This is a genomic window from Neobacillus massiliamazoniensis (genome assembly GCF_001048695.1).
Classification (GTDB): Bacteria; Bacillota; Bacilli; order Bacillales; family Cytobacillaceae; genus Neobacillus; species Neobacillus massiliamazoniensis.
The window spans coordinates 634,388-692,058 of sequence record NZ_CVRB01000002.1; the positions used below are offsets into that span (position 1 = coordinate 634,388).

Annotated in this window: 49 protein-coding genes and 1 other annotated feature (1 of these 50 cut by a window edge); of the genes, 7 read left to right on the forward strand and 42 right to left on the reverse strand. The window is 39.4% G+C overall.

The features are described from left to right. The 9 genes from BN1082_RS10920 to BN1082_RS10960 all read right to left on the reverse strand — a co-directional run bounded on the left by BN1082_RS10920 (nucleotide 1) and on the right by BN1082_RS10960 (nucleotide 10,073). Nucleotides 1-831 (reverse strand): carbohydrate ABC transporter permease, encoded by an 831-nt coding sequence (locus BN1082_RS10920; RefSeq protein WP_090634167.1) that lies wholly within the window; start codon nucleotides 829-831, stop codon nucleotides 1-3. Between the two features lie 36 nt (nucleotides 832-867). Next, nucleotides 868-1,779 carry a carbohydrate ABC transporter permease gene (locus BN1082_RS10925; protein ID WP_090634973.1) on the reverse strand — a complete coding sequence of 304 codons (912 nt, stop codon included), beginning with the start codon at nucleotides 1,777-1,779 and terminating at the stop codon, nucleotides 868-870. Between the two features lie 60 nt (nucleotides 1,780-1,839). Continuing rightward, nucleotides 1,840-3,111 carry a sugar ABC transporter substrate-binding protein gene (locus BN1082_RS10930; RefSeq protein ID WP_090634168.1) on the reverse strand — a complete coding sequence of 424 codons (1,272 nt, stop codon included), beginning with the start codon at nucleotides 3,109-3,111 and terminating at the stop codon, nucleotides 1,840-1,842. A 124-nt stretch (nucleotides 3,112-3,235) separates the two neighbouring features. Next, nucleotides 3,236-4,390 carry a response regulator transcription factor gene (locus tag BN1082_RS10935; protein ID WP_090634170.1) on the reverse strand — a complete coding sequence of 385 codons (1,155 nt, stop codon included), beginning with the start codon at nucleotides 4,388-4,390 and terminating at the stop codon, nucleotides 3,236-3,238. After that, nucleotides 4,368-6,074, reverse strand: coding sequence for a sensor histidine kinase (locus BN1082_RS10940; RefSeq protein WP_245640389.1), 1,707 nt, complete (start codon nucleotides 6,072-6,074; stop codon nucleotides 4,368-4,370). The genes BN1082_RS10935 and BN1082_RS10940 overlap by 23 nt, the downstream gene beginning before the upstream one ends. A gap of 217 nt (nucleotides 6,075-6,291) precedes the next feature. Then, complete coding sequence (locus BN1082_RS10945; RefSeq protein ID WP_090634173.1) at nucleotides 6,292-6,816, reverse strand: RNA polymerase sigma factor; 525 nt, start codon at nucleotides 6,814-6,816, stop codon at nucleotides 6,292-6,294. 36 nt (nucleotides 6,817-6,852) lie between these two features. Continuing rightward, nucleotides 6,853-8,817, reverse strand: a complete 1,965-nt coding sequence (locus BN1082_RS10950) for a DUF6449 domain-containing protein (protein ID WP_090634174.1) — start codon at nucleotides 8,815-8,817, stop codon at nucleotides 6,853-6,855. After that, nucleotides 8,792-9,691 carry an ABC transporter ATP-binding protein gene (locus BN1082_RS10955; RefSeq protein WP_090634176.1) on the reverse strand — a complete coding sequence of 300 codons (900 nt, stop codon included), beginning with the start codon at nucleotides 9,689-9,691 and terminating at the stop codon, nucleotides 8,792-8,794. The genes BN1082_RS10950 and BN1082_RS10955 overlap by 26 nt, the downstream gene beginning before the upstream one ends. Next, nucleotides 9,684-10,073, reverse strand: coding sequence for a GntR family transcriptional regulator (locus tag BN1082_RS10960; protein WP_090634178.1), 390 nt, complete (start codon nucleotides 10,071-10,073; stop codon nucleotides 9,684-9,686). The genes BN1082_RS10955 and BN1082_RS10960 overlap by 8 nt, the downstream gene beginning before the upstream one ends. Nucleotides 10,074-10,334: 261 nt before the next feature. Here BN1082_RS10960 and ytaF point away from each other — a divergent pair, with 261 nt between their 5' ends. After that, entirely contained in the window at nucleotides 10,335-10,940 is a 606-nt protein-coding gene (gene ytaF, locus BN1082_RS10965) for a sporulation membrane protein YtaF (protein ID WP_090634180.1), read from the forward strand. 174 nt (nucleotides 10,941-11,114) lie between these two features. Here ytaF and BN1082_RS10970 read toward each other — a convergent pair whose 3' ends face one another. After that, complete coding sequence (locus tag BN1082_RS10970; RefSeq protein ID WP_090634182.1) at nucleotides 11,115-13,310, reverse strand: alpha-galactosidase; 2,196 nt, start codon at nucleotides 13,308-13,310, stop codon at nucleotides 11,115-11,117. A 145-nt stretch (nucleotides 13,311-13,455) separates the two neighbouring features. Between BN1082_RS10970 and BN1082_RS10975 the strand changes: the two genes are divergently transcribed. Then, nucleotides 13,456-14,061, forward strand: a complete 606-nt coding sequence (locus tag BN1082_RS10975; RefSeq protein ID WP_090634183.1) for a DedA family protein — start codon at nucleotides 13,456-13,458, stop codon at nucleotides 14,059-14,061. Nucleotides 14,062-14,273: 212 nt separating this feature from the next. On the opposite strand, the gene BN1082_RS10980 is transcribed toward BN1082_RS10975, so the two are convergent. The 3 genes from BN1082_RS10980 to BN1082_RS10990 all read right to left on the reverse strand — a co-directional run bounded on the left by BN1082_RS10980 (nucleotide 14,274) and on the right by BN1082_RS10990 (nucleotide 16,631). Next, a complete protein-coding gene (locus BN1082_RS10980; protein WP_090634185.1) occupies nucleotides 14,274-14,864 on the reverse strand; it encodes a biotin transporter BioY in 591 nt (196 codons plus the stop codon). Nucleotides 14,865-15,040: 176 nt separating this feature from the next. Continuing rightward, a complete protein-coding gene (locus tag BN1082_RS10985) occupies nucleotides 15,041-15,568 on the reverse strand; it encodes a GDYXXLXY domain-containing protein (protein ID WP_090634187.1) in 528 nt (175 codons plus the stop codon). After that, nucleotides 15,561-16,631, reverse strand: a complete 1,071-nt coding sequence (locus BN1082_RS10990) for a DUF2157 domain-containing protein (RefSeq protein ID WP_090634189.1) — start codon at nucleotides 16,629-16,631, stop codon at nucleotides 15,561-15,563. Before BN1082_RS10990 ends, BN1082_RS10985 begins: the two co-directional genes overlap by 8 nt. 223 nt (nucleotides 16,632-16,854) lie before the next feature. Between BN1082_RS10990 and BN1082_RS10995 the strand changes: the two genes are divergently transcribed. After that, a complete protein-coding gene (locus BN1082_RS10995) occupies nucleotides 16,855-17,391 on the forward strand; it encodes a ribonuclease H-like YkuK family protein (RefSeq protein WP_090634190.1) in 537 nt (178 codons plus the stop codon). 68 nt (nucleotides 17,392-17,459) lie between these two features. Here BN1082_RS10995 and BN1082_RS11000 read toward each other — a convergent pair whose 3' ends face one another. Both BN1082_RS11000 and BN1082_RS11005 read right to left on the reverse strand, forming a co-directional pair. After that, on the reverse strand, nucleotides 17,460-18,485 hold the full coding sequence (locus tag BN1082_RS11000) for a DUF418 domain-containing protein (RefSeq protein ID WP_090634192.1): 1,026 nt from the start codon (nucleotides 18,483-18,485) through the stop codon (nucleotides 17,460-17,462). Then, complete coding sequence (locus tag BN1082_RS11005) at nucleotides 18,472-19,062, reverse strand: histidine phosphatase family protein (RefSeq protein ID WP_090634194.1); 591 nt, start codon at nucleotides 19,060-19,062, stop codon at nucleotides 18,472-18,474. The genes BN1082_RS11000 and BN1082_RS11005 overlap by 14 nt, the downstream gene beginning before the upstream one ends. Nucleotides 19,063-19,276: 214 nt before the next feature. On the opposite strand from BN1082_RS11005, the gene BN1082_RS11010 reads away from it, so the two are divergent. Then, the gene (locus BN1082_RS11010; protein WP_090634196.1) at nucleotides 19,277-20,416 is read left to right on the forward strand and encodes a polysaccharide deacetylase family protein; all 1,140 of its coding nucleotides are present in this window, start codon (nucleotides 19,277-19,279) and stop codon (nucleotides 20,414-20,416) included. Nucleotides 20,417-20,532: 116 nt separating this feature from the next. Here BN1082_RS11010 and BN1082_RS11015 read toward each other — a convergent pair whose 3' ends face one another. From BN1082_RS11015 to BN1082_RS11065, 11 genes are all read right to left on the reverse strand, one after another. Beyond that, nucleotides 20,533-21,417, reverse strand: a complete 885-nt coding sequence (locus BN1082_RS11015; RefSeq protein ID WP_090634197.1) for a DMT family transporter — start codon at nucleotides 21,415-21,417, stop codon at nucleotides 20,533-20,535. Between the two features lie 15 nt (nucleotides 21,418-21,432). After that, the gene (locus tag BN1082_RS11020) at nucleotides 21,433-22,521 is read right to left on the reverse strand and encodes a threonine aldolase family protein (protein WP_090634199.1); all 1,089 of its coding nucleotides are present in this window, start codon (nucleotides 22,519-22,521) and stop codon (nucleotides 21,433-21,435) included. Nucleotides 22,522-22,701: 180 nt separating this feature from the next. Beyond that, nucleotides 22,702-23,631, reverse strand: coding sequence for a glutaminase A (gene glsA, locus BN1082_RS11025; RefSeq protein WP_090634201.1), 930 nt, complete (start codon nucleotides 23,629-23,631; stop codon nucleotides 22,702-22,704). A 387-nt stretch (nucleotides 23,632-24,018) separates the two neighbouring features. Then, nucleotides 24,019-25,200: an MFS transporter gene (locus BN1082_RS11030; protein ID WP_090634202.1), complete on the reverse strand. Its 1,182-nt coding sequence runs from the start codon at nucleotides 25,198-25,200 to the stop codon at nucleotides 24,019-24,021. A 487-nt stretch (nucleotides 25,201-25,687) separates the two neighbouring features. After that, nucleotides 25,688-26,566 (reverse strand): formyltetrahydrofolate deformylase, encoded by an 879-nt coding sequence (gene purU / locus BN1082_RS11035; protein ID WP_090634204.1) that lies wholly within the window; start codon nucleotides 26,564-26,566, stop codon nucleotides 25,688-25,690. A gap of 51 nt (nucleotides 26,567-26,617) precedes the next feature. Continuing rightward, nucleotides 26,618-28,180, reverse strand: coding sequence for an NAD(P)H-hydrate dehydratase (locus tag BN1082_RS11040; protein ID WP_090634206.1), 1,563 nt, complete (start codon nucleotides 28,178-28,180; stop codon nucleotides 26,618-26,620). Nucleotides 28,181-28,385: 205 nt separating this feature from the next. Next, entirely contained in the window at nucleotides 28,386-29,216 is an 831-nt protein-coding gene (locus BN1082_RS11045) for an energy-coupling factor transporter transmembrane component T family protein (RefSeq protein WP_090634208.1), read from the reverse strand. Then, entirely contained in the window at nucleotides 29,207-30,919 is a 1,713-nt protein-coding gene (locus BN1082_RS11050; protein ID WP_141650853.1) for an ABC transporter ATP-binding protein, read from the reverse strand. The genes BN1082_RS11045 and BN1082_RS11050 overlap by 10 nt, the downstream gene beginning before the upstream one ends. Nucleotides 30,920-30,978: 59 nt before the next feature. Continuing rightward, complete coding sequence (locus BN1082_RS11055; RefSeq protein WP_090634210.1) at nucleotides 30,979-31,542, reverse strand: ECF-type riboflavin transporter substrate-binding protein; 564 nt, start codon at nucleotides 31,540-31,542, stop codon at nucleotides 30,979-30,981. 75 nt (nucleotides 31,543-31,617) lie between these two features. Beyond that, nucleotides 31,618-32,472, reverse strand: coding sequence for an SAM hydrolase/SAM-dependent halogenase family protein (locus BN1082_RS11060; RefSeq protein WP_090634212.1), 855 nt, complete (start codon nucleotides 32,470-32,472; stop codon nucleotides 31,618-31,620). 86 nt (nucleotides 32,473-32,558) lie between these two features. Continuing rightward, nucleotides 32,559-32,828, reverse strand: a binding site (T-box leader). An 89-nt stretch (nucleotides 32,829-32,917) separates the two neighbouring features. Beyond that, nucleotides 32,918-34,219: an MFS transporter gene (locus BN1082_RS11065; protein WP_090634214.1), complete on the reverse strand. Its 1,302-nt coding sequence runs from the start codon at nucleotides 34,217-34,219 to the stop codon at nucleotides 32,918-32,920. A 121-nt stretch (nucleotides 34,220-34,340) separates the two neighbouring features. Between BN1082_RS11065 and BN1082_RS11070 the strand changes: the two genes are divergently transcribed. After that, on the forward strand, nucleotides 34,341-35,555 hold the full coding sequence (locus BN1082_RS11070; RefSeq protein ID WP_090634216.1) for a helix-turn-helix transcriptional regulator: 1,215 nt from the start codon (nucleotides 34,341-34,343) through the stop codon (nucleotides 35,553-35,555). 58 nt (nucleotides 35,556-35,613) lie between these two features. Here the strand turns inward: BN1082_RS11070 and BN1082_RS11075 are convergent, their stop codons facing one another. The 4 genes from BN1082_RS11075 to BN1082_RS11090 all read right to left on the reverse strand — a co-directional run bounded on the left by BN1082_RS11075 (nucleotide 35,614) and on the right by BN1082_RS11090 (nucleotide 41,736). Further along, on the reverse strand, nucleotides 35,614-36,876 hold the full coding sequence (locus tag BN1082_RS11075) for an ATP-binding protein (protein ID WP_090634218.1): 1,263 nt from the start codon (nucleotides 36,874-36,876) through the stop codon (nucleotides 35,614-35,616). A 485-nt stretch (nucleotides 36,877-37,361) separates the two neighbouring features. Next, nucleotides 37,362-39,197, reverse strand: a complete 1,836-nt coding sequence (ftsH, locus tag BN1082_RS11080; RefSeq protein ID WP_090634220.1) for an ATP-dependent zinc metalloprotease FtsH — start codon at nucleotides 39,195-39,197, stop codon at nucleotides 37,362-37,364. 114 nt (nucleotides 39,198-39,311) lie between these two features. Then, the gene (locus BN1082_RS11085) at nucleotides 39,312-39,893 is read right to left on the reverse strand and encodes a branched-chain amino acid aminotransferase (RefSeq protein ID WP_090634222.1); all 582 of its coding nucleotides are present in this window, start codon (nucleotides 39,891-39,893) and stop codon (nucleotides 39,312-39,314) included. Between the two features lie 241 nt (nucleotides 39,894-40,134). Next, on the reverse strand, nucleotides 40,135-41,736 hold the full coding sequence (locus tag BN1082_RS11090; RefSeq protein WP_090634224.1) for an FMN-binding glutamate synthase family protein: 1,602 nt from the start codon (nucleotides 41,734-41,736) through the stop codon (nucleotides 40,135-40,137). A gap of 324 nt (nucleotides 41,737-42,060) precedes the next feature. Between BN1082_RS11090 and BN1082_RS11095 the strand changes: the two genes are divergently transcribed. After that, the gene (locus tag BN1082_RS11095) at nucleotides 42,061-43,233 is read left to right on the forward strand and encodes an acyl-CoA dehydrogenase family protein (protein WP_090634226.1); all 1,173 of its coding nucleotides are present in this window, start codon (nucleotides 42,061-42,063) and stop codon (nucleotides 43,231-43,233) included. Nucleotides 43,234-43,659: 426 nt separating this feature from the next. Here BN1082_RS11095 and BN1082_RS11100 read toward each other — a convergent pair whose 3' ends face one another. After that, nucleotides 43,660-44,928: a chloride channel protein gene (locus tag BN1082_RS11100; RefSeq protein ID WP_245640390.1), complete on the reverse strand. Its 1,269-nt coding sequence runs from the start codon at nucleotides 44,926-44,928 to the stop codon at nucleotides 43,660-43,662. A 568-nt stretch (nucleotides 44,929-45,496) separates the two neighbouring features. Between BN1082_RS11100 and BN1082_RS11105 the strand changes: the two genes are divergently transcribed. Continuing rightward, complete coding sequence (locus BN1082_RS11105; protein WP_090634230.1) at nucleotides 45,497-46,876, forward strand: Mur ligase family protein; 1,380 nt, start codon at nucleotides 45,497-45,499, stop codon at nucleotides 46,874-46,876. Nucleotides 46,877-47,244: 368 nt separating this feature from the next. On the opposite strand, the gene BN1082_RS11110 is transcribed toward BN1082_RS11105, so the two are convergent. The 11 genes from BN1082_RS11110 to BN1082_RS11155 all read right to left on the reverse strand — a co-directional run. Next, nucleotides 47,245-47,634, reverse strand: coding sequence for a hypothetical protein (locus tag BN1082_RS11110; RefSeq protein WP_090634232.1), 390 nt, complete (start codon nucleotides 47,632-47,634; stop codon nucleotides 47,245-47,247). Nucleotides 47,635-48,100: 466 nt separating this feature from the next. Next, nucleotides 48,101-49,468, reverse strand: coding sequence for a dipeptidase (locus BN1082_RS11115; RefSeq protein WP_090634234.1), 1,368 nt, complete (start codon nucleotides 49,466-49,468; stop codon nucleotides 48,101-48,103). Nucleotides 49,469-49,914: 446 nt separating this feature from the next. Next, nucleotides 49,915-50,148: a hypothetical protein gene (locus BN1082_RS11120; protein WP_090634235.1), complete on the reverse strand. Its 234-nt coding sequence runs from the start codon at nucleotides 50,146-50,148 to the stop codon at nucleotides 49,915-49,917. A 202-nt stretch (nucleotides 50,149-50,350) separates the two neighbouring features. Next, nucleotides 50,351-51,721 carry a 23S rRNA (uracil(1939)-C(5))-methyltransferase RlmD gene (rlmD, locus tag BN1082_RS11125; protein WP_090634237.1) on the reverse strand — a complete coding sequence of 457 codons (1,371 nt, stop codon included), beginning with the start codon at nucleotides 51,719-51,721 and terminating at the stop codon, nucleotides 50,351-50,353. 289 nt (nucleotides 51,722-52,010) lie between these two features. After that, the gene (locus BN1082_RS11130) at nucleotides 52,011-53,474 is read right to left on the reverse strand and encodes a nicotinate phosphoribosyltransferase (protein ID WP_090634239.1); all 1,464 of its coding nucleotides are present in this window, start codon (nucleotides 53,472-53,474) and stop codon (nucleotides 52,011-52,013) included. A gap of 66 nt (nucleotides 53,475-53,540) precedes the next feature. After that, nucleotides 53,541-54,095 (reverse strand): cysteine hydrolase family protein, encoded by a 555-nt coding sequence (locus tag BN1082_RS11135; protein ID WP_090634241.1) that lies wholly within the window; start codon nucleotides 54,093-54,095, stop codon nucleotides 53,541-53,543. Nucleotides 54,096-54,348: 253 nt separating this feature from the next. Further along, the gene (locus tag BN1082_RS11140; RefSeq protein WP_090634243.1) at nucleotides 54,349-55,290 is read right to left on the reverse strand and encodes a diacylglycerol kinase; all 942 of its coding nucleotides are present in this window, start codon (nucleotides 55,288-55,290) and stop codon (nucleotides 54,349-54,351) included. 152 nt (nucleotides 55,291-55,442) lie between these two features. Further along, complete coding sequence (locus BN1082_RS11145) at nucleotides 55,443-56,354, reverse strand: hypothetical protein (protein ID WP_090634245.1); 912 nt, start codon at nucleotides 56,352-56,354, stop codon at nucleotides 55,443-55,445. Beyond that, nucleotides 56,351-56,443, reverse strand: coding sequence for an LPXTG cell wall anchor domain-containing protein (locus BN1082_RS26995; RefSeq protein WP_141650854.1), 93 nt, complete (start codon nucleotides 56,441-56,443; stop codon nucleotides 56,351-56,353). The genes BN1082_RS11145 and BN1082_RS26995 overlap by 4 nt, the downstream gene beginning before the upstream one ends. Further along, nucleotides 56,440-57,516 (reverse strand): DUF6677 family protein, encoded by a 1,077-nt coding sequence (locus BN1082_RS11150; RefSeq protein WP_090634247.1) that lies wholly within the window; start codon nucleotides 57,514-57,516, stop codon nucleotides 56,440-56,442. Before BN1082_RS11150 ends, BN1082_RS26995 begins: the two co-directional genes overlap by 4 nt. Beyond that, on the reverse strand, nucleotides 57,513-57,671 hold the 3' portion of the coding sequence (locus BN1082_RS11155) for an anti-sigma factor (protein ID WP_090634249.1). The gene runs 306 nt beyond the window's last position; 159 of the gene's 465 nt are visible here — the last part of the coding sequence; the start codon falls outside the window, past its right edge — the gene reads right to left on this strand; it ends in the stop codon at nucleotides 57,513-57,515. The genes BN1082_RS11150 and BN1082_RS11155 overlap by 4 nt, the downstream gene beginning before the upstream one ends.

Sequence of the window (57,671 nt, forward strand, 5' to 3'; positions counted from 1 at the left end):
TTACCCTTTTACCCCAGTCTTTGAGACATCTTCCATGATATAGCGCTGGGCAGCAAAGAAGAGGATAAGCGGCGGTATACTGATAAGAACCGTAATGGCCATAATCCCTTCCATATCAACACCGAACATCCCTTTAAACTGGGCAAGCCCAAGAGTTAGAGTATATTTACTTTGATCATTTAAGAATACTAATGGTCCTAGGTAATCATTCCAACAGTTTAAGAAACTGAACACCCCAACGAGAATTAGCGCCGGTTTCATCAATGGAATGTAAATTTTATAAAAAATTTGGAAGGAGTTCGCCCCATCCATTCTTGCTGCCTCATCCAGTTCTTTCGGGATTCCCATAATGAACTGGCGGAGCAGGAAGATAAAAAATGGCGACCCAAACCAAGATGGAACAATCAGCGGTTTTAGCGTATTAAGCCAACCTAGCCAGTTAAATTCCATATATAAAGGAATCATCGTTACTTCCCACGGAATCATCATCGTTGCAAGAAGCACCATAAACAAAAAGTCTCTTCCCTTAAATTGAAATCTTGCAAAGCCATAGGCCACTAACGCCGAGGAAACAATCTGACCAAGAGTTGCCATGATCGTTACCGTAACAGAATTGATCAGATATTGGGTAAATGGCTGGGACGTCCATGCATTTTTAAAATTTTCAAAATGAAACTTAGATGGAATCCATTTTGGTGGGAACTGATAAAGCTCATTCGGTCCTTTCAATGATGTCGTAAACATCCAGAACAACGGAGCTAAAAATAATAGTGAAAATAAGATTAAGAGAACATATATAAAGGTTTTTTCTACCCTACTTTTCGTTTTCATTGTAAACCCCCTCGGTTCCAAGGATTGACTGCAATCCTATTTTTTCTTCTTCACTTCTCCTTCGTAATACACCCAGGCCGACGAAGATTTAAACACGAGCATGGTTAAACCTAATACAATTAAGAACATAAACCACGCATTTGCCGAGGAATAACCCATTTTAAAATATTTAAAAGCATTTTCATATTCATACATTGCATAAAAATAGGTTGATTTTAGCGGTCCTCCACCTGTTAGAACAAGAGCTAAAGTCAATTGCTGGAAGGCTGAAATAATCGTTGTAATCAAATTAAACATGATTGTTGGCGTTAGCAGCGGCAAGGTGATTTTGAAAAACTGGGTCAGTTTATTGGCTCCGTCGATGGAGGCTGCTTCATACATCTCTTTTGAAATACCTTTTAACCCTGCTAAGAAAATTAACATCATCTGTCCTTGTCCCCAAAGACTGGCAATGACCATCGCCACGAGCGCCCATTTCGTGTTATTCAACCAATCCGGTCCCGTAATGCCGAATAAGGAAAGAAAGTAATTAAGAATTCCGTACTCGCCATTGAAAACCCATGCCCAAATCATGGCAAGAGCGACACCAGAAATAACGGAAGGAAGATAGAAAAAGGTTCGGAAAAAAGAATGGCCCTTTATGTTCTGGTTCAATAAGATAGCTAAAACCAGGGCGATAATAATATTTAAGGGGACGAAAAATAAGGCAAATTTAGCCGTCACCCATAATGATTTCCAAAACAGCGGATCATTGGTAAACATCGTCTTATAATTACCGATTCCAATAAATGTTGCCTTTCCGACAATTGGCCAATCAAAAAAGCTGATAAAGAGGGAGTACAGTAAAGGCCCCAGCGTGAAGACCAAAAACCCAAATACCCACGGTGCGATAAAAAGAAGGGGGACAATCTTGTCCCACTTCAGCTTCTTTTTTCGATTTAATTCCAAATGCGGTGTAGAAGAGGCCGGTATTGATTTCAAAGTGAACACCTCATTTTTATAGTCTATCTATTTCATGTATTTCTCTGAATCCGAAACCGCTTGATTCAATAGCTCCTTTGGATTCTGCCCAAGCATGATGGCATTGATTGCAGAAGACAAGTTGCGATTGATATCATTCCAATTTTTATTTAATAGGAATGCAGGTGTGTTGGTAGACCGTTCAAGCATTTTATAAAACGGACTTAGCAATGGATCCTGTTGCATATTCATTTGTTTTACAACACTGATTCGAACTGGTAAATCAGAAGTCCGCATTTTGATGGCTTCTGCTGAAGAATAGAATTTTACAAATTTATAAGCAAGGTCTTTATGCTTTGAATCCTTTGCGATTGAAACCGCGGATGCAGCAATGACACCTTTTGTCGGCTTGCCGCCAAAGGATGGAACCTCAACCGTTCCGAAATTGATCTTGGCATCTTTAAATCCTTGTAAAGGCCAAACACCAGTTTCCCACATTGCAATTTTTCCAGATTTGAAAATGTCATCTCCGCTTTGCTGGTTTTTCCCGCCAACAAGAACGGCGCTTTTATCTTTCAAAAGATCACTTAATACATTTAGGGCATCGATTGTTTCCGGGCTATTCATAACCCCTTTTATTTTTTTACCATCGTTGCTAATATAGCTACCGCCATTGCTCCACACTAAACCTTGGAGATCATACGTATCTGGCTCAGGAACAAGTCCTACGCCATATTGTTTTTGACTTGGGTCGGATAATTTTTTGGCGATTTGTTTAAAGTCATCCCATGTCCAGCCATCCTTTGGATAAGGGATGTGTGCTTTATCAAATAAATCCTTGTTATAATAAACAACCCTTGTCGTAAAACCAGCGGGCATTCCATATATTTTTCCATTCATGCTCGAATAATTAAATAAGCCTTGGTAAAAATCGTTTAAGTCCATTTCCGAGTCACCCTCAATGTACTTATCCAAAGGCTCTAGTGATTCTGTGTATGCAGGGAAATTCCACATATACATAACATCGGGTGGATTTTTTGCCCCAAAGGAAGCGGCAAGCTTCTGGTCAAACCCATCACCGTATGCTTCAACTTGGACTTTAACACCTGGGTTTTTTTCTTGAAACTTTTTGGCAATTTGTTGTTCAATTTTTAATGCTTCCCCGGTATCCCAAGTAGCGAATCTTAGTGTTACATCACCTTTACCATCGCTGTTATTACTCTTGCCGTCAGATGCAGTATTACCTGAACTGCTGTTTGAACAAGCTGCTAAAGAGAAGGCCAATAATAAAACTATTGTTAGGATGCTAAATTTCTTCATTCAGGACTTTCCCCCTTATTAAATATAAAAATTAAACCGCTTTCATTTTATCGTTTATGAAAGCGGTATCATACTTAAATTCATCTTATCTTAAGAGTAAGTTCGTTTTGATTTTCTTTAACTTTTAGGAATGAGGGGCAAAATTGTCTTGTTTTATTCTTCTTTTTGTTTGACGATAGTCGGAAGGGGTCTGACCGGTGCATTTTTTAAACCATTTACTAAAATATTTTCCATCCTGTATACCAACTTTCTCCGCAATTTCCTGCAATGTCAGGGAGCTGGCTTCTAGAAGTTCACTAGCCGCACCAAGTCTCAATTTTTCCGTAAAAGCATAAAAGCTTTCCCCTACAGATTTTTTAAAGAGCGTACTAAAATGACTTCTGCTTAGTCCCACTTCATGAGCCACATCAACTGAAGAAAATGATTTAGATAGGTCATTCGAAATCAGGCGAACCGCGTTTTGAATCGGAGCAGGCCAATTAACCAAGTCTCCCTTAAATTTTTGTTCAATCTTAAATTTGCTGTACAAAAATTGAACACCTTTCATCCATTCACCCGTCCCTTTATACGGGCCACTCACATTCCACTGGAGAGTTGACAATTTATTTTTCACCCCAAAGAGTATTTGCTCAAAAGGGCCTATATGGTCTTCTGGAATAAACATAAAGCATTGGTCATGACCGCAGATCATCCTCGCGGTGAAATTCGGAAACAATGTGTCGAGTTGAAAATCTCCTTGATTTAAGTGGTTAAGATGATAGATGTAAAATGGCTTCTCAATCCAATCCCATTCCTTTTGACATTTTTCCTTTAATAGGTCGGCAAACGAATTTTCAAATCCGCACAGCCATTCATAAAATTCCTTTGTCAGACTAGCAAAATCGAGGGGTTTTTCTTCTAATGGAATAAGCTCTTCATTGAACCGCTTTAGGTACTCTTCAAATTCCTCATCATCAAACGCCGTTTTAAGAATATAGCCGGATGCACCAAGCCTGATCCCTTCCTGAGCATATTCAAAGTCCCGATGGCAGCTTAACAAAAGAATTTTTGTATCAGGTGCTACTTGTTTAATTTTTCGGGACAGTTCAATTCCGTTCAATTCCGGCATAACGATGTCTGTGATCACAACTTCCGGGGCTTTTTCAAGGAACAGTTCCCAGCCCTTTTGGCCGTTGGCAGCATCGCCGACCACTTCCATGTTAAATTTCTGCCAATTGATTGTCGCGATTAATCCTTTTCGGACAATATATTCATCATCAATTACGATCACTTTTATCATTGGATGACCTCCTTTTCGGCCAGCGCATTTTAATGGTCGTTCCTTGCTGCAGTTTTGATACAATTGTCAGTCCGAATTCATTGCCAAAATGGAGCTTGAGCCGCTGATCAACATTGAACACACCGATTCCCCGAGTCTTTTCATTTGGCAAGTGAAGCACTAGTAAATTCTGTGCCGTATTTTCGCTCATTCCCTTCCCATTATCACATAAGGTTAACTCTAGGAAGTCTTCTCGATCCTCAACAGTTAAGCTTATTTTTCCCTTTCCGTCCTCAAAGGCATGAAAAAAGATATTTTCAAATAAAGGTTGCAGCGACAGTCTTGGAATTAAATAATCCGTGCATTCCGGTCCAATCGTTTCCTGATATTCAAACATATGACCATAGCGAATTTCCTGCACCTTCAAATAATGGCTAATCGTTGTAAGCTCCTTTTTCAAAGGTATCAATTCATCGGAAAAATTAAGATTTTCATGAAGAACCTCAGTAAGATGGTAAATCATTTGCTGTACCTCTTTTGCATTCGCAAGCCGTGCCTTCCATTGGATGGAGTTTAGCGTATTAAATAATAAATGTGGATTAATCTGGTAATGAAACGCTTTCAATTCTGCTTTCCTTTTTAATCTTTCCGTTTCATTTATTTCATCAATCAATTCCTTAATTTCCTCGACCATTTGATTGAAGCTCATCGTCAGAATTCCAATTTCGTCTTGTTCTTTTACCGCTATTCGCGTCTCCCATTTTCCTGCACTTACTTTTTCCATCGATTCCTTTAGCTTTCTGATCCGCTTTGCTATCGGTGCGGAGAATGCCATTGCAAGGATTACAGCTAAGAGAATCGAAAAGAAAATGGCCACAAGCGTATTATTAAATATGATATTTGATGATTGATAATATAATTTTTCAGGGACACGGACGACCAGTTCCCAACCGTATGCTTTAATCTTACTTACCCTAACGATATCACTTGGAAGCATCTTTCCTTTGTTCTTCGTTTGATACAAAGTCTTTTGATTTTCATCCTTAATAGTTACAAAAGCATGGACGTCATTTTCTAAAAACTTAATATAGGAAAATAGCTCATCTGCCTTCGTTTCTATTAATAGCTTGCTTCCCTTTAAGATCCCATACTCGCTTTGGATAGGCAGGACAAGTCCAATCATTTGTTCAGGAGGTTTGTCCTCATAATAATCTGCTTTATAGAAGCCAATCCAGCGATCTCCTTGTTTTAATTTGCTTGCTTCCTTCCAAAAAGGCATATTAAACAATTTTTGCGTATTTAAGAGATTGCTTCCATAGTAATAGCCTGACTTTGTGATTAAATAGATTCCTTTTGTATTGAAAGTTTTATGGGCTTCAAGAAATCTTTCAAAATTCTTTTTCTCGATAAATCCCTCATACGTTTTGGGTATTTCTTCGTTAATCACAATTAAGGTAGGGTCGGATAAATATTGATGAATATCGTTTGCGACGACAAACATTTGGTCAATCGTGTTCTGAAGCTGCATCTCAAGCTGGGAAATAGCAAAATTTTCATAGTCATTATATTGCTTATTCACAATGGTAGAAGATTTATAATATGATATATATCCGAACCAAATAAGCGGAATAAGTGCCACCATAATAAAAAACAACACCATCTTAGTACGAATACTCCCAAACAATAGATGGTTAATCTTTGACATTATCTTTCTATAACCCTCGAACATCACATCCCCCTTCCTACCCAAAATCAAGACCAATTCTCTCACACTTATAAAAAAAACACCATCTCTAAAATGTGTCAAAAAAAGGTGTCAGGTACCATTAAATGGTGCCTGACACCCATATACATAATCACTGTCCACCCCACGCGTACAAATGTTCACAAGTGGTGCCTGACACCTAATCTATAACACCAATCTATGCTGATTGCTTTTCGATAAAGGCTTTTTTTAGTTGTTTGCGCGCCCGGTATAGGCGGGTTTTGACGGTTGCCGATTTTAGGTTGAGCAGGTTTGCGATTTCGTTTTCTTTTAGCCCGCACTGGGTTTTAAGGATGAGGACTTCCTGAAATTCTTTTGATAGGTTTTTTTCTATTAAGCGGTTCAGTTCCTCATGTAAAAGATGGAGTCCAACCTCCTCTTCAATATGTTCCTTGATTCCTGCTGACCCAAGTATCGGTTCCATGATCGATGGGTCAACGAGCATCCAGCACTTTCTTTTTTCTAATCTTAGAAAATCAATCGCGGTTCGGGCAGTAATGACCGACAGCCAAGCGCCTAATTTTTTTGGATCTTCTACTGTATTGATATTTTTATATGCTTTAATAAACGTTTCCTGGACGATATCCTCGGCCAAAAATCGGTCCTTCGTATATTTGTAGGCAATAAATTGCAGCCGTTTTAAGTGTATAGAATATAATTGTTCGAAATGGATCGACCTCATATGGAGTTCCCACTTCCTTTTCTAAAATTCAATTCGTTATTTTAAACGTTCTTTCACAAAATCAGGTACATGCGCTTCATCAAAATACATGAAATCTTTATAATTTCCAGCATTATAATAAAAGACCGCCGCGTATTCATGATTCATATCAACACTCGCTTTTGAAAGCAGCTCTCCTATTTGTCGATTATCCGTTACATTTAGTGACTCCTTGCTGTCTTCAACTTCCCTTCTCATTTTCTCGGGATCATAGGAACCAAATCCATCCACTTTTTTAACTAATACATGAGAAATATCATCAGCTGTTACGGTTGCCTGATTGAGCAAATTCTTTTCCTTTAACCATTCGGTCAAATTCTGATAGGTTGGTAATAACCCAAAACTAATAAACTGGTTATTTCCCAAATCGAATTCAATTGATGATCCGTGGCCACGGAAATACTTGCTATCATCATAAGATTCCGTTAACATATCTGCCTTTAATGCTGCCATTGCTTCTTTCACATCTGTTGGATTTGATAACATGACAAACTTGTTATAAGGGCCATATCCCCTAATCGTAATAGATTTTATCTTATTATCTTTTACCTTATTAATAGCCGTCGCGGTCATTTTATATTCCTTAGATTCATAGATTGGCTTAAATACATCAGAATAAAGCCTTTCATTTACTTTGTATTCACGGATCACATGCCGCCCATTTTTTAATTCATAGATAAAATAGTAACTCACGAATGTCTCATTTTTCTTTAGGTGATTAATGTTTTGATTGGTGAGGATTTGCTGATGCAACTTCCGAACAGCCTCAATATTTGCTTTTTCCTTTATTGGTTCTTGTGGGAAATACTGTGCCATTGAACTCCGATCTAAATTAAAACTAGGATTTTCCATTAGCAGGACATTTTTGATATCGTTTACTTCTGGAACCCTGTTTTCATAGATTCTGAGAGTATCAACTCCAATCACCAGTAGAGTTGCGACAGCCGAGTACACCAACAGGCCTTTGACATGACTGAAAACTCGCCACGACTTTTGCAAAACCATTTCGGCAGTAAAATAACCAAGCACAGCCCCGACGAAATAGCCAAATAATGTCCAGCCGGTACTGCTGGATGAAACAGAATGAAAGTACCCTCCACCAAGCAGCATGGTGCAAAAGGCAGCACCATATTTAAATACACAACGTAATTTTGGAAAGGCAATCGCTTCAGAAGCTGCTTCCAAATTTCTTTTTTTATAAAAATAAAGCGATAACAGATAAAGGATTATGGTTAAAATGTGATACAGTCCGGCATCCATCCATTTAAACGACTTGCTGTTCAGAGCTGCAACATAGGTAATGGGGGAAATTAGATCCAGCTGTTTACTTAGGAAATAATCACTCGGAAATCCATAGAGTAATATTTTTAAGTTTAAAAATAGCAAAATGGCCATACCAATCGGGAAAAAGAGAAATATATAAGACAAAACTGCCTGAACAGCCGATATTCCTGTCATCATCGCAACAAAAACACTGGCTGTATAAAAAAGCAAGGTAAACAGGATGGTCGTTCCAGCCCAGTAGAGTACATCTGTTACTGTAAACATGCTGCTTACATCTAGAGTAGAATGAATCAACAGGATGATTACAGAAATAAGGACAACCGGAACTATTAAAAATGCCATACCTGTCAAGGCATAATAATGAAAGATTTTCTCCCTTTTGATGGGAAGACTGTGCATTAGGTCTGATGTTTGTTTCACATGAAGAAAGCGAAATAAAAACACTGCCAAGATTACAGGGACTAAGACAATCAAACCAATTTGAAAGGTATTATTATACTGAAATAGGGATTGAAATGTCTGGTGTTTCAAGATATTTTCTTTATCTGGGTACATTAGCAATATTTGAATTGGCAGTATAAAGAGCAGTCCCAAAAAATAAACAATTGAGACCCAGCCGGTGCTTCGACCAATTTGCAGAATCATTTCCTTGTTAAACAATGACATTTTCGAAGGCATAGCCGATATCCCCCATTTCGTATATAAAAATTTCTTCGAGAGTGAGTGGCAGCAAATCGAAAATGATTGGATTTGTCTTACGAATTTGTTTGGCAATGGTATCCTCATCACCTTTTACAATGAAAAGGATGATACTCCCGCGCTTCTCTGTATAAAGAGGGTTGAGATTCTTCAACAGTTCTTTTGGCATTCCTTCTTTATAGGCAACTTGAACTTTATGGATGTTTGCCTTCAGTTCATCCAGTTCTTTTTCAATTAAAAGTGTTCCTTTATGAATAATCCCGACATGGTCGCAAATATCCTCAATCTCACGAAGATTATGAGAGGATATGAGAATGGTCATTTCTCTTTCTGCAACATCATTGATCAGCAGGTTCTTTACTTTTTTCCGAGCTACTGGGTCAAGGCCGTCCAACGGCTCATCAAGAATCAAAATCTCGGGATTTGTTGAAAGGGACAGAATAAAGGCAATCTGTCGCTGCCATCCTTTCGAAAACGTATGGATTTTTTTGTTTACATCCACTTCCAATAGCTCGATCAGTTTCTGAAACCGCTCCTCACTCCAGCTTGGATAAAAACCTTTATAATAACGGGCCATTTGCTTGGTTGTATAATTGGATAAAAAAGATGGCTGATCAGGAATATAATAGATTTTTTCCTTTAGACTAGGATTTTCGTAGACTGGTAGGCCGTCAACGGTGATGTCTCCCTTTTCCTGCCGATAGATTCCCACAAGGAGCTTAATTAAAGTCGTTTTTCCAGCTCCATTTGACCCAATTAGCCCATAAATGGAGCCTTTTGGGATGGTAAGATGAACGTTTTCCAGCGCCTTAAACCGGCCAAAGGCCTTGCTCACATTTTTCAATTCAATCATTGCTATCGCCCCCCTTTTTGCCAGAATCTAATGCGTGGATAAGATCAATCATTTCGCCCGCCTGTATGCCGAGATACAGAGCCTCCAAGATTAGTTTTTCAAGCTCCTTCATGACGGAAGCAATCTTCTCTATGTCCTTCGTTTGATTGTTTAGACTGACGAAGCTCCCTTTTCCTTTAATGGAATAAATAAAACCTTGTATCTCCAGTTCCCTATATGCCTTTTGAATGGTATTTGGATTGATTGTGAGCTGTGTAGCTAACGTCCGGACCGATGGCAGCTGTTCATCAGGCTTAAGCACCTCATGCATGATCAGCTCCTTCATTTTATCGACCAATTGCTCATAAATAGGCTTTCGGCTTCTCATGTCTAGCTCAAACATAATGGGATGAGCCCCCAATCTGTATTAAGTGTACTATCATTCGTAATACAGTTATATTATATTCCAGCCCCTCCCAAAATGGAAGTCCCTCTTTTGTAAAAAATTTACGGTTAACCGTCCACTGGAGACGTACAAATGTCCACGAGCGGTGCCTGACACCAAGTTTTTTGACACCAAGTTTTTTTCGAGCCAAGCTGACAGGCAATTTCAGGAGTATTTTGCATACATATGGGTTATGTCACTTCCTAGGAGGATCTATGCATGCATTGGCTGACAATATTACTAATTGGTGTTGCCGCTAACCTCGACAACTTAGGAATTAGTGTCTCATATGGGTTGAAATCAACACGTATTCCCTTCGTTTCAAATTTGGTTATTGCAGCTATTTCGATGATTTGTGCTTACATACCGATTATAGCCGGGGAATTTATGTCCCAATTTATTTCGGAAACCGTTGCGAATTATATAGGCGGGTTGCTGATAATTTTCCTCGGTGGAAAATGTATCGTTGAATCCTTCTACCCTAAAACTACCGAAGTGGCAGTTCGAGTCGATTCAACTTTTACAAAGGTTATATCCCATCCTGAACTGGCTGATACAAATGATGATCAAATCATTTCCTTTAAGGAATCGATTTTATTAGGGTTAGCACTCGCGATGAATTGTTTAGCAATGGGGTTAGGGGCTGGATTCACAGGAGCTTCCCCTTTACTTACAACTTTATCAATCGGTGTTTTCTCGCTACTATCCATTTCCGTTGGAATCAAGATTGGCAGCAAGATTTCCGACAACCGAATAGGAAAATATTCAAATTCCATTGCAGGAATCATACTTATTTTGATAGGTATTTATGAGATTTTCGTGTAAGTTTAACGGGATAATGCATAAAACAACGGAGTGCGGTCAAAAGTCGATCCAAAATTAAAGACACCTTGGAAAATTCTAAGGTGTCTACTTAGTATGGTGTTTTCCCTTGTGATTGATGCCTGACTTTGATGGGTATTTGTAAACGTGGGGTCGAATTTGAATCATTGTCATTGGTTATGGTGCCTGACACCCTTTAATATGAAAAATCAAAGTGGTGAAATCGTTTTTTATAAGCGGGAGTGCTAAACCAATTTGGATGAGTTCATCACCGAAAAAGGGCTGTTCACCATTGTTAATGTTATAAAGCTTTTTTGGATTTAGCCCACGCAGTTTGAGGCGCAAAAAGGGCGGATTTGGAGTAGCCAGTATTTTATAATAAAAAACGACAGCTTGCTCCTGGTCAGGTGCAACATACATCCAGGCAGTATCCATGCCGGAAAAGGGACTCAATAACCTGAAGAAATCACCAAAACAAACCATTTCCTTTAATTGATGATATTGATGAATCTTCTCTTTCACCACTTTCTTGTCATCATGGCTAAGCTTGTCGATATTCAATTCAAAACCCAAATTCGCTGCCATTGCCACATGGCATCTCATTAACATCGGCGTTGTTCTCCCAACCTGGTGATTCGGGACATCTGATACATGTGCACTCATGGCGATCGCTGGATAGACAAGACTTGTCCCATACTGAATTTTTAATCTTTCAACAGCATCCGTATCATCACTCGTCCACGTTTGTGGCATATAGTAAAGCATGCCGGGGTCAAAGCGCCCGCCGCCACCTGAACAGCTCTCAAATAAAATAGAGGGAAAACGTTCTGTCAACGTGTCGAGAATTCGATATAAGCCCAGCATATAACGATGCGCCGTTTCCTTTTGCCTATCCGGAGGAAGAATTGCAGACCCGACCTCAGTCATATTTCGGTTCATATCCCATTTCACATATGAAATCGCGGCACTACTAAAAACCTTCGTAAAGGTATCGATTAAAAAATCACATACGTCATCACGACTTAAATCGAGCACTAATTGATTTCTCGACTTTGTCCGATGTCGGCCGGGGACATGAAGACACCAATCAGGGTGCTTCCGATACAAATCACTATCGGGAGAAACCATTTCCGGCTCGACCCATAAGCCAAAGTGCATACCCTTTTTCCGAACATATTCAGAAAGGCCCTTTAGTCCATGAGGTAATTTCTTCTGATAAACGCCCCAATCCCCCAGGGAAGATTTATCATTGTCACGACGTCCAAACCATCCGTCATCTAGAACAAATAGCTCGATTCCAAGATCCTTCCCTGCATCCGCAATGTCCTTCAATTTTTTTTCAGAAAAATGAAAGTAGGTTGCCTCCCAGTTATTAATGAGAATGGGTCGGACTTTATCTCGATAAACCCCGCGGCAAACCCTACTCCTCAATAATTTATGAAACGTTCTCGACATTCCTCCAAGACCTTCTGCTGAATAAACCATTAGTGCCTCGGGCGTTTGAAAAAATTCACCTGGCTTTAATCTCCAGGAAAAATCAAAAGGATTCATGCCAATAGAAAGCCTGGTGATTTCAAAGGGATCCACTTCAATTGAAGCTTGGAAATTTCCGCTATAAACGAGACTAATACCGTAAACATCCCCATGCTCCTCGCTTGCATTCTTTGAAAGTAATGCCACAAAAGGATTATGTCGATGGCTGCTCGCGCCCCTTGCTGAACTAATCATTTGGACCCCATGGTGTAGCGGCTGCCTTTCAATATGACGCTCCCGGCCCCATGTTCCATGAAGGTGAAGCCACTCCCAATCCGACTCATGAAAGTCAACCGACATGCTCATGCATTTTAGTATTTCAACATCCTCGTTGCCCCGGTTTTCAAAGGAAACCGACCTCGTGATCAAGTCAAATTCCCGATAGATGGTGTAACTTATATTCATTCCAACACCGAGCATGGAATCGACCATTGTAATGACTAATGTGTCTGCCTCAGAATCCTTTTCTACATAGGAGGCAGGCAATCCCTTAAGGTGACGCTTTCCTTGAAAAATCTCATGAGAATCATAAACAAATTCTGTAATGGTTGATCCATCTGGGGCTCTGAGTTGATAGGCTGGATTCCTGAAATCTCCGTTTCCAAATGCAGGATATTCTTGGGGCAGCGTATCAAGAGAAAAATTTTTATCACCTGATTCTGTCGTCGGCGAAAATGCCCTGCCCTTAAAGGTCAAGATGGATGAAGGCTGTTGCACTTGAATATGCCTGCCCCAATATAAATGAGCAGGATATTTGCCATGCACAATTTGAATGAGATAACTCATTCTGCTATTGGATAAATGGAAAATCCTATCCTTTTCATTCCAAACAATGGGCACGAGAACTCCCTCTCTTCTATAAAATAATGCGCATCTCATTTGAACGGGCCCGGTTAATTTTCTTCGTCTTACATGTTTTTATTTTTTCGGTGAAAAATAAATTTTGGGAGATAACCCTCTAATTCATTTCTGGGATGTGTAAAAGATGCAGTACTTGAATTATTTAATTGAACATTACGGGTACTTCGGAATCTTGATGGCGTTAATTGGAGGGATTATTGGTCTCCCAATACCTGATGAAGTTCTTCTTACCTATGTAGGGTATAATATTTTTCAAGGAAATATGTCTTACATCCCTTCATTAATCAGTGCCATTGCAGGTGCATGCGGAGGCATTTCATTGAGTTACATCTTAGGATTAAAGCTAGGACAACCGTTTTTAAAAAAATACGGTCCTAAAATGCATATCACTGAAGAGAGAGTAAATAGAACAATGAAATTGTTTGAGAAATTAGGTCCTTTTCTTCTCTTCATCGGTTTTTATATTCCTGGAATTCGTCACGTCACTGCCTATCTAGCCGGTATAAACAATTACAAATATAAGAAGTTTGCATTATTTGCCTATTCAGGTGCGATTACTTGGTGTTATAGCTTCATCACTTTAGGTATGACATTAGGAGAAAACTGGGACATTGTCAGAATTTACGTCTCTAGATATAGTATATTGTTAATCAGCTTGGTCATTCTCGGTTCCATTATTTTTTATACCTATTGGAAAAAAAGAATCCTTAAAAACGTGCAAACCCCTTGATATTAAGAAAAGCGCAAGCGACTTGGTCAGCCCTGACAGGCATAAGCTCCCAAAAAGAAGGCGCTTTTTGCCTTCATTTTGGGAGTGGCTTATGACCCGAAGGGCTAGGCGCTGGAGCTGGACAATTCTCGAAGTCAATTTTTATACTTTCCTATAAAATAGGTGTCAGGCACCGTCCTCCTCCGGACGGTGCCTGACACCCTTTATGGAATTTAGGATACTCTTTTTAATTGTTTAAATTGCCCTTTTGATAAAACGGACTTTTCTAATCGATGTGCCATAATGCCTGCAAAAACGGCTAAAATAATATCCTTCGGCAGCGGAACGATCATCCATAGCCATGCCATTTTATAGGTGAAGCCATCCGGGGCAGCAGCCCATAGCTTATAAGCAAAATACATCCAGTTTGTTCCGAAAAGGTAGTTAACAGCCATGCCAATTAAGGAAGCAATGCAAAACGCCAGTACACTTTTTTTCTTTTCCACAATTTTCCCAACGACATATGCCGTAAATATGAAGGAAACAATAAATCCAAATGTTGGGTTGAAAATAGTGGATGGCCCTCCTCCAAATCTAGAGAAAACAGGAGCACCAACTAACCCCACTAGTAAATAAACAATCATTGCGATCGATCCCAAACGGCTGCCGAGAATAGCGCCTGCTAAAATAGCAAAAAAAGTTTGCAGCGTAATCGGTACCCCACCAACTACCATAAACGGAACAAACGAAGTAATATTTGCACCGACAGCCATTAAAGCCACAAACAATCCCGTAAGGGTCAAATCAATTGGCCTTAATTTCATAATTCCCCCACCCCAAAACTATAGTTTTAATAATATAAAGATTAAGACTATAGTTTATAAATGTCAACTAAGTTTTAAATCAAGTTGACATTTAGGGATTAAAAAAAGGGTGTCAGGCACCAAAAAAAGTCCACTCCACGCTTATAAATGTCCACGAGTGGTGCCTGACACCAAAATTATTTGGTTATGCCGATTAGGATGGCATAGCCATTTTTTACTTTTACTTTGGCTAAGATTTCGCCATTTGTAGAGGCTTTTTCCCAGGCTGATCCTGTGTTATCCTCGACAAAGTATTTATCCATGCTGTATTTGATATAGGCAACTTCATTTCCATTCATGTTTGTTCCAATATAATTGAGTACTCCTTTTAAGTATATTCCCCTCACAGGTTTGTCTAGGGTAACTTTGGTAGGAGTGTAAATTCCGTTCTTCTCTTTTAGTACGACGTACACTGCTGACGATCTATGTTCACCTACCACTTTACTTATTACCTTTTCTTCTACTAAAGATTTAGGGACCTCTTCGGCTTCATAGCGTAGTGCTACATAGTCTCCGCGAAAAACATCGGACGGGTCGACGGGCATGGTTCTAAGAATAACTTCTTCTCCAGTTAACAACGTATAAAGGGGAGTGAAGCACATTCCTAATAGAATGAGCAGCGGGACCGAACAAGCTAAAATCAATTGCTTCGCTCGTCTATTCATGTACCCCACCCCCTTTTTTCCTTTGTTTTTCAAAATAAAAACCAAAGCCGAGCAAGATGAATCCTCCAATGATGAACACAAATGATTTTGGTAAAAACTCAAAGGAAATATCGAGATAAAAACGGAATATCATCACGCACAAAATAATGATGCTAAGCAGGCTCCCTCTTCTGATTAAATACAATACAAAGAGAAAATATAGTATTGAAAAAGGAATATAAATCCAGTCAACTGGCCATGTATCCTTGAAAGATAAAAGTAATGCAGCCCCTCCATGAACGAGGTGACCTAATATAACATATATACTCCGTATTTTCCCACCCATTAAAACAAGGGTTATGCCTATTGCCAGATAAACAAGGCCATATACATAAGCATCATGATGACTACCATGCATAAGAAAACTTAGTACATTTCCTATAAAGGTTAACAGCAATATCCCTGTGATAAATCCAGTGGCTTTTGAAAATCCTATTTTTTCATTAAGAACATAAATAGCAGCAATCCAAAGCAGAATCCAATATGGAATAGTTTCACCTTGGAGATAGGGGGAGTCCGTCAAATACATAAAGACGAATATGGCGGAAGCCAGCAAAATCCATTTATCACGTAGTACCCACGCTAATGGTAAAATCCCAAGCGACCACCACAAAAAAGCATTCTGGAAAGTCCCTCCAAAATTAAACATTTGTCCGATGAGAAAGATCCCTGCCCCGAACACGAGCACACCGATATAATAGAAGCTTCTTGCAGTTTTCGGATAATTGGTCTCCAGTTTGAATCCGGCAAAATTGCTGCCAATAAACAGGGCGATAATCAAAAGAAATTTTACTGTTTTCCCGATATCCGCCCAGTTGCTGGCAATAAAACTCAAAATTCCAGCACCAATTAAGAAAGAACCAACATACAATAGCGTTTTTGTAAATGAAACCTTTCCCTTCACTTCATACAATGCTTCTATCTCTTCGGCCTTCCCGGCTGGTAAAACCTTTGATTCTACTAAATACTGAAGTTCCCTTTTTAAAAACCTTAGCTCATCCTCTTTTAAAATCCGCCTAGTCAAACTCCCACCCCTTTCATCAGATTTACCTCTGTATACCTATTTTAACAGATATTGGTTATAAATTGGTGTCAGGCACCAGAAAAGGTCTGGATTAAGAGAACTTTGTCATCTTTAATTAATCACGTCTTTCCGCCGTAACGACATAATATTGCATTCCATAAAATAGTAATAAGAACATAGACATGACTTCCTAATCCGAAAAGGAAAGATGTGGTGCTTTAAAATGAAAAAACACCCGAAAAATCTCGATACGTTCCAAAATCTCCAAGAAAAGAATCTTTCGTTCGAGCAGGTTTTTGAACGGATTGTTACTTTTATGAAGTTAAATCCAATTGGAAAATTCCGACTGATGGTTGGAACTGACTCACAGGTGCATAGAACACATACCATTTTTATAACAGGAATTGTCATCCAGAATGAAGGAAAAGGCGTGTGGGCATGCATAAGGAAAATCGTTATTCCTAGAAAAATGACCGCTTTGCACGAACGAATTTCCCTTGAACTGTCCTTAACTGAAGAGATTGTTTCCATGTTTACTGAAGAAAGAAAAAGTAAACTCATTGAGGTGGTCCTTCCATACCTTTATCAAGGTGCAACCTTTACAATGGAGGGACATATTGATATCGGGGCCGGCAAGCGAAATAAAACAAGCGAATTTGTAAAAGAAATGGTCATGAGAATAGAATCAATGGGAATAGAACCAAAAATAAAACCAAATGCCTTCGTCGCCTCTAGCTACGCTAACCGTTACACGAAATAAAAATGGGTGCCTGACACCAATCATGTAATGGGTGCCTGACACCTTATTCGTTCCTTTTGAAGCAAAGTTCATACATTAACCTGGCGGTCCTTTATTGTTCCTCTTAGGGGCAGAACTTCTCGATAGGTCACCATTCGCCAAACCCATTCTAATGGGCCGAATTTAAAATAGCGAATCCAGATGATAGTAATAATGAATTGAACCACATAGATTACGAAACACAAATATAGGGATTGGATATAGGAAATTCGTGCAAATAAGCGAAACAGACTGCCGGAAAGTAAGATGAAGACTGTCTGCAAAATATAGTTCGTTAAGGCCATCCGCCCATATTTTTTTATAGGGGATAAAAGTCTTCTAACAAATGAAAGTCGCAATAGTATGAGCAGCAGACCGACATAGAATCCTGAAACCATTGGCCCAATCGCAATTCCAATATCCAAAAACCGCTGTGTCTCCTCGATTTTCCCTTTCCAGAGAACCTCCGGGGCATGTTGGAATTGATAACCAAGCCCAATCATACTACCTAAAAACATCAGCACGGTAAAAATAGTGACCTTCTTTAAAGGAAGTGAAATCCCCTCAAAAATCCGATATTGTCCCGCTGCAATTCCTAATAGCATAAGGGGTAAGGTCATAAACAGCTTTATTGAAAAAATAGCAAAAACAATTAACAGTGGTAGAGAAATGACAAGATTCACAGTTTTAGGTGCATTGTAAAAAGGTAAAATAAACAGACCACATAGGGCGTAAACCGTTAATGCTTCTCCTGGGTGAAACTGAACGTGAATGATTCCGAAAATAAATAATGCCAACATTCTTCTTACAAACAGCACGGTCGTATTTTTTCCTTTTTGATTGGCCCGGGATATAAAAAGATAAAAGCCGACGCCAAACAAAAACGAAAAGATCGTATAAAAGCGCCCTTCCACTAATAAATACAAAAACCTCTGATAGGCTGCATCTAGCGAATGGGGATCCGGCGATTTAACTGAAAGCAACGGAAGAATATTGACCAGAATTATTCCCATTAAAGCAAAGCCTCTTAAATAATCAAGCGTGTCAATTCGTTTACTTTCATCAATTGGATTCATTATTAACTCCCGTTACGGTGCCTGACACCCAATCTTCTTTCCAGATCCTTTTAACATTTACCCGATTATCAATGAAGTGCAATTGAAAAACATCTGGGTTCCTTAGTTTTTTCCATTCTTCAAAATTGAACTCATGCTGATAATGCTTTATGAGCAATGCCATTAAATTTCCATGTGTGACCATTAGTGTATTTTCCTCTTTACTTTGCAATGCCTCTTCCACCACTTTTACCACCCGCATCATCGCATTTCGGCTTGACTCGCCACCTTCCCATTCGAGATCTAAATCCATGAATGTAGCCTCAAGCTTCTCCATCCAATCAGGTAGCAACCGTTTGCTAAGTATACGTTCTGACAAACGCTCATCTATTTCAACCTTTATTCTCATTTTTTCCGCTAATGGTTCTATTGACTGAATCGCTCGTATAAATGGGCTTGAAATGATTCGGTCAACCCTGACATTCGAAAAGAATACTGCTAGTTCTTGTGCTTGTGAAAAGCCCTTTTCAGTCAAATTTGCTTCAGGCGGCTGGCCGCTGGCCTCACAATGTCTGATTAAAAAGATTCTTTTTTCCATATTTCATCCTCCATCGCCATTTTACTGTCTTAAATTTCTGCTTCACACTCTTTTTGTCCTCTATTTCAGCATGTTAGGTTAGTAACAATAAAAAATTTTTCCATCTTTTCCATTTGAAATATCATCCCATTATTACAAAAAATTGAATAATTTCAACTTAATTTGCAAATCTTATGATTATCGAGAATGATATTTTTATAGAAGGATGGATCAAATGCGGAAACTGCTTACTTTCGCCCTAATATCTACTTTACTTCTCGCGGGCTGTAGTTTAAAAAATGCTGCTATAAAACCTAAAAAAGATAAGAAGCCTCCGATTCAAGCAGAGAAAAAGGAAAAAAATCACGAACCAAAAGTACAAACTACATCTACGGAATCATCGTCAAACAATATTTTCCAGCCAATGGCTACCATCGAAACCGCACCTATCACTTATCAATCTACTAATACGACCATCACCACGACCGAGCGAAAGGTTGATGCTTCTGAGATTAATTATCATATTTGGCGAACTGCTGACGATCAAGAAAGTATGAAGAAGCTTTCCTCAAACGATAAAGTTAACAACTTCCCTTTAATACTGAATACGAAGGATTTTTCATTACAACGCGGAGAATACCAAGTCGAAGCCTATAGCGTTGATGGTTATGGTAAGAAAAAACTGATGGCAAAATCGGAAGTAACCTTCCAGCAATATGCCCCTATTCTAATGTACCATGCTATTGATATATATAAAGGTCAAGGCTTAAAGGGATTGTTTGTCAACCCTGTCGATTTTGAAGCCCAAATGCAATATCTAAAGGATAATGGTTATACGCTTCTTACTTTTGAACACTTCGGTGAGATCAATAAAGTGAATAAACCGATATTTGTTACCATTGATGACGGCATGGAAAATGCGATGAATGCCCTCCACATTCTTGAAAAATTACAGGATGGCAAATTCAAACCGACAGCAACCCTATTTATGACTGCTGGTGCAATAGATACAGGCCCAAATTCGTTATCTTCAAACGACTTAGAAGAAATGGTGAATTCAGGGATTTTCTCCATCCAAGGACATACGATGACCCATAATGACCTTCGTTTGATTACAAACTATGATGAAGAACTAAGGTCATCAAAGGAAAAAATCGAACAAATTACCGGCAAACCTATTACTGCCATTGCCTACCCTTCCGGACGTTTCAATGACAAGGTCGTCGAAGAAACAAAGAAATACTACCAATACGCTACAACCACCATCCCTGGACAATTTATCACGAAAGGCGAAAAAGACGAGCTGTACCTCATGCACCGCGTCCGTATCTCAAACGACACCACCCTCGCTCAATTTGCCGCTATGGTAAAATAGGGGTGTCAGGCACCGCAAAAAGACATTTGTACGCGTACCGTGGACACTGTTTGGAGTTTAACCGAAAAAAGGTCTCCTTCTTCCATTTTCAGTGGAAGGAGTAGACCTTTTTATTTTTATTGATTCGTTTTTAGTACTTTTAATTCTAGCCGTTCACTTATAAAAGTAGACCCGAGGATGAGAATGCCTCCTATGATTTGAATCGGGCTCATGCTTTCTCTAAGGAAAATCGCGGCGAAAACAACTGCCGATATCGGGTCAATATAGCTTAACACCGCGATGGTCTGCCCTTTTAGTTCCTTAAATGATGTAAAATACAAGAAATAGGCGATACCCGTATGAACAATCCCCACGATTAAAATAAGGACAATGGTGCTGGATTTTATACCTGAAAAGCTTAGTTCACCCTTCATCAACACGTATGGAAAAAGGACAATCGCGGCAGTTATTAATTGGATTAACGTCGTTTCAAAGCCGGATAAGTTTTTAATAAATTTATTCATGAAAATTATACTTGCATAAAACGCAGCTGCTAACAGACCATAAAGGATCCCAAGCGGGTGATTGTACGAACTCCCATCATCTCCCCCGCCTATATTCACAACAAGAAATAAACCAACCATTGCCATGATGATACAGCTAGCCTTCCCTGCTGTCAGCTTTTCTTTTAACACAAAAGGGGCGAGGATCATCACAAAAATCGGTGCGAAATAATAGCTTAAAGTCGCATTCGAGACCGTCGTATATTTATAGGCTTGGAACAAGAACATCCAATTGAAGCCGATGGCAGCACCGGATAGAAGCAATAGCATCATATTTTCCTTTAACGCTTGAAAGGAAATTTTTTGCCTTATGATAAAACTAGCCCCTAGTAAAAATAAACTCCCGATGATTCCCCTCAAACAAGCAATTTCACTAGAAGATAAATTAATATTTTTCACAAAAACCCCAATGCTCCCAAAGATAAGCATAGCCGTGACAATTTTCCCCTTTGCTCTCACCCTTATCCCCCCCTGTCAGTTTTCTTTCATTTTTTCATTAAGCAACTGAAATACGTTCTTTAATGCTCCTTTCGGCACCTGAGAATACAGATCCCCTACACTGACTTCATAATTGCTAGTTTCCTTAGTAACTTCGCGAACATATCCTGTCAAACCAATTCCTGTTTCCTTGCTGATGGCAGTTAAAATTGTCTCCATCTTTTCCTTCGCAGCCTCAAAATGAACATGGAACATATTCGAAACAGGAACGATTGGCATTGTCGAAACTCTATCACATTGATTATAAAATGCAGCAAGCTCCTTCGCCTCTTCATAATACTGCTCCATTTTATTAACTCGCATATCAAAATAATAATCCGCACTGATAATATATGGATAAAGACTTATTAAATCGCCACCATGGCGCCGTTTCCAAACTCTTGATGTCTCAGTAAAATCCTTTTCACCAGCGAGAATCGCTCCTGCAATCCCACCAATTCCTTTATAAAAAGAAATATATACACTATCAAAAAGTTCACATATTTCAGCAGCCGACTTTTTATAATAAGGAAGGATTTCAAAAAGTCGTGCACCATCCAAGTGCAGCCTGATTCCTTTGTCGCGGCAATAGGCTGAAATCGCTTCAAGCGTCTCGTAACTAGGCAGCTGTCCGCCAATCTCACGCTGCGGCAGCTCGAGCAGGAGACAGGCAATATCCTTATTCAACCCAATAACATCATCCAACTCTATTACTCTGCTTTTATCCGCTAGTAAAATAACTTCAATATGATGCAGTTCCTTTAACCCATCCTCTTCATGAATCTCCAAATGGCACAATGGATGGTACGCCACCCTTTTCAATCCTTTTTGGTCACACCAAATTCTTAGGGCAATTTGCTGCGCCATCGTTCCACTTGGAAAAAATACAGCAGATTCTTTTCCTAAATATTCTGACATTTTTACTTGAAAATCTTCAATCACTTTCCCCTTTCCATATAAGTCACTCTCTTGCTGCCCATCCATTCCTTCCATTACTCTTTTCAGAACGTGAAAATCTCTTTTCCCATGACCGGGAACCTGGTACTTTGATTGTTTATATACTTCTAATAAAGTTTCCATCCTCATATCCGACTCCTTTTGATCAAGTTATCCCTACATACAATCATACCAGTCCATATCAATTCTTGACTTTAGTCAATTCCAGGCTGTTTTTTAAAATTTCTTTTTAGCCATGCTTCCGGATGGCAGAGGATTTTAGTAGCAAGCCTTCTCCATTGGTAAGATCAATCCTAGATTATCTATCCACTAAAACATATTTAACTCATATTTTTTTGATAACAGCTCCAATAATTTTAAACCTGCAATGCTGTTCCCTTTTTCGTCTAAAGCAGGACCGAAGACACCGATACCGCACAGGCCAGGAACGGCTCCCATAATTCCACCAGATACACCGCTTTTGGCAGGAATCCCTGTTTTGATCGCAAATTCACCTGAAGCATTGTACATCCCGCATGTTACCATAAAGGTTTTACAAATTCGGGCTATATCGGCAGGCATGATTTGTATTCCACTCTCTGGATCGACTCCATCCATCGCAAACACCAACGCGATTCTAGCCAAATCAAAACAGTTAATTTCAATCGCACACTGCTTTGTGTATAAATCTATTAGCTGTTCAACATCCTCATCGATTATATTATGCTGCTTTAAAAAATGACATAAAGCTCGGTTTAAATGGGCCGATTCGAATTCGGAACGGGCAACTTCCTCACAATAACCTATGGTTGATTTATTTGCTAATTGACGAATAAATGACACGAGCCGCTGAATTCTTTCTTCAACCGTGTTTCCCATGATCATATGGGTCACGACAAGTGCTCCAGCATTAATCATTGGATTTAAAGGTTTGGTGGGAGCCATCGTTTCTAATTTTGCAATGGAATTAAAAGGGTCCCCTGTCGGTTCCATTCCAACTCGTTCAAACACATATTCAAATCCTCTGTCCATCAACACGAGGGCCAATGTAATCACTTTTGAAATACTTTGAAGGGTGAACTCTTTTTCCATTTCCCCTGCAGATATCCATTGCCCATCAGGATAGTAGATGGCAATGGCCAAATCGTTTTGGCTTGCTTTTCCAAGGGCAGGTATGTAGTCTGCAACCTTTCCGTTTATTGTATATGTTTTCGCTTCTGCTACGAATGCCTTTAATTCATCATTTGCTTGAAAGATCATATTCATCATCCTTAGAAGTTTTAGTAATTGGCTAAATAACGATAATGAGAAGATGATTTGGAACAAAAAATTCCTATTCTGTTAATTATATTAAAATATATTATGGAAACGATTTCATCCTTTATTTTAAAAAAAGTGGGGGCAGCTGTGTGAAGCTTGTTCTAAACTACTTTTTCCCAAAAGAATAATTATTATAGCGTAAACACTGACATACCGGTAGGAACATCACTTGAAAAAGCCGATTCTGTTGCGGTACAAGTAGAAGAAGTTTAAATCAAAAAATCGCAAGGCACCAGGTTATCAGCACTCGAAACCGATAACCCTTTTCCTTACGCCAGTGTCCACTGGAGACGTACAAATGTACACGGACGGTGCCTGACACCCATCCTAGCGCTGGGTGATGGAGAGTTTGAATGATAATGGAAAGGCGATTAGGAGTAAGCAAATTATGAATCCAATTACACCGGCCCAGCCATAATTTGTCCAGAAATAGCCGCCTGCTGTGCCTGCGAGGCTTGAGCCGCAATAATAAAAGAACAAATATAATGAGGAGGCTTGGGCTTTTTCTGTTTTTGCTCTTCTTCCTACCCAGCTTGAGGCGATGGAATGAGATCCAAAAAAGCCAAATGTAAAAATCGCAATACCGATAATCTTTAATGCTAAAGGAGCTACTAAAGTTAAAGCTGCCCCGCTGACCATAATGACAAGTCCGATCCATAACACCTTTTTGCGTCCAAGCGAATCCGATAATCGCCCCATCCAAGTAGAGCTAAAGGTGCCAGTCAAATAAACGATAAAAATCCAGCCGACAATCGTTTGGCTCAGATTGTATGGTGGCTCGAGCAATTGATAGCCGATATAATTATATAACGTAACAAAGCTCCCCATTAAAATAAAGCCAATACCGTATAAGCACAATAAGGCAGGATCCTTCAAATGGCTGAAAAGGGACAGGAATAAATTTTTTAATTTTAGTGGTTTTGGAGTAAAATATTTTGAATTCGGTAAATTGATCCAAAACCAAATACTAAGCACTAAGCTAATCACACCGATACTGCCCATAGCAATCCGCCATGAGAAAAAGTCAGTCATCATGCCTGTAATGATTCTCCCGGTCATCCCACCAATAGAATTCCCGCTAATATAAATCCCCATGGCGATCCCAAGACTATTTGGATCGACTTCTTCACCTAAATAAGCCATAGCAATAGCCGGCAATCCTGCAAGTACAATCCCCTGCAAAATACGAAATCCAACTAATGACCCAAATGTAGGGGCGAATGCGGTAAAGATGACAATCAATGATGATAAAAATAAGGAAATAGACATCATTATTTTACGTCCCCACGCTTCCGATAATGAACTCGTAATGAGCATGGAAATCGCGAGCGTGAGTGTCGTAACCGACAGCGTAAGACTACCCGTTGCCGCTGAAATATGAAATTCTTTTGAAAAAATAGGCATTAAGGGCTGGACATCATAAAGAATGGAGAACGTAATAAACCCTCCAGCGAACAGGGCAAAGTTCGCTTTATGAAGTTCTGGTGTCCCTTGCTGCAGTTTACCCAATTAAAAAACCTTCTCTCCTATATAATCCTTTTTTACTCTACTCCTCAACCGTGCAAAACTCAACTTAATGAATTTTTTTTCGGGAATAAATAAAGTGAGGAACCTTTACTACGGTTCCTCACTTTATTTATTCTTGATATACTTGACCATACCGATACGGAAAAAATATGCTGTAGGTAAAAAAAGAAGCATTTATGTACCCTAGAAGCTGATAAAAATAGTGCCCGTATTGCTGAAAAATAGACTCCTACGGGCACTAAATATGAAAATAGTGCCCGTATTGCTGAGAATTAGACGCCCACGGGCACTAAATATGAAAATAGTGCCCGTATTGCTGAGAATTAGACGCCCACGGGCACTAAATATGAAAATAATGCCCGTATTGCTGAAAAAAATGAGTTCTCGGGCACGTAAAGTGGTTTTTGGTGAAGAAAAAGATTAAATCATAGCACCAATAACCAGAACGGCTAAAAGGAAAAAATGCATTTTAAGAGAAAACAATCGTTTTGTTCCCGTATGTCAGCACCCGGTCTTCTACATGCCACTTGACTGCCTGGGCTAAAACAGTGCGCTCAATGTACTTGCCAATTTTTTTGAGGTCTTCAAGCTGATCACGATGGTTGACCCGCTGCACATCCTGTTCAATAATTGGACCTTCATCCAATTCATCTGTTACATAATGAGCTGTGGCCCCAATCAATTTTACACCTCGGTAATAGGCGCGAGCATAAGGATTGGCCCCAATAAACGCCGGCAAAAACGAATGATGGATGTTGATGATTTGATTTGGAAAAGTCTTTGTAAATTCCGGGGAAAGAATTTGCATGTATCTGGCTAGTACAATTATATCCACGTTATTTTTTTGGATTAACTCGATTTGTAGGGATTCCATTTCCTTTTTGTTGCTTGAATTTACTGGTACGTAATGAAAAGGAATGCCCATTTCTTCGACAATTCCCTGAATATCACGATGATTGCTGACGACTATGGCGAACTCAGCATCAAGATGCCCCGCTTTTTGCTGCCAAAGCAGTTCCAACAAACAATGATCTTCCTTCGAAACAAATATAGCTAGACGTTTCTTTTTACTTGCCTGCTCCATACGCCAGTTGATATTCAAGCGCTCCGAGAGTTGCTGAAAATCCTGTGCGATTTTTTGCTTATGTAATTCAAAGTCTTGGATATCTGCTTCAATTCTCATAAAAAACATACCGCCAATGGGATCCGTTGTATGCTGGTCAGACTGGACAATATTCCCCCCGTTTTGAAACAACAGCTGCGACACTGCCGCCACAATGCCCGGCTGGTCTTGACAGGAGATTAAAATTCTTACTCTCTCACTCTTTTTTACTTCCTCTTGATACACCGCTGTTCCCTCCTACCATTGTCCGATGAAATTTTGACAAAGCATTCCTTTTTAGTCGATCGAGCAATTCGTCTTTTTTAGCTGTTCTCTTACCCCATCGATAAGATCGAAAGGTAGCACGCCATAGTGGGATAAAGATTTCGCTTTTTCCTCTCCAGCCCTTGCATGGATAAAACTCGCAGAGACGAGCGCATTTATTGGGGAGGCGCCTTGGGCTAGAAAAGAGGTGATCATTCCTGTAAGCACATCGCCGCTTCCGCCTTTGCCAAGCGAATCATGTCCGTGCGGATTGATGTAAAGATCACCATCAGGAGTAGCAATGATGGAACGGTGACCTTTTAACAGCAAATACACGTTGTGTTTTTTGGCAAAAGATCCTGCGATATTAAGACGATCTGCTTCTATTTCTTTTACTGTTTTATTGACTAATCTGGCCATTTCTCCGGGATGAGGCGTGAGAATCACATTCCCGCCATACTGACGAACGATATCCAAGTCGTTCCTTAGTAAATAAAGTGCATCTGCATCGATGACAAGCGACTGGTTTGTAAGATGTGACATTAAGGCTTTAAAAAACTTTTCCCCTTCAGGAAACCTGCCCATCCCTGGACCAATCGCGACGCTATCAAATTGATCAAGTCGTGGTGAAAGATCATCAATTGCTTTCAAGGTAAAATGCCCATCCTGTTCTGATAGCGGTAAGAATAAGGATTCTGGATTTTGGGCAGCCGCCATTGGATAAATACTTTCCGGCACAGCTAACGTCACGAGCCCTGCTCCGGAAGATAACGCTGCTTTTGCTGCAAAAATGGGAGCCCCGACAAAATGACGTGACCCGCCAAGAATCAGGGCATGACCGAACGTCCCCTTATGACCATCTCTAGGTCTTACAGGAAGGGCAACATGAACAAGCTGCTCTGTTATCAATTTTGGCATTGTAAGTCCGAGGCTATCTGCAATGGAAGGCGGTACAGAAATGTCTACTGCTATCCATTCCCCGATATACTTTGGTCCATCATTTAAGAAAAAACCTTTTTTCGGAAAAACAAAGGTAATCGTCTTGGTCGCCTTGATAGCGACACCAACTACCTTTCCGGTATCACTGCTAACACCTGATGGGATATCGACAGAAACGACACATTTCTCCCCTTCGCATTCATTTACTAGCGTAATTACTTCATGAAATGGTTCCCAAACGGGCCCGTTTATCCCGGTTCCTAAAATCGCATCAATGACAATGTCCGCCTGATTTACCTCTTCCCGAAGTGACTGTAATGGATTTTCATGAAGGTAAAAAATGGGCAGCCCACGATTGACGTACACATCGAAATGAATTTTGGCATCCCCTTTGATCCGATCAGGGTTTACCAGCAAACATAATAGTGGTTTCAAGCCTGCATCAAACAGCCTGCGGGCAATCACAAACCCGTCGCCTCCATTATTACCGCCCCCAGCAAGCACAATCACTCTAGGATTTTTGCAAGGAGCATTTTCGAGGATCTCCTCTACCACCCTTGCTCCTGCATTTTCCATTAAAACAACGCCAGGTAGGCCTATCCTCTCAATCGTATACTGATCCATTAGCTGCATATCCCTTTGCCCTGCTGCAAACATAAACAGCCCTCCCTTAAAAACAAACCTTTTCTTTCATTATAAAAAACTTTTCGAACCGTTGCACCGTAGTAAGTACCTCACTCTGATGCCTGGCACCAGTCTTTCGCACCATGTCTTGCCAGCCGTTTTAAACCTAAAAAAAGAGTGTCCACCTCACACGCACAAATGTACACGAGTGGTGCCTGACACCCATCATTTACACCCATCACTTGAAGGGGTTGTAGAAGCGGTTGCCGTTATGATAGGTTACTGCTAATGATGTTACTAGGATTAGTGCGATTAGGATTAGTGCTATGTAATCGCTTGGTTTGAATGAGCGGGCGCTGTACCATGTGCGTTTTTTGTTCTTGCCAAAGCCGCGCAGTTCCATGACATTGCTGATGGTTTCAATTCGCTCAAGACTCGATAGAATTAAAGGCAAAATGATGGAAACTGCATTTTTCACACGTCTTAGTAGCTTTTCTTTACGGGACATGTCGAGGCCTCTGGCTTGCTGCGACAAAGCGATATTACGATAATCCCGTTGAATATCCGGAATATAACGTAAGGCAATGGCAACGGAAAAAGCGATTCGGTAACTGACGCCGATTTTATTTAATGACGAGGCAAATTCGCTCGGATGGGTCGTTACGATAAAAAGTAAAGCGGCCGGTATGACGGTCAAATATTTTAACGTAATGTTGCATTGATAGAATAACTGCTCAAGGGTAAGATTATAGCGCCCTCCCAATTTAAATAAAACATGCTCCGTTCCATAAATCTTCACACCCTCAAGCGGTGAAAAAAGATAAATCGCCACATTATTAATGAGTAAAAAAATAAGGATAAAAGCGAGCACAAAGCTAACTTCTGAAAGCTTTATTTTAGAGACCTTAAAAACTACTAAGCTAACAATTAAAAGTCCCACCAATATTCGTGTATCGTATGTCAGCATGGCGGCAAAAGACCACATGATAAAACATAAGAGCTTAGTTGCACCGGTTAACTGGTGGATCGGGGATCGTTTGTCAATATAAGAAAGCATTTCTACTGCCATTTACGTCCCACCACCTTATCATGGGCAATAAACCGCTCGACAAATTCGCTCGGTTCCGTAATCCCGACACGTTCAGCAAGTTCAAATAACGATGTTTCTTTTAAGTTTGCCTGCTGAATAATAGACCTGTTTCCAAGCGTATTGACAGCCGAATCATCCGCAATCTTTTTCCCATCAGCAAATACAATGGCGCGGGGAGTATACTCCAGCATTAAATGCATATCGTGGGTAATCATGATAACCGTTACACCTTGTTTATTTAAATCTAGTAAAAATTCCATGATCTCTGTATAATGACGAAAATCCTGTCCGGCAGTTGGCTCATCGAGGATGAGAATCTTCGGCTGTAGAACCAATATAGAAGCAATCGTTACACGCTTTTTCTGTCCAAAGCTCAAGGCTGAGATCGGCCAATTCCGAAATGGCAGGAGCCCACAAATTCGCAGTGTTTCCTCCACTCGTTGTTTGATTTCTGCTTCAGGAATTCCCCTGACTGCCAGTCCCAATGCTACTTCATCGAAAATCATATGCTTTGAGATCATATGATTCGGATTTTGCATGACCAAACCAACCTTCAAAGAGCGCTCTTTAATCGTATCGTTTAAGCAATCGCGTCCATCGATTAATATCCTACCGGATTCAGGTCGTTCGAACCCACAAATCAGCTTCGTCAGCGTCGACTTTCCTGCTCCATTTTTTCCAACGATGCTGACCATTTCTCCTTCTGCAATCGAAAAAGAAACATCCTGAAGGATTTTGAGGTCAGCTTGATAGCTGAAATGAATATTCTCAAGCTGTAAAATCGTCGAAGAGGCCGATTTCGCTTCTACCTTCTCCGTCAATTCAAACCAATTCACCAATTTGTCTCGGCAAGAATTAATATCCAAGCTTTCGATATGCTCAGGATGCATCCCGGAAGTAATTTCACAGCCAGCATATTTCAATGCCTTCAAGTATAAAGGTTCACGAACAGACACGCTTTCTAACACATTCGAAGCAAATAATTCAGCGGGAGACTGGTCACTTATGATTCGTCCGTCATTGATAACAATAATTCTATCAACATGGCGATAAAGCACATCCTCTAATCGATGTTCAATAATGACAATGGTCTTATTCCGTTCTTTATGTATCCAATCGATTAGCTCAATCGCATGCTTCCCAGTTGCAGGATCTAGGTTCGCCAGCGGTTCATCGAAAAGAAGAAGAGGAACATCGTCCACCATCACACCGCCGAGTGCCACTCTTTGTTTCTGACCACCGGAAAGATGGTGCAAGGAATGGCCTAGATAATTATTCATGTCTACCATCTCTGCCACCTCTTTCACTCTAGGGATCATGTCCGATTGTGGAACACAATCATTCTCAAGCGAAAAAGCAATATCCTCCGCAACGGTAAGCCCAATAAATTGCCCATCCGGATCCTGCAAAACGGTCCCAACCATTTTCGACAAAACAAAAATCCCTTCCTGTTTCGTTTCCTTTCCCATAATCTTCAAGCTTCCTGTGAGATCACCACGATAAGAAAAAGGAACCAAACCATTTAAACAATGTCCAATGGTACTTTTCCCCGACCCTGAAGGTCCGACAATGAGAACCTTTTCCCCTTCGTAAATCGTTAAATTCAAATCAAAAAGGGTTGGCTTTGCCTGACTTCGATATTTAAATCCAAAATTCATAAACTCTATTATCGGTTTTTTCATATTTTTCTCCTGCTAACAATAATCGGGTCTGACCCCATAGATCAGACCACAGCTATCTCTTATAATGTTTCTTCTTTTTCTAAACTACCGCTCTTACTGCGCGTTTTGGCATAGGCAAGCAAGAAAAACGTGCCAATGATGCCAACCGTTACAATATTGGAAGTACCGGCAACAATCCCTTGAACAAACACTTTGTTGGCAGGTTCAGCGTAAATAAGGATATCTAAAGTGGGAGCAATAAGAACCCAACCAATGGCTTGAACAAGGACTTGCGTAATGTTAAAAGAAATAATTTGTTTCGCTCCAAACTCTCCATCTTCAATCTTTATTTTTCTCGTTAATAAACCGATCAGGAAGCCAACGAACGCAGAAACCACGACCCAGCTCCACCAAGGTGACCCATAAAAAATCGCATCCTTTAAAGAGTGACCGATTAATCCAATAAGACCTCCGGCAATCGGGCCAAAAATCACAGCCATTAACGCGAGAAATGCGTAGGACGTTTCGATCGTTGTGTTTGGGATCCCCGTGGGAATCGAGGCAAACCTTCCTAAGATCACAAATACTGCGGTTCCAATCCCAATCGCAACAATCGTTTTCGTTGTTAATTTACTTCCTGACATATTTTCCATCTCCTTTATTCGTAAAATAATACCTATTACAAAACTATGCCTGATCTCAAAACGATAGCCTTCCTTTTAATAAAACGTTTCATCTGCCTTCTTGATGGTCATCGTCCAATTAGTCCCGGTCCCAATCTGATAGGCGCTTGCAAAAGATCCCTGGTTAATCGCGACACCTAAGTTGTCTAACGAGTTCACATACACCAAAGGTTCACCAACGAGACTGTCGGCAAACGAACGACCAAACGTCATCATATTTTTATATATTTGTCTTGTACCGTTTCCAATGGTTACAATTAGTCTGTCACCATAATGGATGTCTGCTTCCTTTAGAAGACTGCGATGAATATTTGTCCAAAGATTGCCGAAGCGAACATCGAGAACTTCAATAATGCCAGTGATTTTTCCACTCTTCAATGAAGCTACTGTTAACGGCAGCTCAACAACCGAATCCAGCGCCACCTGTGGTCCCACTTCCTCAAACGAAATCACCCCTGAGGCAAGACGGGCGCCGGTATAGGCATATATATCTCTACCGTGGAACGTGTACGACTCCCCTGAATTTGGCAGCCGATTCGACGCTTCATCCAGCACTCTTGCATCCGCAATACCGTGAAACTTATTGATGTGGGTTAATGTCCCATTATCCGGAGTTATAATGTATTTTTCGTCCGCAGTTTTCACGACAATACTGCGACGTTCAGAGCCAACCCCCGGGTCTACGACTGACACAAACACCGTCCCTTTTGGCCAATAGGAAACGGTTTGCAGAAGACGATACGACGCTTCCCATATGTTATAAGGGGGAATCTCATGGGTTAAATCAAAAATTCGGATTGAGCGGTCAACAGAATACGCCACCCCATACATGGCACTTACCGCCCCATCACTAATCCCAAAGTCCGACTGTAAAACTAATGCCTCACTCATTTTCTGTTCACCCTTTCTCTTTTTTTAACTAGCTGAAAACCTATTACAGTAAAATTTAAATAAAAAACACCACGCCTTATCATGTTGATAAGGACGTGGTGTTAAATCACGTGGTACCACCTTACTTTACTATTTACCTTCGTAAATAGCCTCTGATCATGCAGAACAAAAATGCTCTTACACTTGGTTTTTGATAACAAGTACCCAAACTTGTCGTAACCTACTACTATCAATCAGATACGTTCAGAACGAAGCTCCGAGTCCATTGTTCAGATCAACATCTTTGCTTCTTTTCAGCTCCCGAAGCTCTCTTTAAAAGATCATTTGATCATACTTTTTCTCATCATCGCTTATTGTCGCTATAAAATTTTGGAAATATTTAAAAATATAATACTCTAAAGATTATGACTTTTCAATACACAATACACCATTTTTTATGAAAATCTTACGAACTCACTTCTACATCTCCCTTTACTGCTTTGCCCCTGTCAAGCTCAGGGTATACCTTCCGTATAATAGATGGTCTTGCAATAACAAGAACGACACCGATAAACAGCGCTGCCGACAAAAGCATGATCCATTGGGCCGGAAATACATCGTACAGGAAGCCATAGAGGAGCATTCCCAATGGCATGAGGCCCGTCGCCATCGTTTCAAGGATTGAAAAAACACGCCCTTTATAATCGTCGTCAACTTGTTTTTGCATCATTACATTTATGGGTGTATTGACAAGGATCAGGGAAGCACCAAAGCTAAACATCATCACCATGTAATAAACAAAAACCATGCTAGTAGACATTTTTAGCCATAAAGGTAAACCCATCGTTCCCATGATAGTCCCCATCGCAATGATGGCTCGTTTTGAAAGAAGTAAGGGAAATTTAACCTCTTTTCTAATGGAAAAATAAATGGAAAACAGCAGCATTCCGATGGCAAATGAACCTTGGGTAAAACCAAATGAACGGGAAGCCATTTTCAATTTTTCGATGAGAATGTAAGAGTAGCCGACCTCAAAAGCTCCAAACAAGAAATTAATGAAAAACGCAATCCAAATAATAATCACTATTACCTGCTGCCGCTTTAAATAATGAAGTCCCTCTTTCATACTTTGCCACATCGACTCTTTCTTCTCTGTTTCCACATTTTCATTTCGATTAGCAAATAAGTTAAAATTCATCGTTGATTCGAGCGTGACAGCGATAATAGATGCTGCCATATACATGATAAGGAATATCGGCATGGAAACTGCACCGTATAAGAGCCCCCCTACTGCAGGGCTGGCAATGGAAGCAAATGAAATGGACATCTGGTTTAATGACATGGCTCGTTGGACTCTCTCCTGGTCAACAAGACCCGTGATTGAGGAGGTAAAGGTCACCCCGGAGAACATAGACGTTAGGGACAAAATACACGAAGTGGTATAAATGGCGAACAATGATAAACCCGCTGTTAGACTGACGAATAATAATCCTCCAATCGCCAACGTAGTGGCAATTTGGGCAATCACCACAATCAGCTTTCGGGAATAGCGATCTGCGATGTACCCGGCAAACGGAGCGGCCAGGGTACGCGGCAAAATATTGCACAACAAATTCATTGCAAAACTCGTTGCTGACCCTGTTAGATGCAAGATATAAAAACTGATGGCAAATGAATAGACCTGAGCACCAAACGAAGAAATCAATTTGCTGATGGTGAACGTCCACAAATGATACGTGGCTCTATTAAGTTTTATGCTATCGTCCATAACAATCCCTCACCCCAAAAGTTTAATTTGATTAAACAAATCATACCATCACACCCCCTTCCATTGCAAGTAAAAGTTTAATATAATTAAACTATCTAACGATCTAGGAGTGAGCACAGCCATGTTAGGAGAACGAATTCGGAAAATTAGAAAGCAGAAAAAAATTACACTTGAAGCATTGGCAGGGGATGAGCTAACCAAAGGGATGCTCAGCCTCATTGAAAATAATAAAGCAAATCCTTCGATGGAAAGCTTAACCTATATCGCCGAACGTTTAGGAGTCGATGTGACCGAGCTATTAGAGGAAACAAGCGCACAGGAACGAAGAGAAATTCTTGAAAAAGCGGAGAAGTTATTTAATTCAGCTGATGATACGGAAAAATATAAGCGGCTTATCACCCTTATTGAGCCTGTTATCGCAAAGATTTCTCATGGATATGAGTCGGCACGATTATTAGATATCTACAGCCGCTGTCTTTATGGTGAAAAAAAGGATGGATGGCAGGAATTTTCCGACCGTGCAGCCAAACTGTACGATGAGATGAATCTAACAGCCAAGCGGGTGGAAATCGGGATGTTCCATGCGAGAGTGGAATTTATCGAACATGACTACACACAGTCTTTAGAAATATTTTTAAAAGAACGGGCAGATATCGAAGCAAACCACGCGTACATCGACCCCATGACACAGGTGGACCTTGACTACCATGAAGCCATTAACTATTTTGCAGTGGGAAATCCGGAGGCAGCGACACGTGCGATGGAGAGTGCAATCCATTTTTCAAAAAAGAATCGGATCTTCTATCGCATTGATGACTTATATCGGCTGGCAGCAGCCCAGGCAATGATGACACATGATGCTGAAAAAAAAGATCATTATTTACTGAAGTTAAAGCAGTATGGTGATTTTGCTGAGGATTTAATGTCGATTCTCTTTTTTAATCTTTTTCAAGTCAGATCGCTTAGTTCTGAAAAACATGATTATACAAAGGCATTAGAGCTCGTAGACCAATACTTTGCGGATCCAAAAATGGCGGATATTTTTGAATTCTGGTACCTTCTTGAAAAAGGAAAAGCCTTTTATGGTCTAGAACGCTATCATGAAGCCATTTATTATTTAGATAAGGTGAAGGTACCCGCCTATGCTCACCATCCATTTGATTTGTCGATGTTTTATATAATGGATTCGTACAAGGCACTTTGTCACCTTGAACTTGGAAACAGGGCAGAAGCGCTTCAAAAGGCACAAACTGCAGTGGAAAATTTCAAACCCCTACCCCCTACGCCTTTTAAAGATTTTGCCATTGAAACACAAGCTAAAATTGAAAAAGCATAAACGATTAAATACGAAAAAAATCCACGGTACTGCACTGTGGATTTTTTCTGAAATGGGTTTATAATGGTAAAGAATCAATTGAAACGACTGGAAATTCAATCGTAAAGGTAGTCCCTTTTCCTGGTTCACTGTTCACCCTTATTTTTCCGTTCATGGCCTGAACAAGCTGAAAGGAAATCGTAAGACCGACTCCCGTCCCTTTTTCTTTTGTTGTATAAAAAAGGGTTCCTAATTTTTTGAGCTGGCTCTTCGTCATTCCTTTTCCACTATCAATGATTTCAATCAAAATCCTACCATCTAGTTTATAGGTATAAACTGTAAGGGTTCCCCCTTTATTCATCGCTTCAATACCATTCTTAATAATGTTTACTAAAATCTGTTTTATTTCGTTTCTGTTCCCTCTAATAAACAATGATTCTTGGATATTCGCTTCGATTGTTATATTTTGTATATAAGAGTATGAAGTCATAAGATCAATCGTCTTTTTAACCTCATCAGAAATATTAATCTCAGTCATTTCTTCCGTATTAGGCTTTGCTAAGGATAAGTAATCGTTAATGATGGACTGAGCATGGTCTAACTCATTTAATGCAATTTCAATATAATATTTCTGCATACTTTTCAAGTTTTCATCATTATAAATTAATTGCAAGAAACCTCGTGCAGATGTCATCGGATTCCGTACCTCATGGGCAACAGAAGCAGCTAGCTGGCTAATAACATTTAATTTTTCATCTCTACGTATTTTCTCGCGAATCTCCATTTGTTGATTAGCATTTTCAATTACAAAAACAACCATCATCAAACAAATCCAAGTTACGACATGAAAAACAAGCATAAAGCGAATTTGCTCCATTTGATTTGCTTTTAAAAGGGTTAACATCATAATCAGAGTGTTAGCCAAAAATACGAGATTAACAAACACAAGCTTATGTTTCAGTTGATTTAATTCAAATTTTTTGCCGATAAAAATCAAAACTAAAAACGTGAAAGAATAATTTACCAATGCTACATAAAACCCACCGCCACCAATAATAAATCGGTACGTTAATAACACTATCCAAATAATGAATCCTGGCCATGTTCCCCCATATACAAAAGAGATAATAAAAGGGATAACTCTAAAATCATACCTGTATCCTTTAGAAAATTCAATTGGATATGACATTGAAAGAACCAAGATGATGATCATAATAAAGGTCAATTTCGAAAGAGGCTTTTTACGATTACTATTTTTTTCGTAAAAAAACAAATGATAGACAAAGATAGGAAAGAGGATAATTAATACTTGATACAAAACCACTTTAACATCAATATGCATGAAAAAAGCTCCTTGAAGTATGCCATCAAGAAAATATACAATCATAAATAAAATTGGAAGAATTTTTTATCATTCTATCAAATTATATAATACTTTTTCCATACAAAATATAAGAAGTTGTGCAAAATCTAATAAAATTCGCACAACTTCCGTCTACTTCTCTATCCCTTCATTAAACTCATTTAAAAAAATAAGGCTTTGTTAAACTTGCCTGTTGATTCGCACTCCAGGCGCTTCGCTTTCCGCGGGCGTTCCGGGGAGCCTCCTCGGCGCTTAAGCGCCTGTGGGGTCTCCCCTGCCCCGTACTCCTGCAGGACGTTGAATAAACATCCTTGAATCAACACCGCACGAAGGAAATGCGATAGCATTTTCGAGGATCTCGCGTCTTCCGCTCCAATCAACATAGTTTCAAAAATCAACAATGTCCTTTAACACAGCCAAATATAAAAGGGAGATATTCTTATCTCCCTTAGCTTTCATTCATTCTATACAGTAGTATCCATCTTATCTGTTAAAATGGCCATAAACTCCTCGCCTGTTATGGTTTCCTTCTCTAACAGATATTTTGTCAATTCATGTAATTTATCTTTATTATCCTCTAAAATTTGGATCGCTTTCTGATGGCAGGATTTGATCGTCCTGAGAATCTCTTCATCAATTTTCGATGCAGTCTCCGCAGACACCAATAGAGAAGAATCTCCACCTAAATATGGGTTATTCACCGTTTCTAATGCCATCATATCGAATTCTTCACTCATCCCGAATCGTGTCACCATTGATCTCGCAATCTTTGTTGCCTGCTCAATATCATTCGATGCACCGGAAGTGATGGTTTTAAAAATAACCTCCTCAGCCGCACGTCCACCCATATAGGTCGTGATTTTATCCAACGCCTGCTCTTTCGTCATGAGGACCGATTCCCGCTCATCCACCTGCATCGTGTAGCCTAAAGCACCGGAGGTTCTTGGGATAATGGTTATTTTATGAACAGGTGCCGAATGGCTCTGTTTCGCAGCAACTAAGGCATGTCCAATCTCGTGATAGGCAATCGTTAATTTCTCTTTCATAGAGATGACCGCATTTTTCCTTTGATATCCCGCAATGATCACCTCTACAGACTCTTCCAAATCACTTTGCGTTACCTTATTTCGACCAAGTCGAACTGCCCGAAGTGCAGATTCATTAATAATATTGGCTAAATCAGCACCTGATGCCCCTGCTGTTGCCCGAGCAATCACATTAAAATCGATACCTTCGTCTAGCTTTACTTTTTTCGCATGTACCTTCAAAATCGATTCGCGTCCTGGCAGATCTGGTAATTCTACCGGAACTCTGCGATCAAATCTTCCTGGTCTAAGCAGTGCCTTATCCAGTGTTTCTGGTCGATTGGTTGCTGCTAAAATGACAACGGCTTTGTCGGCACTAAAGCCATCCATTTCGGTTAAAAGCTGATTTAAGGTCTGTTCTCTTTCATCATTGCCGCCGACCCCACCAGTATTACGACTTTTTCCAATTGCATCGATTTCATCGATAAACACAATACACGGAGCTTTTTCTTGAGCTTGTTTAAAGAGATCCCTTACTCTCGCAGCCCCCATGCCCACAAACATCTCGACAAATTCAGAACCGGAAATCGAAAAGAAAGGTACCTTTGATTCGCCGGCTACCGCTTTAGCGAGAAGGGTTTTACCTGTTCCTGGAGGACCTACTAGCAATGCCCCTTTTGGTATGTTGGCACCGATTTCTTTATACTTTTTAGGGTTGTTAAGGAAATCAACAATTTCCTGCAGCGCTTCCTTCGCTTCATCCTGACCTGCTACATTTGTAAAAGTGATACCTGTTTGTGATTCTACATACACTTTGGCATTGCTTTTACCCATGGAGAAGGGATTTCCTCCCCCCATCATTCCCTTTTTCATTCTTCTTGTCATAAATTGCCCAATGCCAATAAAGATCAGCAATGGAGCGACCCATGTCCAAAAGAAATTGATCAACGGCGAGTTTTGCGCTGGAATGGTTTGCGTAAATTTAATATTCTCCTTATGAAGGCGGTCGACTAATTCAGGGTCATTCATTTTTCCTGTCTTATAAAGCACATCGGCATTTTTACCAGAAGCTTTAAAGGTTATATAGTTATCTGTAACCTCAACCTCTTTGACCTGTCCTTTTTCCACCATCGTTAAAAAAGTTCCATAATCCACTTCTTTGACAGACAAATGCCTAATCGCTGGAAAAAGAAAAGTATTAAGCAGCATGACAATAATTAATATCGTTACATAGAAATAGATTGGCGACTTTTTTGGCGGTTTCTTTTCATTCATTCTGCTACCTCCTCGTTAACAATATGGTTTTTCTGTTCATTTTCTAAAAATCTTGAGTTTATGTTTTCCATAATAGATGGTTTCTTTTCAATATTTATATCAAAATCTCTCCTCTTATCTTTCTTCATAAACTTCAATTGCTTCTACCAGCTTAAATAGAAAACGATAAATTAATTGCAATCCTTCGCCAATTGATATGCTTTCATCATATCCATCCACATCATTTAAAGCAAAATTTAAATCCCATAAGCCATCCTCTTGGCTAAAAAGCAAATCATATTTTGCTTCATCCCCTTGTAAATGATGATTTAGATATTCCCTGATCGGATCGGATAATTTCTTTTGCAGCCTCAAACCTAACATCACATCGTACGTGCCGAAGACATCATCTACCTCTAGGGAAACTGCATCAACACGTACAAAATCAAACCATTGGGATTCCAGATAGATAAATTCATTTTTATGCTTTTTCAAGTAAACAAGCGGCTGCGCCAAAAATTCGGATGATTCTTGCCTAATCATATTTTCCGTTTGTTTATCGCAGCGCTCGATATAGGCATCCACGATGCGTTCACCTGGATCTCTTTCCTCCAATTGAAGATTTTCAATTAACTGATGTTTTTCAGCATATTCCTTTTCTTCTTTAAAAACCGCTTTGTTTTCTGATATATATTGTTGAACCTTGTCTTTTAGCATTCATATTCCTCCAATAAAAACTATTCCTCTGTTAATTTTGCGGTTTTTTGTCGAAAATTGCAAATTACGCGTAAGAAAACTTTTAAAAGTAACAAATGTGTTTGTATTTATTCCTTTCTAAAGGCTGTCACGGCTTCACTTAAGAAAAGTTGGACAATTCTCGAAGCCAATTTTAATACGCTTATCCAGAAAAAAACCCAGCGAATCACTGGGTTGGTTTGTTACTATTTCTACGAACTATTTAGCTTGCCCCTATTTGTTGTTGAATTTCATTTAATATTCTTTCCAACGATACTACGACGCCCTTATCATCTTTATAGCTAATATGTTTTGGCCGGAAATGAACAGGGGAATCTAGGCCTGCTGCTGCTGAAATTCGAAATAATCCCTTTCTTAGGGTAACAAGATAATTCGCAACTCTGTATTTTTTTTCATCAATAACCAATGCCTTTTGTAATTCCGGGTCTGTTGTAGCAACTCCTACAGGACAAATATTAGATTGACATTTTAAGGTTTGAATACATCCAACGGAGATCATAAATCCACGCGCAATATTCACTAAATCAGCTCCCATAGCAAGAGCGATCGCAATCCGGTCAGGGGTAAACAGTTTACCGGAAGCAATGATTTTCACACGGTCGCGCACTCCATATTTTTTGAGAGTTGAAACCAAAATGGGAAGGGCGGATTTAATCGGTAATCCCACACTATCAATCAGTTCTTGATAGGATGCTCCCGTCCCACCTTCACCGCCATCTACAGTGATAAAGTCTGGCCCTTTCCCTGTTTCTTTCATATACTTTGCCAAGTCTTCAACACTATCATTCCCCCCTACAACGAGTTTCAACCCAACCGGCTTTCCTGTATGGGCACGGATTTTTTCGATAAATTCACACATCGAAAAAACATCGCTAAACTGGTGAAAACGATTTGGACTGTCAACAGGTTTATACGGCTCCACTTTACGAATTTCAGCGATTTCTGGCGTGACCTTTTCTCCATCAATATGACCGCCGCGCGTTTTGGCACCTTGAGCCAGTTTCAATTCAAAAGCCTTGATTTGGGGAATTTCGCTTTTTCTTTTTAATTCATCCCAATCGACATCGCCGTTTTTATCACGGATGCCAAACAAGCCTGGTCCAATCTGCATGATAATATCGACCCCACCTTCTAAATGATAAGGTGATATTCCGCCTTCCCCTGTATTCATCCATGTCCCCTTTGCCATCGCTAACCCTTTTGACAAGGCAGTTATCGCATTTTTCCCGAGGGCCCCATAGCTCATCGCGGACATTCCGATTAAACCTTTTAACACAAAAGGCTGTTTTGTTTGCGGACCGATTACTACAGCATCATCATCATGCAATAAATAAGCAGGAGATTCCTCATCCTCCCACTTTTCCTCTCTTTGGGTAAAGAGTGGGTCTTTCAATAATAGGTATTTTTTTGTTTTGACCATCGTTTCTTTGTCCATTTTCATTTCTTCCGTTAATTTAGGAAACATATCGTTTCGAACATAAAAACCTTCTTCGTCGAAATCACGTTTCGAACCAAACGACACGACATCTCGATTATATTTTGCACTCCTAACAATATGTTCATAGTCTTCTCTCGAAAACGGCTTTCCTTCAGTGTCAGAATTGAACCAGTATTGCCGAAACTCAGGTCCGATTTTTTCAAAAAAATAGCGGACCCGCCCTAATACAGGGTAATTTCTTAAAATGGAGTGCCTCTTTTGATTTCGGTCATACACTAACATGTAGGCAATAAAAATCAGTAGTGCTACTATTACTAAAGCAATGACGGTAAATGCGATGATGATAAAAACATTCGCGATATTTATGATCTCTCATCCCTCCTGCAGGAGATAGATTTCATGTTAATATGCACAGATTTTGGAAAAAATATTCTTCACCATAAGGTCTGTTATTTTGCAGTTTTGTCTTATCTATAATAGGTTTATGAATTCAAACGTAGCAATTTGACTCTTAGGCCCCCCATGCACAAAAACAACTACTGGAAGACTACCCTACCTTTGCATTCATCACAATTTAGAATTTTTGTAAAAGATTGAAAAATATCTTGACAGTTTACTTAAGCCTCACTATGATTAATCCCATAAAATAAATCGGAATTATCAAACCATTCCTTACATCAGGAGGACAATGTGAATAACTTATTTGTTAAAACAGAACGTCAAAAAACATGGTTGAATCGATTATACAAAAATAAAGCGCAGTTTAAAGAAAGGTCAGTCATAACGGATGAATTAGCTACCTTTCCTGAAGAAAATATTAATGATTTAGTTAAGATGGGGTATACAAGTCTTACACTTCCAGCTATTTTTGGAGGAGAAGGATTAAAAGTCTATGACATGGTACTTCTCCAGGAAACATTGGCCAGCTTCGATGCTAACACTGCTCTATCTATTGGTTGGAATCTGGGTGTTGTTGGAGAAATTTATGAAAAAAAACTTTGGACTAATGAAAACTTAGATTTTTTTGCTAAAGAGGTTCTTAACGGAACATTAGTCAATCGTGCCTCCAGTGAAGCACAAACAGGAAGTCCAACTAGAGGCGGCCGCCCTGGAACATATGCCGTCAAAAAAGAAGGGTATTGGATATTATCCGGAAGGAAAATCTTTACGACTATGTCGCCAGTCTTAACCTATTTTTTAACCTCAGCTTGGATTGAGGAAAAGCAGAAAGTAGGCTATTTTCTCCTTCATAAAAATTTGGAAGGGCTGACCATCGAAGAAACGTGGGATGTCATTTCAATGAGAGGCACTGGAAGTCATGATCTCGTCCTTGAAAATGTAAAAGTTAAGGATTCCATGCTTGTGGAACTTTTAGAATCGCCTAGGGGAGGACAAATAAATGGCTGGATTCTTCATATTCCTGCCTGTTATCTCGGAATTGCACAAGCCGCCCGTGACTACGCTATACATTTTGCCAATCATCATACTCCTAATAGTTTAAACGGGCCGATTAGCCAGTTACCAAATGTCCAGCAGCTTCTAGGTGAAATCGATTTAGCACTAATTCAAGCAAGACATCTTATTTATAGTGTTGCAGCAGCATATGATGATGAATCACGAAGAAATCATCTCGTAAATGAACTTGGAGTCGTAAAGCATACTGTTACAAATTCCGCCATTTCGATTGTCGATAAAGCAATGAGAGTAGTAGGAGCAAAAAGTCTTCAACGAAACAATCCTTTACAGCGGTACTATCGCGATGTAAGAGCAGGTTTACATAACCCGCCAATGGATGATATGACAATTAGAAATTTAGCGATGGCTGCCATTGAACAAGACAAAATAAAATCGAATGACAAATAGGACCTTATTGGGATTAAAAGGTGAAACACCTTTTAATTTTTTAAATCAATATCCAACTGTTTAGGTATGGTGCCTAACACCACCCGGAAAAGAACCAAAAGCGGAAGCGCCTTGGTCAGCCCCGACAGGCATAAGACGAACCGCGAGGAGGCAGCTCCTCAGCCACCACAGCGAGACAGCTGCCTGAAAAAGCTTCCTCGTAGTCTTGCGGAACGGCGACAGCCGTGGAGCAGGGGCTTCTATGAAAAGCTTCTTCGCCGGCTTATGACCCGAGGGGCTAGGCGCTGGAGCTGGATTCAGATAACTTCATCAAATTTACCCACTCATAAATGAATCTATAATTTCCTAGACCAATAAAAAGGCAACGACCTAAGGTTGTTGCCTTTTCGAGATAAACGCCACATATGTTTAGATAGAAAGATAATATTAATATGCCTTTTGCGTAAGTTTGTTCATATACTTTAATATATATACCGGCAAATATGCTGCAATAATCATTAGTACAATTAACTTTATTGGAAACAAAAGAATTAAAATGAGTAAAACTGCTACTGGCTTTTTAAGTACTGCACTTGTGAGTGAAGTAGTTATAATTGTAACGGATGTTACCGGATCTATAGGAAATAGTAATGCCATTCCATATCCTATACTTGCCCCTGTGAAAATAATAGGAAATATATGTCCTCCACGCCAACCAGTTGATAGACAAAATTCTGTAATGAATAACTTTACAATACCTGATATCAACAATAAATAAATTGGCATATTCTTCCATTCACCTGGTAATTCTGTTAGCTGATGCTCCCCGGAAAATAAAGAAGTAGGAAGAATTGTTCCTATTATTCCTAATACTAATCCACCAATTACAGCTCTGATTATTTTATAATTTTCAAGTGGTTTAAGTACCTTATGTAGAATATCTCCAAAAAATTTATATATTATGGCTAATAATATTCCTATAAGGACTAGTGGTATTATGGCTATAATTTCGTTTTTGCCTACTATTGCTGAACCAAAATCAACTAAAGCAATTTTTCTGTAATCTATTTTTGATAACAAAATAAATACACCAAAACCTGCAACAGTAGTTATGGAATATACAATTATTTTTATTATCTTCAAAAGTCTTGAATCTTTATTATCTTCAAAGAAGGTAGTAGCCCCATATAACGGTGCTCTAAAAATCATACCAATTGTAGCCTCAATACTATACTCTATTATGATATCCCCATATTCATTTTCAACGTGTTTTTTCTTAAACAGGGATTTAATCTTGTCTCCTGCCCATGTAGAAAGACCACCTATTATTCCAGATAAAGCCGCCTCGGGACCAAGGCTTGCTCCAAAAGAAAGAACACAAATTGCAGTTAATATACTCTTATGTACTGAACTATAATCAACTCTTTTCGTTTCCTTGAATTCTGCTAATACCTCATCCATTTTACGTGGGTAATTACCAAAGTACTTTTGACATAAACCTACCAAAACGCCTCCAATTAAACACAGTAATATGGTCCAATGTTTAACATGAAGTGTCCCTGGTAAGGTAACCCATAAAAAGTGAGTGATTAAAGAGGTAACAGCTAAAAAACCCCAAGTCAAAAAGCCGACAATACCTCCTATAATTATGCTAAAAAGTATTAAAAGATCTATCCTTAAAGATTTCATCCTCTTGTATTTATCCTCCTTATTCATATGGAGTGGAAAGTGTTTTTTATTCTTCCTCTTTTGCTTCGTCTTTTTCTCATTCTACAGAAAAAAACCGAATGGCTCAAGGACTTATCACTCGTTGATCTTCGGTCAGAATTTTATGTAATTTGTCTCGTTTTGTCCCGCTTTTTACTATTTGAATTTTTCGCCAGTTACTTTATGTTCTAAAAGGTCATAAGTTTATGAAAAACAATTTATATTCCGCTAATTTCCTGAGTATTTATCACACACGTGCATTAGGGGACAAGTCATATTATACATTAGCTTTTGAATTCAAAGTGATTCGATCACTGATACTCATATTGAAAAGTATTATTGGAGGGTATGCATTTTTAAAAAAAGGCTGTGTTAAACTTGTATGTTGATTTCCGCTCCAGGCGCTTCGCTTTCCGCGGGCGTTCCGGGGAGCCTCCTCGGCGCTTAAGCGCCTGTGGGGTCTCCCCTGCCCCGTACTCCCGCAGGAGTCTCGCGCCTTCCGCTCCAATCAACATAGTTTCAAAAATCAAAAATGACCTTTAACACAACCTAAAAATAAGAACTTAGGAGGGACATTTTGGAGACTTTGTTATTGGAGAACATTTTAACTGTAATGAACATTCAACCTAATGAAAAGCAAAAAGGGATACGGATCCAGACGGTCACTTATGACAGATTTGAAATTAGGAGTAATACGTTATATTTTCGTTGGCATAACAAAGAGGTGCCTGTTGAATCTATAAAGAATTACAAGAATGTTTTTATCGTTACAGATAGACCATTTTCTCATATGGAAAGCTTAAATCCTGAACAAATCATTATGGTAAAGGACCTCAAAGACACTTTCTTTAAATTCACTTCGTATTACAGGCATCTGTTTAACATTCCTGTAGTCTCCATTACTGGTACATGTGGAAAATCTACTACCAAAGAAATGCTAAAACACATTTTGGAAGAAACAAATAATGTCCAGGCAACAATATCTAGCAAAAATGCCGGTTATTACAACCTTCCTTATTTAATGGGAATTGATGAAGATACGGATGTTGCAGTGTTTGAAACAGCCATATCTTCAAAAGGGGATATGATGGAGGCCTGTAAGTATTTTTTCCCGAATATTGGGATTATGACAATGATTGATGTGGATCATACAGATAAAATTCGATCATTTGATGATTATCTAGCAGAAAAGGGAAAAATAATGCAAGGTATGAACAATATGGGGACTCTCATTCTAAATACGGACGACCCATATCTCTCCTCCATTGATACTTCTAAATTTAAGGGAAAGATTATAACGTTCGGAAAAAACAGGGATGCTATTTTTAGGATTATGAAGTATCAATATAATTCATCCGGCATGACTTTTTGGATTAAATATAAGGGAAGTGAATTTAAAGGATATATACCGGGTCTTGGTGAGCATAATGTATATAATGCAACCGCTTCAATAGCAGCAGCTGCAATCTTAGGAGTGGATCTTCACTATGCTTTAAAGAGATTATCCTCTTTTCATCACATGAATTCCCATTTTCAAATAATTGAAGGACGAAATCATATTACGTTGGTGGATGATACTTGGAAGTCAAATCCTGCTTCCTTAAAAAATGGCTTAGAAACATTATGCAGTATAGCATTGCCATCCCAAAGAAAAATTGCTGTCCTGGGAAGAATGGCAGCACTAGGAAAATATGCAGATATAGAATACAAAAAGAAAGGACATCTACTCGGTGATTTGGGTGTCGATGTTCTCATCACCAAAGGATTCATTGCAAAAGATTTTGCAAAGCCAGCTATAGAGGCAGGAGTAAATCCGAATAATGTTTATCATTTTTCAGATGCAGATGAAATGAAGAGGTTTTTTGATTCATTTTTAATCCCAAATGACATTGTTTATTTCAAAACGGGCGGCAATGACTCAGACTTCGATGATGTCATCGAATATTTAAGAAGTTAATGGTAGAACAATGCTCATCAAAAGAAAGCTTTCCTTTAATCCCAATTGTTAAAAATTAGAGGTGCACTTGGCTATTAGTCGAGCTTTGTTATTGAGCTGTTTAGTAAAAATAAGACAATGTTTATATGTTTAAAAAACATCTATTTTTTAAATAAATGATTTCTTTAGGCATTTTAGTCAGGTATTAGAAAGTAACCCTTCTTGTTATCCTAAAGAATCTACATTTGATACCTGTAAAAAATGAAAATAGCATCAGATAGAATTAAAAAAAAGACTATCTTCAAAAGCATTTTAAGTGGCTTTTAGGATAGTCTTTATTCTTCAATCAAAAAGTTTTACCTGACATTTTTCACTTAAGTAACTGACACTTAACTTAGAATTTCTTTTGCTTTTTCCTTCATTTCCTTGTATCGTTCATTTAAAAGTTTTAGCATCGTGGGGTCGGCGGTAAAATGCATAACGATAGCCTGTATTTCACGTTTAATGAATCTGCCATGTTCATGTATTTTATATCCCCTGCCGTTAAGTTTAAGCCTTATCATAAAACTGTCAGCTTTCCTGCCATCTCTCGGATAAGCTTGGACAAAATTAAGAACTGCCTCTTGGCATTTACAATCTGGATTCATACAATATGAGTCAGCTACCAAAAATATTTTCCCCATATAAACAAAGTTGAAATAATCGTTTTCTTGATTAGGAAAAGCTTCTGAATAACAAACAGTAATGCCTTTTGCCATCTTACTCAGCACTGCATTCATAATACCGCTCCTTTTTTAATAACTTCGACTCAACCGGCAACATTCCCATTTATTCTAGTTATTAAATGAAATTTTTCGCTCCAGCATTTTAACAGGAAGTTATTATAAGAAGGCATGATAGTGGGTTTAAAATGATGAAAATGAAAGGGGAAGATTGCAGATTTAAAAGAAAGGAATCCTAATTTCAAAAATTATTATTTTTATGGTTGTTTCGACATTTATCTACCTCCATTCCGGTAAAATTATATCACGTTACATTTCATAATAATTTTGTCTCCACTAAAGGATTTCTACAATTTTGTGAACACACTATAATTTAAATAATTTACAATATTAGAAAACCCGCCTATGTTATCGCCCTTAAGGGCGATAACATAAGCGGAGTTGCACTTATGCCTGATAGGAAAGTTATACTTTCCTATCGGCCAAAAAAGAGGGTTACCCAGAATCCCTCTTTTACATGATTTTATTTTTCAATTAGCCCTAAAAAGGAGCAAATCGTTAAGATGCCTTTATCAAAATTCTCTAAGTTAAAATGTTCATTCGGAGCATGAAGATTTTCATCCGGCAAACCGAATCCCATTAAGACAACGGGAGCATTTAGTGATTGGCTGAAATCCGATACAATCGGAATGGAGCCGCCTTCTCTTTTATAAACTGGTGATTTCCCATACACATTTTTATAAGCTTCGGCAGCTTTTTGAATCATCGGACTGTCAATAGGAGTTAAAAATGGATTGCCCGTATCACCAAGAGATATTTTTACCGTGCATCCCTTTGGTGCATATTCTTCTAGATGCTTTTTAACCAATTCCTGAATCTTTTCAGGATGTTGATTGTTGACTAAACGGCAGGTTATTTTGGCATGTGCCTCATTCGGGATGACGGTTTTTGTCCCTTCTCCCTGAAATCCACCCCATAAGCCGTTTATTTCTAATGTCGGCCGGGAACTGATTCTCACCGGGTAAAGATAATTTTGTTCTCCTCCGGTCAAATCTGTTAACCCTAACGATTTTTTTAGTTTTTCTTCATCAAACCCCAGTGCTTTAATTTGTTCATTTTCAAATTCTGTAAGTTCAATGACCTCATCATAAAAATGGTCAACATTTACTTTCCCATTCGAATCATGAAGGGTTGAAAGCAACTGAATTAATAAATGGTTGGCGTTCTGCACTCCCCCGCCGAACATGCCCGAATGCAAATCAGAATTGGCAGTTTTAAGGGAAACCTCCAGTGCACATAAACCTCTTAAAGAATAGGTGATAGCAGGGACTCCTTTGTCCCACATATCAGAATCGGAAATAACGACCACATCACAGGATAATTTTTCTTTATTTTCGGATAAAAACTGTGGAAGATTGGGACTCCCAATTTCTTCTTCACCTTCGATGCAAAATTTTATGTTTACCGGTAATTTACCTTCTGATTCTAATAATGTTTCCACTGCTTTAATATGTAAGAACATCTGTCCTTTGTCATCAGTTGCCCCTCTGGCAAAAATCTTTTCATCACGGATGTCCGGTTCAAAAGGAGGAGTTTCCCATAAATTAATTGGGTCAACGGGCTGTACATCATAATGACCGTAGACTAAGACAGTTGGGGCATTTTCCTGATGAAGCCAATCGGCATAAATGATGGGATGACCTTTTGTCTGGATGATTTCAACATGTTCCATTCCGATGTTTTTTAATTTATTGGAAATCCATGAAGCTGCTTTTTGAATGTCCTCTTTATGTTCAGATAAAGAACTAATGCTTGGAATACGGAGCAATTCTTTTAATTCTTCGATATTTTTATTGTGATTATTTGATAAAGCCTCGGATAATTGGTTCATTTTATCACCTTTTCCATTTTATTTTCTATTTCTTATTTTATACAAAAAAACGGAGAAATACAGAGCTTTTGAAAATACCTTCTGTCTTTAATTGCATTATTTATTTAGCTTTCAAAATTATAAATGTTCATCTTAAGGTCCTCACAATCTTTATACCAATAAACACAAGTTTCGAAAAAAACATCTACAATTTTATGTAGATGCCCGTGTATTTTACCAAAATTATTTATTTTTCCAATAAACATTTTCCCGTTTATGTTTTATACCGTCAACCCAAACTATAGATTTCTCTTCATCAACTTCAAATACCAGGGATAACCTGATAAAGTCCGAGCCAAACCCAATATTCTTCTAACATACCATAAGAAATTTTTTTGCTAGCATTCCTGTTCTTGACTTAAAGTCTGGTTAGTTAACACAAGTAAATTTAGTATAAGATATCTTTACTAAGGTGATAGTAAAACAATTAGTACCATAAAACCTACTAAACCTAATACTGCTGAAACAATATTAACCCACCATTTATTATTAGATACCTTTAAAAATATCGTTACTATCAAAACAAACAATCCTATTGAAATATTCACGTTTATCTTCAATGTTTCAGGTAATAAAATAATTGTTAAAAAAAGCAAAACTATCATTGCCAATGAATATATAGCCATTCTTATTGCAATCATATTAATTTCCTCCTCTTGGACTAAAGTCCATATTACTTTTTACCTCCTGATTCCATTTAAGCACGGTTATAAAGCCTGTTCAGACCATGGATCTCCGCGAATTATATATCGATTTTCAGGAAACCTACTCTTAAACAGTGGAGAATAATCAAGAGGAAAAGCTCATTATTAACCTTATGGTCTAAATGAGCTTTTCTAAATTTTATATTTTTTTTAGCAACGCGCAACACTCCACGTGCGTCGTTTGCGGAAACATATCAACCGGCTGAACTTCCAGCGTCTTGTAGCCCCCATCTTCCAAAATCCTCAAATCCCGTGCCAAGGTAGCCGGGTTGCAGGAGACATAGACGACTTTTTTAGGTTTCATTTCAATAATGGTTTGCAGTAAAGCTTCATCGCAGCCCTTACGCGGTGGGTCAACTACCAATACATCAGCAGCATTTCCTTCCTTATACCACTTCGGAATGACCACCTCTGCTTCGCCGACAGCAAAGTCCGCATTTGTCATTCCATTCAATGCTGCGTTCCGCTTCGCATCTTCAATAGCTTCCGGCACGACTTCCACACCGAAAACCTTTCGTGCCTTTTGCGCTAAAAATAACGAAATCGTTCCAATCCCACAATAAGCATCGATAACTGTTTCCTCTCCGCTTAAGTTCGCGTACTCTAGTGCTTTATCGTATAAAACTTTCGTCTGCACGGGGTTCACTTGGTAAAACGACAATGCGGAAATGGCAAATTTCACGTTTCCGATATAGTCATAAATGACCTCGTTCCCCCATAACAGATTTGTTTTTTCACCAAGAATCACATTGGTGCGCTTCGAATTTACATTATGGACAATCGATTTCACTTTCGGTAGGCGGGCAACGATTTCCTCCACAAGCTTGTTTTTATGAGAAATATCCGTTGTTCTCGTAATTAGTACGACCATGAGTTCCCCAGTTTGTTTTCCATAACGAGCCATAATATGGCGGATAACTCCTTTATGCGACTCTTCATGATAAGCGGAAATCCCAAGCTCGCTGCATATATCCTTTACCATTTGGACTGCTTCATTCACTTCAGGCAGCTGAATCAAGCTTTCGTTTGTATCAACAATTTCATGGCTTCTCGGTTTAAAAAAGCCTGCAACCAACTTGCCGTCTTTTTCGCCAACTGGCACCTGTGCTTTGTTTCGGTAGTGCCATGGGTTGTCCATGCCTAAAATCGGGTGGATCTTGACATCTTCTAGTTTCCCGATACGGGTGAGCACTTGGCGGACTTGATTCTCCTTATATTTCAGCTGGCCTTCATAGCTGATGTGTTCAAGCTGACAGCCACCGTATTTGTGGGCATCGCTTTTGGCAATCTCCACACGGTAAGGACTTTTTTCATAAAGCTCAATTAACTTTCCAATCCCGTAGCTTTTGTTGACTTTAATGACCTTTACCTTTGCTTTTTCACCTGGCAAACCGTTTGGGATAAATAGCGGATAACCATCGATCTTCGCTACACCTGCTCCATCATGGGTTAAATCTTCAAAAACTACATCTATATAATCATTTTTTGTAACCGGTAATGTTCTGTTCATGTTTTTCTTCCTTCGCTCGTTTTTAAACTAGAAAAATTGTATCATAAAGCGGCAGACAATGCGAAAACAGCTTTTTTCCTCGAAATAATGTAGATTTTTTGATTATTTTCCCTTCCAAAAGAACATACGTGCCTCTCCTCGTATGAAGTACATCGTTTATTGGCTCAACATTACGTTCTATCCGCAAATTTTAGTGATCTATCAGCGAATTTTCGACTTCAATCCGCGAATCACCTCTTTTAGATAGTTAAAACAAACAAAGAGACGCCCCATCAAGGACGTCCCCCTATTATTCTTTCATCTCTTCTACTTTTTCTTTTACTTCCTCGATATTCTTCATCTTGTTGTCCCAGCACTTTTGACTAAGGTCGACCGGGTAATCTTCAGGATTCATTATGCGCTTATATTCATCCCATAGTGCATCTAAATTCTGCTTTAAATATTTACGTGACTCATCAAGACTCGGAAGTTCATAAACAAGCTTTCCATTGACAAAAATATCCTCATGGAGCTCTCGAGCAGTAAAATTGGTCACTACTTTATTAATGTACGTATGGGTTGGATGGAACATTCTGAGCCGCTTTTCTGGCAGCTTTTCGTCCTCCATCGCAATATAGTCACCTTCAGCATGATTGTTCTTATTATTTATGATTCGATATACTTTTTTCAACCCCGGAGTGGTTACTTTGTCTGGATTAGAAGAGATTTTGATTGTATCCTCCATTCGGCCATCTTCGTTTTCAATTGCCACGATTTTGTAAACCGCACCTAAGGCAGCCTGATCGTAGGCGGTGATCAGCTTTGTCCCGATCCCCCAGCAATCGATTTTCGCCCATTGAGCCTTTAGATTGATAATGGTATATTCATCCAAATCGCTCGATGCAAATATTTTTGCATCTTTAAATCCAGCATCATCCAGCATTTTCCGGGCTTCCTTTGAAAGATAGGCAAGGTCGCCGCTGTCTAGGCGAATGCCAATAAAATTAATTTTATCCCCTAACTCCTTCGCCACTTTGATCGCATTTGGAACGCCGAGTCGAATGGTATCGTAAGTGTCCACCAAGAAGACGCAGTCCTTATGGGTTTCTGCATACTTATGGAAGGCAGTATATTCATCTTTGTAGGCTTGGACCATGGCATGAGCATGTGTTCCAGAAACTGGAATACCGAACAATTTACCTGCTCTAACATTACTAGTTCCATTAAAGCCAGCCATGTAAGCAGCTCTTGTTCCCCAAATAGCAGCGTCCATTTCCTGCGCACGTCTTGTCCCAAATTCCATCGCCACATCATTGCCAATTACCTGCTTAATCCGCGATGCCTTTGTCGCAATTAATGTTTGATAATTCACAATGTTAAGCACGGCGGTTTCAATCAATTGTGCTTCTGCAAGAGGTGCATCGACTCGTAAGATCGGCTCATTGCCAAAAACGAGCTCGCCCTCTTTCATCGAATGGATTGTTCCGGTAAATCGCATATTTTTAAGATAAGCTAAAAAATCATCCTTGTAGCCTACTTCATTTCTCAAATACTCTAAATCTTCTTCACTAAAACGGAAGTCGCGGATATACTGAATTACTTTTTCCAGTCCAGCAAAAACAGCATAGCCGTTACCAAACGGTAGCTTGCGGAAAAAAAGTTCGAAGACAGCACGTTTATTATGTATCCCATCTCTCCAATACGTCTCTGCCATATTAATCTGGTAAAGATCCGTATGCAGAGTATAACTATCATCATGATAAATGTGTTTCATAAATGACCTCCGAAATGCTTTTAACTGCGGTTTTCAACATTATAACCCATTCTATCATTTTAAAGTCTATTTCACCAATGCTCCAAGTGATGAGGAAAAATGTCCCAGCGCCCATTCATGGCCTGCTTGGTTAAAGGAGGCAGTCGCCTCTTGATAAACGACAATCTTAAAGCCTTTATTGTAGGCATCCATTGCTGTGTGCAGGACGCAAATGTCCGTACAAACACCGACAAGATGAACTTCTGTGATCCCTCGCTCTCGCAATTTGATTTCAAGGTCGGTACCTGCAAAGGCGGAGTATCTTGTTTTGTCCATCAAGACAACATTGTTGCGGTGTTTGTTTTCCTCGTAAACATCTTTCAAGGAGCCGTACAATTCCCGCCCTGTAGTCCCACGGAGATTATGCGGTGGGAATAATTTCGTTTCCGGATGATATTCAGGGCCTTTGTCATGAACATCAATTGCAAATACCACATAATCGTTATTCTCGATAAATTTCTTTGTTAACTGAACGATTTCCCCCTCAATCGCCTGCGCTGGCTTACCACAAGTTAATGTTCCGTCATCTGCCACAAAGTCAAACGTATAATCAATATTAATGAGTGCTTGCAATACCCCCATCGCCCCTTTTATATGTCATGACATTTGTCTTTAGTCTATTATACACAATTTTAGGAAAATTTCCTCTATAGAATAAAGCAGAAAAGTGAATTCGCCTATCAATTCCAAATAAAAGATACTTTTTTTGCAAAAAAACCATAAAAATACCGCTTTTTATTTTTTGAAAACATGTAGTTTTTTTGATCCAAGTGATATATCTGCGAATCAAACTTCTATTAAAATAAAAAAGCTCGTTCAAATTCGAACGAACTTTTTATTCGTATCTTTGCCCAGGCACCCAGTCAGACGGGCGGTCATTCGGACGAATGTCATCAATAGGGACAAACACTTCTAGATGGCGATAGAGGTTTTCAAACTCTGTCGGGAGCAACCCACCGAATTCTCCATCTAAATTCAATTGAACCGTTTCACTTGAAGACACCTTCACACGGTTTGCTTGAGTGTAAATGACGTTTGGGTCATTAACATGCTCGCCGCGAATCGCTAAGGTAGCAATTCGTATAAACTCGGCCAGATTAATTTTTTTCAATATTAATAATGAAAATAAACCATCATTAATCGAAGAGTCTGGGGCAAGTTTTTCAAAGCCGCCGATTGAATTAGTCAGGCCGACAAGAAATAGCATCACTTCTCCCTCGAAAAGCTTACCATCATACTCGATTCGAACATCTGATGCTTTGATGGATGGAAGCATCTCCATCCCTTTTAAGTAATAAGCGAGCTGGCCAAGCATAGTTTTTAGCTTACTTGGAACTTCATATGTAAGCTCTGTCAGCCTGCCGCCGCCGGCAATATTAATAAAATATTTGTCATTAATTCGGCCAATATCGACAGGAATCCGATCACCTTTTGTTATAACGTCCACTGCGGAACAGACATCCCTTGGTATTTGCAAGGCTCTGGCAAAATCATTCGTGGTTCCTGCAGGGATAATACCTAAATGCGGGCGATACTCCTGTTCGGCGAGCCCGTTTACCACTTCATGAATTGTACCATCACCACCCGCTGCGATAACAATATCATATTGACGCTCGACAGCAATCCGTGCCGCCTTTGTCGCGTCCCCGGCCCCTGTTGTCGCATGACAGGACGCTTCATATCCGGCCAATTCTAATTTTTCAAGAATTTCCGGAAGAGAGCGTTTGATCATTTCGCGCCCTGAAGTAGGGTTATAAATCAGTCTTGCTCGTTTCATCATCATCATCCTAATTTTGAATTACTATTTAGATTGACTTTTGTTAATCTATATTCTACCAATCGTTCTCTTAGCTTACAATCAAATAATCCAATTGTAAATCCCGACTATTATCATAACGTTTTTTTATTTTTTTTCAAAAAAAAGGCCAGCTAATTTGAATTAAGGCTGACCTGATAAGCATTAGTAATATTAATTTGGTATTTGCCGTCACCGGATTGGTAAACCGCATTATTCCAGAGGGAGTTTTCTGAGTCTGTTTTTTCCGTTACCTTCCACTCCCCGTCTTTTCCGCTTACCTCTTTTACATTGACAGCTGAGATTTTTACATTGCTAGTAGGAGCAACATCTACATATATCGACGACCCGCTATCGATCTTCCAATTGTTCTCGAGCGACCTTGGCTTTAAGGCAATGGAATTAGCGCTCCCATTTACCTCGAGTAGGACATCATTCGGAATCAGAATCGTTGCTGCGACAGTCCCATGTCTATCAAACGGTCCCACTTCATCTGGCAGCGGTTTTAGATTCAAATAAAGCGTATCACCTTTTTTTGTTGCAGCGATATAATCATCTGCCGTCTTGAGCCATTTCTCTTTTTTCGTCGTTTGCACTTGATAGGTTCCGAATGCCGAAACTGCTTTATCATCAGTAGCCTCAAAGGATAAATCATACCCTGCCGTTTTCACCACGACCCGCTTTATATTCTGATCCGTTTGATAGGAGAATGCAGGCAGTTCAAACGAACGATTTTCCCTTGCCATTACCTCATCTACTTTGCCTATAATGCCAGATGCACTTAAGAAAGCAAACACGATTCCAACCATCCCTAAGAAACCGACGAAAAAGATACTCAGAAAATCATATTTTAACACTTGTTTGTCCGACCGCGATAAAACCAAATAAACCAAAATTTCAACCCCAAGGACGACCAACAAGATTGGCCACCAAGCCGTCATTACATTTGCCAGATTAAGTCCGAGAAATCGAGAGAGGAACAGGAAAAGTCCAAGAAGGACAAGCGAACCTCCCATCGAAAAAGTGCCAACGCGCCATTGTCTCATAGCTCTTTCACCTTTCTTTTTCTAAAAAGGAACCCCATTCCGGCTCCGATTAAGAGTACGCCTGCTACAGTGTTTTTCCACCTTCTCATGATTTTTCCACCCCGTTTTTTTGTTTACTTCCGGATAAAAGCTTGATTCCGCCGCCAATTAACACTAAACAAACAATCCCTGTTTGGAGATAGCTTTGAATCCAATAGATATCGTTATTGAGTATATTTTTTAACATAGGTGCAATGATTGGCATGACCACATTCATCAGCAAATAATAGAAACCTAAGAGGATCAGCCCTATTCCCACCCATTTTTGGTGGTTAAGGAAGTAATGGATAATCGGAATATCCTCGACCGGTTCGTTCCCATACCTCGACACCTTCTGCATTCCATCAAAAAAGCTATAAAACCAGATAATTGGAATCAAAAACAAGAAGATACCGAGCCTTAAAACGTCCAAAATGTAAATCGAAAAGAGAAAGGCTGCCATTAACTGAATTCCGCGGCGCTGCAAGCCTAGGTACAAATGTCCGGCCCCCGGGAATATCGAAAGAAAGGTAGCAATGGCCGTGCTCTTCTTTCCATCTTCCCTACGCTCTTCAAAGTCTTCAAAAATGGTTCGATCCAAGAGCTCTTCGCCCGCTTGTTTTTTATTCAACTGCTGAACAGCATCGAAAAATCCGTAAACCCAAATAATAGGAAGGGCAGCCAAAAAGACAAGAAATTCAGCACGGTTTGAAAGAGCTGTGACAAAAACAACCATTACACCAAGGCCTAAAAATGTCGCCAAAAGTGTGAGCCCTCTGTTCATCAAGCCCAACTGAAAATGACCAAGCCCTGGTATAAACGACAGGATAATCGTATAAAAACGTTCTGACTCTTGGGTGGACTGAGCCTGCGGGTCGTCCGGATTTGCCAATCTCAGCGTTTTCTTATATTTCGAAACAGCCATACCTATGTCAATAAAGCTAATGATATAAAGAAACATTCCACCCATAAAGGCGATAATGGCTAATGGCTTTCCACCATGACTGATTAAACCTAATATGGTGATAAACGCACATCCCATAATCGAAAATAAGTAAAACAGCCCGCGGATAATGTTCCCAAAGTAAATATGCCCAAGGCCTGGAAATAGCGATAATGTCAGTGCCTTTGTTGAGTTTTTCATTTCTTATCTACCTCCTTTTTTTCTATTGAATCGATCCATGCAAATGTTTTATTGATCACACCTTCTGTCACCGAAGGCTGTTTTTCTTGAAAATGCGAGCTTTCTATTGCTCCTGCATAGGCGGCAATGGAATGAAAGGCACCGGTTACCATCAG

Bases quoted from the DNA above. Each gene is read 5' to 3' on its own strand.
- ftsH (WP_090634220.1), bottom strand. From the start codon at position 39,197: ATGAATGAAAAGAAACCGCCAAAAAAGTCGCCAATCTATTTCTATGTA.
- BN1082_RS10930 (WP_090634168.1), bottom strand. From the start codon at position 3,111: ATGAAGAAATTTAGCATCCTAACAATAGTTTTATTATTGGCCTTCTCT.
- BN1082_RS10975 (WP_090634183.1), top strand. From the start codon at position 13,456: ATGCAGTACTTGAATTATTTAATTGAACATTACGGGTACTTCGGAATC.
- BN1082_RS11075 (WP_090634218.1), bottom strand. From the start codon at position 36,876: ATGCATATTGATGTTAAAGTGGTTTTGTATCAAGTATTAATTATCCTC.
- BN1082_RS11085 (WP_090634222.1), bottom strand. From the start codon at position 39,893: ATGCTAAAAGACAAGGTTCAACAATATATATCAGAAAACAAAGCGGTT.
- rlmD (WP_090634237.1), bottom strand. From the start codon at position 51,721: ATGAACAGAACATTACCGGTTACAAAAAATGATTATATAGATGTAGTT.
- BN1082_RS11145 (WP_090634245.1), bottom strand. From the start codon at position 56,354: ATGAGACAATGGCGCGTTGGCACTTTTTCGATGGGAGGTTCGCTTGTC.
- BN1082_RS10950 (WP_090634174.1), bottom strand. From the start codon at position 8,817: ATGCCTTCGAAAATGTCATTGTTTAACAAGGAAATGATTCTGCAAATT.
- BN1082_RS11140 (WP_090634243.1), bottom strand. From the start codon at position 55,290: ATGAAACGAGCAAGACTGATTTATAACCCTACTTCAGGGCGCGAAATG.
- BN1082_RS11150 (WP_090634247.1), bottom strand. From the start codon at position 57,516: ATGAAAAACTCAACAAAGGCACTGACATTATCGCTATTTCCAGGCCTT.
- BN1082_RS11065 (WP_090634214.1), bottom strand. From the start codon at position 34,219: ATGGACGATAGCATAAAACTTAATAGAGCCACGTATCATTTGTGGACG.
- BN1082_RS11010 (WP_090634196.1), top strand. From the start codon at position 19,277: ATGCGGAAACTGCTTACTTTCGCCCTAATATCTACTTTACTTCTCGCG.
- BN1082_RS11005 (WP_090634194.1), bottom strand. From the start codon at position 19,062: ATGGAAAAAAGAATCTTTTTAATCAGACATTGTGAGGCCAGCGGCCAG.
- BN1082_RS11055 (WP_090634210.1), bottom strand. From the start codon at position 31,542: ATGTCAGGAAGTAAATTAACAACGAAAACGATTGTTGCGATTGGGATT.
- BN1082_RS11020 (WP_090634199.1), bottom strand. From the start codon at position 22,521: ATGAGGATGGAAACTTTATTAGAAGTATATAAACAATCAAAGTACCAG.
- BN1082_RS11115 (WP_090634234.1), bottom strand. From the start codon at position 49,468: ATGAACCAATTATCCGAGGCTTTATCAAATAATCACAATAAAAATATC.
- BN1082_RS11060 (WP_090634212.1), bottom strand. From the start codon at position 32,472: ATGAGTGAGGCATTAGTTTTACAGTCGGACTTTGGGATTAGTGATGGG.
- BN1082_RS26995 (WP_141650854.1), bottom strand. From the start codon at position 56,443: ATGAGAAGGTGGAAAAACACTGTAGCAGGCGTACTCTTAATCGGAGCC.
- BN1082_RS11000 (WP_090634192.1), bottom strand. From the start codon at position 18,485: ATGAATCCAATTGATGAAAGTAAACGAATTGACACGCTTGATTATTTA.
- BN1082_RS11130 (WP_090634239.1), bottom strand. From the start codon at position 53,474: ATGAAACACATTTATCATGATGATAGTTATACTCTGCATACGGATCTT.
- BN1082_RS10935 (WP_090634170.1), bottom strand. From the start codon at position 4,390: ATGATAAAAGTGATCGTAATTGATGATGAATATATTGTCCGAAAAGGA.
- BN1082_RS10955 (WP_090634176.1), bottom strand. From the start codon at position 9,691: ATGATTGAATTGAAAAATGTGAGCAAGGCCTTTGGCCGGTTTAAGGCG.
- BN1082_RS10945 (WP_090634173.1), bottom strand. From the start codon at position 6,816: ATGAGGTCGATCCATTTCGAACAATTATATTCTATACACTTAAAACGG.
- BN1082_RS11070 (WP_090634216.1), top strand. From the start codon at position 34,341: ATGTTAGGAGAACGAATTCGGAAAATTAGAAAGCAGAAAAAAATTACA.
- BN1082_RS11045 (WP_090634208.1), bottom strand. From the start codon at position 29,216: ATGGCAGTAGAAATGCTTTCTTATATTGACAAACGATCCCCGATCCAC.
- BN1082_RS10940 (WP_245640389.1), bottom strand. From the start codon at position 6,074: ATGTCAAAGATTAACCATCTATTGTTTGGGAGTATTCGTACTAAGATG.
- glsA (WP_090634201.1), bottom strand. From the start codon at position 23,631: ATGATCTTTCAAGCAAATGATGAATTAAAGGCATTCGTAGCAGAAGCG.
- BN1082_RS11110 (WP_090634232.1), bottom strand. From the start codon at position 47,634: ATGAATGCAGTGCTGAGTAAGATGGCAAAAGGCATTACTGTTTGTTAT.
- BN1082_RS11120 (WP_090634235.1), bottom strand. From the start codon at position 50,148: ATGATTGCAATAAGAATGGCTATATATTCATTGGCAATGATAGTTTTG.
- BN1082_RS11135 (WP_090634241.1), bottom strand. From the start codon at position 54,095: ATGGGGGTATTGCAAGCACTCATTAATATTGATTATACGTTTGACTTT.
- BN1082_RS10985 (WP_090634187.1), bottom strand. From the start codon at position 15,568: ATGAATAGACGAGCGAAGCAATTGATTTTAGCTTGTTCGGTCCCGCTG.
- BN1082_RS10960 (WP_090634178.1), bottom strand. From the start codon at position 10,073: ATGTTTGAGCTAGACATGAGAAGCCGAAAGCCTATTTATGAGCAATTG.
- BN1082_RS11040 (WP_090634206.1), bottom strand. From the start codon at position 28,180: ATGTTTGCAGCAGGGCAAAGGGATATGCAGCTAATGGATCAGTATACG.
- BN1082_RS10980 (WP_090634185.1), bottom strand. From the start codon at position 14,864: ATGAAATTAAGGCCAATTGATTTGACCCTTACGGGATTGTTTGTGGCT.
- BN1082_RS10995 (WP_090634190.1), top strand. From the start codon at position 16,855: ATGAAAAAACACCCGAAAAATCTCGATACGTTCCAAAATCTCCAAGAA.
- ytaF (WP_090634180.1), top strand. From the start codon at position 10,335: ATGCATTGGCTGACAATATTACTAATTGGTGTTGCCGCTAACCTCGAC.
- BN1082_RS10920 (WP_090634167.1), bottom strand. From the start codon at position 831: ATGAAAACGAAAAGTAGGGTAGAAAAAACCTTTATATATGTTCTCTTA.
- BN1082_RS11100 (WP_245640390.1), bottom strand. From the start codon at position 44,928: ATGAATAAGGAGGATAAATACAAGAGGATGAAATCTTTAAGGATAGAT.
- BN1082_RS11050 (WP_141650853.1), bottom strand. From the start codon at position 30,919: ATGAAAAAACCGATAATAGAGTTTATGAATTTTGGATTTAAATATCGA.